General features: G+C 46.9%; 50 protein-coding genes, 1 tRNA gene and 1 other RNA gene (1 of these 52 running past the window's edge). 29 read left to right on the top strand and 23 right to left on the bottom strand.

The window, feature by feature from the left end; translation table 11 throughout:
* The 5 genes in view from D515_RS11080 to D515_RS25295 are tightly spaced (at most 23 nt apart) and all read right to left on the bottom strand, a layout consistent with a single transcriptional unit that may run on beyond the window.
* Positions 1 to 873 carry the beginning of a type VI secretion protein IcmF/TssM N-terminal domain-containing protein gene (locus D515_RS11080; protein WP_002538487.1) on the bottom strand. It extends 2,499 nt beyond the left edge of the window, so 873 of the gene's 3,372 nt are visible here — the first part of the coding sequence; it begins with the start codon at positions 871 to 873; the stop codon falls past the left edge of the window.
* A 23-nt stretch (positions 874 to 896) separates the two neighbouring features.
* The gene (locus tag D515_RS11075; protein WP_039849951.1) at positions 897 to 1,532 is read right to left on the bottom strand and encodes a DotU family type IV/VI secretion system protein; all 636 of its coding nucleotides are present in this window, start codon (positions 1,530 to 1,532) and stop codon (positions 897 to 899) included.
* A gap of 6 nt (positions 1,533 to 1,538) precedes the next feature.
* Positions 1,539 to 2,912, bottom strand: coding sequence for a type VI secretion system baseplate subunit TssK (gene tssK, locus D515_RS11070; RefSeq protein ID WP_002538483.1), 1,374 nt, complete (start codon positions 2,910 to 2,912; stop codon positions 1,539 to 1,541).
* A 12-nt stretch (positions 2,913 to 2,924) separates the two neighbouring features.
* Positions 2,925 to 3,491, bottom strand: a complete 567-nt coding sequence (gene tssJ / locus D515_RS11065) for a type VI secretion system lipoprotein TssJ (RefSeq protein WP_002538481.1) — start codon at positions 3,489 to 3,491, stop codon at positions 2,925 to 2,927.
* Between the two features lie 5 nt (positions 3,492 to 3,496).
* Entirely contained in the window at positions 3,497 to 3,823 is a 327-nt protein-coding gene (locus tag D515_RS25295) for a PAAR-like domain-containing protein (protein WP_239643970.1), read from the bottom strand.
* On the opposite strand from D515_RS25295, the gene D515_RS26350 reads away from it, so the two are divergent.
* Positions 3,786 to 3,920, top strand: coding sequence for a hypothetical protein (locus D515_RS26350; RefSeq protein WP_275040976.1), 135 nt, complete (start codon positions 3,786 to 3,788; stop codon positions 3,918 to 3,920). The two genes, D515_RS25295 and D515_RS26350, sit on opposite strands and share 38 nt — an antisense overlap.
* Here the strand turns inward: D515_RS26350 and D515_RS11060 are convergent.
* From D515_RS11060 to D515_RS11010, 11 genes are all read right to left on the bottom strand, one after another.
* Positions 3,908 to 4,558 carry a DUF3540 domain-containing protein gene (locus tag D515_RS11060; protein WP_002538478.1) on the bottom strand — a complete coding sequence of 217 codons (651 nt, stop codon included), beginning with the start codon at positions 4,556 to 4,558 and terminating at the stop codon, positions 3,908 to 3,910. The genes D515_RS26350 and D515_RS11060 overlap by 13 nt on opposite strands.
* Before the next feature lie 15 nt (positions 4,559 to 4,573).
* The gene (locus D515_RS11055; RefSeq protein WP_002538476.1) at positions 4,574 to 5,620 is read right to left on the bottom strand and encodes a pentapeptide repeat-containing protein; all 1,047 of its coding nucleotides are present in this window, start codon (positions 5,618 to 5,620) and stop codon (positions 4,574 to 4,576) included.
* 24 nt (positions 5,621 to 5,644) lie between these two features.
* Positions 5,645 to 9,154, bottom strand: a complete 3,510-nt coding sequence (locus tag D515_RS11050; RefSeq protein ID WP_002538475.1) for a DUF2169 domain-containing protein — start codon at positions 9,152 to 9,154, stop codon at positions 5,645 to 5,647.
* Between the two features lie 34 nt (positions 9,155 to 9,188).
* Positions 9,189 to 10,745 carry a type VI secretion system Vgr family protein gene (locus D515_RS11045; protein WP_039849950.1) on the bottom strand — a complete coding sequence of 519 codons (1,557 nt, stop codon included), beginning with the start codon at positions 10,743 to 10,745 and terminating at the stop codon, positions 9,189 to 9,191.
* A gap of 84 nt (positions 10,746 to 10,829) precedes the next feature.
* Complete coding sequence (tssG, locus tag D515_RS11040; protein ID WP_002538472.1) at positions 10,830 to 11,813, bottom strand: type VI secretion system baseplate subunit TssG; 984 nt, start codon at positions 11,811 to 11,813, stop codon at positions 10,830 to 10,832.
* Complete coding sequence (gene tssF / locus D515_RS11035; protein ID WP_002538470.1) at positions 11,801 to 13,513, bottom strand: type VI secretion system baseplate subunit TssF; 1,713 nt, start codon at positions 13,511 to 13,513, stop codon at positions 11,801 to 11,803. The genes tssG and tssF overlap by 13 nt, the downstream gene beginning before the upstream one ends.
* A gap of 6 nt (positions 13,514 to 13,519) precedes the next feature.
* Positions 13,520 to 13,924: a type VI secretion system baseplate subunit TssE gene (gene tssE / locus D515_RS11030; RefSeq protein WP_039849949.1), complete on the bottom strand. Its 405-nt coding sequence runs from the start codon at positions 13,922 to 13,924 to the stop codon at positions 13,520 to 13,522.
* Between the two features lie 48 nt (positions 13,925 to 13,972).
* Positions 13,973 to 14,455, bottom strand: a complete 483-nt coding sequence (gene tssD / locus D515_RS11025; protein ID WP_039849948.1) for a type VI secretion system tube protein TssD — start codon at positions 14,453 to 14,455, stop codon at positions 13,973 to 13,975.
* 34 nt (positions 14,456 to 14,489) lie between these two features.
* The gene (gene tssC, locus D515_RS11020) at positions 14,490 to 15,974 is read right to left on the bottom strand and encodes a type VI secretion system contractile sheath large subunit (RefSeq protein WP_002538469.1); all 1,485 of its coding nucleotides are present in this window, start codon (positions 15,972 to 15,974) and stop codon (positions 14,490 to 14,492) included.
* The gene (tssB, locus tag D515_RS11015; protein WP_002538467.1) at positions 15,971 to 16,483 is read right to left on the bottom strand and encodes a type VI secretion system contractile sheath small subunit; all 513 of its coding nucleotides are present in this window, start codon (positions 16,481 to 16,483) and stop codon (positions 15,971 to 15,973) included. Before tssB ends, tssC begins: the two co-directional genes overlap by 4 nt.
* A 20-nt stretch (positions 16,484 to 16,503) precedes the next feature.
* Complete coding sequence (locus tag D515_RS11010) at positions 16,504 to 17,955, bottom strand: TssA family type VI secretion system protein (RefSeq protein ID WP_002538465.1); 1,452 nt, start codon at positions 17,953 to 17,955, stop codon at positions 16,504 to 16,506.
* Positions 17,956 to 18,986: 1,031 nt separating this feature from the next.
* Between D515_RS11010 and D515_RS11005 the strand changes: the two genes are divergently transcribed.
* The 3 genes from D515_RS11005 to ruvC all read left to right on the top strand — a co-directional run bounded on the left by D515_RS11005 (position 18,987) and on the right by ruvC (position 21,857).
* Positions 18,987 to 20,186, top strand: coding sequence for an IS4 family transposase (locus D515_RS11005; RefSeq protein WP_002538463.1), 1,200 nt, complete (start codon positions 18,987 to 18,989; stop codon positions 20,184 to 20,186).
* A gap of 396 nt (positions 20,187 to 20,582) precedes the next feature.
* Positions 20,583 to 21,329 (top strand): YebC/PmpR family DNA-binding transcriptional regulator, encoded by a 747-nt coding sequence (locus D515_RS11000; protein ID WP_002538462.1) that lies wholly within the window; start codon positions 20,583 to 20,585, stop codon positions 21,327 to 21,329.
* A 6-nt stretch (positions 21,330 to 21,335) separates the two neighbouring features.
* Complete coding sequence (ruvC, locus tag D515_RS10995; protein WP_002538460.1) at positions 21,336 to 21,857, top strand: crossover junction endodeoxyribonuclease RuvC; 522 nt, start codon at positions 21,336 to 21,338, stop codon at positions 21,855 to 21,857.
* Between the two features lie 50 nt (positions 21,858 to 21,907).
* On the opposite strand, the gene D515_RS10990 is transcribed toward ruvC, so the two are convergent.
* On the bottom strand, positions 21,908 to 23,119 hold the full coding sequence (locus D515_RS10990) for a leucine-rich repeat domain-containing protein (protein WP_002538459.1): 1,212 nt from the start codon (positions 23,117 to 23,119) through the stop codon (positions 21,908 to 21,910).
* Positions 23,120 to 23,356: 237 nt separating this feature from the next.
* On the opposite strand from D515_RS10990, the gene D515_RS10985 reads away from it, so the two are divergent.
* The 21 genes from D515_RS10985 to D515_RS10895 all read left to right on the top strand — a co-directional run bounded on the left by D515_RS10985 (position 23,357) and on the right by D515_RS10895 (position 41,603).
* Positions 23,357 to 23,782, top strand: coding sequence for a hypothetical protein (locus D515_RS10985; protein ID WP_002538457.1), 426 nt, complete (start codon positions 23,357 to 23,359; stop codon positions 23,780 to 23,782).
* A gap of 82 nt (positions 23,783 to 23,864) precedes the next feature.
* Positions 23,865 to 25,667: an ABC transporter transmembrane domain-containing protein gene (locus D515_RS10980; RefSeq protein ID WP_002538455.1), complete on the top strand. Its 1,803-nt coding sequence runs from the start codon at positions 23,865 to 23,867 to the stop codon at positions 25,665 to 25,667.
* Between the two features lie 93 nt (positions 25,668 to 25,760).
* Entirely contained in the window at positions 25,761 to 25,919 is a 159-nt protein-coding gene (locus D515_RS25290; RefSeq protein ID WP_002538453.1) for a DUF3012 domain-containing protein, read from the top strand.
* Positions 25,920 to 26,083: 164 nt separating this feature from the next.
* On the top strand, positions 26,084 to 27,499 hold the full coding sequence (locus D515_RS10975; RefSeq protein ID WP_002538451.1) for a cytochrome ubiquinol oxidase subunit I: 1,416 nt from the start codon (positions 26,084 to 26,086) through the stop codon (positions 27,497 to 27,499).
* Positions 27,499 to 28,497 carry a cytochrome d ubiquinol oxidase subunit II gene (cydB, locus tag D515_RS10970; protein ID WP_002538450.1) on the top strand — a complete coding sequence of 333 codons (999 nt, stop codon included), beginning with the start codon at positions 27,499 to 27,501 and terminating at the stop codon, positions 28,495 to 28,497. The genes D515_RS10975 and cydB (D515_RS10970) overlap by 1 nt, the downstream gene beginning before the upstream one ends.
* On the top strand, positions 28,490 to 28,609 hold the full coding sequence (locus D515_RS25285) for a DUF2474 family protein (protein WP_002538449.1): 120 nt from the start codon (positions 28,490 to 28,492) through the stop codon (positions 28,607 to 28,609). The genes cydB (D515_RS10970) and D515_RS25285 overlap by 8 nt, the downstream gene beginning before the upstream one ends.
* A 102-nt stretch (positions 28,610 to 28,711) precedes the next feature.
* Complete coding sequence (gene ruvA / locus D515_RS10965) at positions 28,712 to 29,341, top strand: Holliday junction branch migration protein RuvA (RefSeq protein WP_039849946.1); 630 nt, start codon at positions 28,712 to 28,714, stop codon at positions 29,339 to 29,341.
* Between the two features lie 14 nt (positions 29,342 to 29,355).
* Positions 29,356 to 30,363, top strand: a complete 1,008-nt coding sequence (ruvB, locus tag D515_RS10960; protein WP_002538447.1) for a Holliday junction branch migration DNA helicase RuvB — start codon at positions 29,356 to 29,358, stop codon at positions 30,361 to 30,363.
* Positions 30,364 to 30,819: 456 nt separating this feature from the next.
* Complete coding sequence (gene cydA / locus D515_RS10955) at positions 30,820 to 32,406, top strand: cytochrome ubiquinol oxidase subunit I (RefSeq protein WP_002538446.1); 1,587 nt, start codon at positions 30,820 to 30,822, stop codon at positions 32,404 to 32,406.
* A 14-nt stretch (positions 32,407 to 32,420) separates the two neighbouring features.
* Positions 32,421 to 33,557, top strand: a complete 1,137-nt coding sequence (cydB, locus tag D515_RS10950) for a cytochrome d ubiquinol oxidase subunit II (protein ID WP_002538445.1) — start codon at positions 32,421 to 32,423, stop codon at positions 33,555 to 33,557.
* Positions 33,558 to 33,572: 15 nt separating this feature from the next.
* Complete coding sequence (gene cydX / locus D515_RS25280) at positions 33,573 to 33,683, top strand: cytochrome bd-I oxidase subunit CydX (RefSeq protein WP_039849945.1); 111 nt, start codon at positions 33,573 to 33,575, stop codon at positions 33,681 to 33,683.
* Between the two features lie 10 nt (positions 33,684 to 33,693).
* Positions 33,694 to 33,978: a cyd operon YbgE family protein gene (locus tag D515_RS10940; RefSeq protein ID WP_002538444.1), complete on the top strand. Its 285-nt coding sequence runs from the start codon at positions 33,694 to 33,696 to the stop codon at positions 33,976 to 33,978.
* Between the two features lie 166 nt (positions 33,979 to 34,144).
* Complete coding sequence (gene ybgC, locus D515_RS10935; protein WP_039849944.1) at positions 34,145 to 34,558, top strand: tol-pal system-associated acyl-CoA thioesterase; 414 nt, start codon at positions 34,145 to 34,147, stop codon at positions 34,556 to 34,558.
* Positions 34,548 to 35,234: a protein TolQ gene (gene tolQ, locus D515_RS10930; protein WP_002538442.1), complete on the top strand. Its 687-nt coding sequence runs from the start codon at positions 34,548 to 34,550 to the stop codon at positions 35,232 to 35,234. Before ybgC ends, tolQ begins: the two co-directional genes overlap by 11 nt.
* Positions 35,235 to 35,237: 3 nt before the next feature.
* Entirely contained in the window at positions 35,238 to 35,684 is a 447-nt protein-coding gene (gene tolR, locus D515_RS10925) for a protein TolR (RefSeq protein WP_002538441.1), read from the top strand.
* Between the two features lie 8 nt (positions 35,685 to 35,692).
* Entirely contained in the window at positions 35,693 to 36,787 is a 1,095-nt protein-coding gene (gene tolA, locus D515_RS10920; protein WP_039849958.1) for a cell envelope integrity protein TolA, read from the top strand.
* 12 nt (positions 36,788 to 36,799) lie between these two features.
* Positions 36,800 to 38,152 carry a Tol-Pal system beta propeller repeat protein TolB gene (tolB, locus tag D515_RS10915; RefSeq protein WP_039849943.1) on the top strand — a complete coding sequence of 451 codons (1,353 nt, stop codon included), beginning with the start codon at positions 36,800 to 36,802 and terminating at the stop codon, positions 38,150 to 38,152.
* Between the two features lie 33 nt (positions 38,153 to 38,185).
* A complete protein-coding gene (gene pal / locus D515_RS10910) occupies positions 38,186 to 38,707 on the top strand; it encodes a peptidoglycan-associated lipoprotein Pal (protein WP_002538438.1) in 522 nt (173 codons plus the stop codon).
* Between the two features lie 15 nt (positions 38,708 to 38,722).
* The gene (gene ybgF, locus D515_RS10905; RefSeq protein ID WP_002538437.1) at positions 38,723 to 39,457 is read left to right on the top strand and encodes a tol-pal system protein YbgF; all 735 of its coding nucleotides are present in this window, start codon (positions 38,723 to 38,725) and stop codon (positions 39,455 to 39,457) included.
* A gap of 155 nt (positions 39,458 to 39,612) precedes the next feature.
* A complete protein-coding gene (gene nadA, locus D515_RS10900) occupies positions 39,613 to 40,674 on the top strand; it encodes a quinolinate synthase NadA (protein WP_039849941.1) in 1,062 nt (353 codons plus the stop codon).
* A 71-nt stretch (positions 40,675 to 40,745) separates the two neighbouring features.
* Positions 40,746 to 41,603: a bile acid:sodium symporter family protein gene (locus D515_RS10895; protein ID WP_002538435.1), complete on the top strand. Its 858-nt coding sequence runs from the start codon at positions 40,746 to 40,748 to the stop codon at positions 41,601 to 41,603.
* Positions 41,604 to 41,648: 45 nt separating this feature from the next.
* On the opposite strand, the gene D515_RS10890 is transcribed toward D515_RS10895, so the two are convergent.
* From D515_RS10890 to D515_RS10880, 3 genes are read right to left on the bottom strand one after another with little or no spacing between them, the layout of a single operon-like run.
* On the bottom strand, positions 41,649 to 43,142 hold the full coding sequence (locus D515_RS10890; RefSeq protein ID WP_002538434.1) for a CoA-acylating methylmalonate-semialdehyde dehydrogenase: 1,494 nt from the start codon (positions 43,140 to 43,142) through the stop codon (positions 41,649 to 41,651).
* An 11-nt stretch (positions 43,143 to 43,153) separates the two neighbouring features.
* Positions 43,154 to 44,314: an iron-containing alcohol dehydrogenase gene (locus D515_RS10885; protein ID WP_002538433.1), complete on the bottom strand. Its 1,161-nt coding sequence runs from the start codon at positions 44,312 to 44,314 to the stop codon at positions 43,154 to 43,156.
* A complete protein-coding gene (locus D515_RS10880) occupies positions 44,311 to 45,888 on the bottom strand; it encodes a BCCT family transporter (RefSeq protein WP_002538432.1) in 1,578 nt (525 codons plus the stop codon). The genes D515_RS10885 and D515_RS10880 overlap by 4 nt, the downstream gene beginning before the upstream one ends.
* Before the next feature lie 380 nt (positions 45,889 to 46,268).
* Between D515_RS10880 and D515_RS10875 the strand changes: the two genes are divergently transcribed.
* Together D515_RS10875 and D515_RS10870 are read left to right on the top strand one after the other, a co-directional pair.
* Positions 46,269 to 47,195: a LysR substrate-binding domain-containing protein gene (locus D515_RS10875; RefSeq protein ID WP_002538431.1), complete on the top strand. Its 927-nt coding sequence runs from the start codon at positions 46,269 to 46,271 to the stop codon at positions 47,193 to 47,195.
* A 148-nt stretch (positions 47,196 to 47,343) separates the two neighbouring features.
* Positions 47,344 to 49,845 carry a CoA transferase gene (locus D515_RS10870; RefSeq protein WP_002538430.1) on the top strand — a complete coding sequence of 834 codons (2,502 nt, stop codon included), beginning with the start codon at positions 47,344 to 47,346 and terminating at the stop codon, positions 49,843 to 49,845.
* 65 nt (positions 49,846 to 49,910) lie between these two features.
* Here the strand turns inward: D515_RS10870 and dbpA are convergent, their stop codons facing one another.
* Together dbpA and D515_RS10860 are read right to left on the bottom strand one after the other, a co-directional pair.
* Complete coding sequence (dbpA, locus tag D515_RS10865; protein WP_002538429.1) at positions 49,911 to 51,296, bottom strand: ATP-dependent RNA helicase DbpA; 1,386 nt, start codon at positions 51,294 to 51,296, stop codon at positions 49,911 to 49,913.
* Between the two features lie 147 nt (positions 51,297 to 51,443).
* The gene (locus D515_RS10860) at positions 51,444 to 52,019 is read right to left on the bottom strand and encodes a UPF0149 family protein (RefSeq protein WP_002538428.1); all 576 of its coding nucleotides are present in this window, start codon (positions 52,017 to 52,019) and stop codon (positions 51,444 to 51,446) included.
* Positions 52,020 to 52,223: 204 nt separating this feature from the next.
* On the opposite strand from D515_RS10860, the gene D515_RS10855 reads away from it, so the two are divergent.
* Positions 52,224 to 52,311, top strand: a tRNA-Ser gene (locus D515_RS10855).
* A 47-nt stretch (positions 52,312 to 52,358) separates the two neighbouring features.
* A non-coding RNA gene (locus tag D515_RS25275) (RtT sRNA) lies at positions 52,359 to 52,490 on the top strand.
* A gap of 513 nt (positions 52,491 to 53,003) precedes the next feature.
* Here D515_RS25275 and D515_RS10845 read toward each other — a convergent pair.
* On the bottom strand, positions 53,004 to 57,671 hold a 4,668-nt coding region (locus D515_RS10845; RefSeq protein ID WP_039849939.1), incomplete at its 5' end, for a beta strand repeat-containing protein.

Raw genomic sequence — 57,671 nt, 5'->3', positions numbered from 1 at the left:
GGAGGCTTCCAACGTCTGCTCAATGGTGATGCCCAGCGCCTCTTTTTGCTTGTCGGCGCTGAGCTGTTCAGCAAATTCGTTGAAACCAAAGATGTGATCGGCTTTAGTTATCATTAAATATACGGATACACGTGCTTTTAATTCTGTCGTCAGCGCGTTGAGTCGATTAGCAATGTAAGTGCCGTATTTTTTTATTCTCTCTGCATCGCCTTCCACCAGCATTTCTGCGGGTAAAGTAATCACAATGCCATTGATTGGTTCACGTTTTCGGTGCTTTCCGAGTAGCGTGAGAAATTCCTGCCATTCGTATTCATCGTCGTCACCATTAAGCGGCAGGGTGTACCTTCCTGCGGTATCCAGCACGACGGCATCTTCAAAAAACCACCAATCACAGGTGTCGGTAGAATCGGCGTTTAACTTTGGACCGGCTTTGGAAATTAACGACGTTAAACCGCATTTTCTTAGCGCGGATGTTTTACCGGAGTCGGTTTCACCGAGCACCAAAAACCATGGTAAGGCATGCACGGGGTCGCCCTGTGCCGACAACGTCGATTTCTTTAGTGTGTCTATGGCGGCCAAGAACTGGCTTTTTACCTCGGTTTGGCGGTGTTTGTGTTGCTCTTCCGTGGTGTCCAGTTGCGGCTGGTCATGGGTGACCATACGTTTAATGAGACGCTTTTGCCGACGTCGACGTATCCATTTCGCCAGTGACACCAGAGTGAAGGCAAACGCACAGATCAATAAGGCACCGATTGCGCCATACCACCATGGCCATTGGTTTTTATTCACGGTGTAAAAAAGTGCTGCTGATAAAAGCAGTAACAGGGTGATTAAACAAAGCCAACCTATTAATGCTAGGATTTTCTTTTTCATTCCACTTCTCGTTAGTTGTGTAATTACACAATCAGCTGCTTAAGCAATAATTCACGATAGATAAAGAAGAGCCCTATAACAAAGCCCACACCGATGACCAGCATGATGAACAGTCCTTTTACTCCCATAGCAGGTCTTAGAGGAATGTCTGACACGCCCGATGAGGTGTAGGTATTAAGTGCAGGAATTTTTATATTGAAAATTTCAAGAAGTGATTGGCGGAACTGGTTCAACGCTGGCTCACCATCCTTGTAATATTTGCCTTTAAAACCGGCATTAAGGCACATCGCATAAACACGCAGTATCTCGACCAACGCCTTTTTTTCTGCAGCTGTGGCGCTCTGATATTCGTTGATGAGCATGTTTAAACGCTCGAAAAAGAGCTCTCCCCCACAAGTGGTCTTGAAGTAGCGAGTTTGTAAGGGTTTCCATTGGGTGTCCCTTGCCCAAGCGGAGGCCAGCAGTCTTTCATCTGCCCATACATAGAGTGCAAATAAAGCGAGGTTCGCGCGCTTGTTTGACGATGCGTTCATCCCTTGCTCCAGTTCGATGCACCTTTTTTGTAGCTGCGCAACGAGCTCTTCATGGGGAGTGGTTAGCCTGTTTTCTGCGATCGCGGACGTTGTCGCCATAAATTTGCGTATTTGACTATCATTCATTGCTGTCTACTTCCTCAGCACATAGAGTGTGACTTGGGCACCCTCATCAGTTGGCCAGAATAAGGCAAGCTGGCCTTCTTCTCCTGTTTCCTGCCAGAGTTCATGACTCACATCGATTTCACAGTAAACCCCTTGTTCTTCCTTGGGTAATCCCCGTGGGGAGGTGCTGTGGGGTTGTAACGGAATACCAGAAAGCGCCCGCATGAGAATGGTGCTTAACATGGATTCTGGTGCTAGCTTTATCAGGTGGCTGAGTGCCTCTTCAATGTCTTCACGGTGTTGTCCTTCAAACAACAACCAGAATTGATAGTCTTCGTTAAAGGCGTCTTCCTCTATTTGGCAATACCAGGTTTCTTGCTGTTGACTGAACCTGATCACATGTTGAGGACCTACCGTGATCGTGTTTAGGGCTTGCTTTATTTGTGTTTGAAGTTCATCAAAAATCTGGCTGAGATTTTCATGATCGTATTCCGGCCAGCGCTCTTTCCCTGGTTCGCCGACAACAGATAACTGGCTCACGAAACTGCTTAGCTTAGCCACAATGGAGCAAACATCTGACCAGGCTTTTCTCGGATGGAGGATAGGGGTTTCTGTCACATCCTGAATTTTCCAAGCGCATTCTACGAGTACCCCAAGAACAAGCGTTAACCCGAAGTCATTGCTTCCCTGTTCAAGCAGTTCTTCCGCGGTGGGTTTGAACCTTTCAATGTGTTTTGCCCGCATCAAAATGTGATCACGAATATCAGTAAGCTGGGCTTTTAGGCGTTGTGAGTGTTGAACATTGATTAACGGCGGCACATAGCTTGATACTAAGCGGAATGCTCCACCTTCATGCTCGAGGCGCGCAATGGGTAAAAGGTCGTAGTCACTGATGTGTTCAAGCTCTGATTCAAAAAAAATCTTAACTAAAAACTTCATACTACGAACTTGGGCGTTCAACCCTTTACCATAGAGGTCAGGCACTGAATCCGATTCTTCTGGCACATAAAATCTTGATTCTAGTGAATTTGATAGCTGGTCGCGGCCCATTTCATCGGCATTGGCACCTTCTCCCCGCCATCGTTTGATACCGATGTAGACATTCACTGTTCGTCCCGGTGGAATGTCATCGTCGTCCAGTGTTCGTGTTAACACTGTCGCTTCCTGCGGCACTTTGAATACACTGCCTTCAGGAAAGAAAAACTCGCCACTATTGACGATAAACCGGCCTTGATCCAGATCTTCTGTCCGAATATGAATGTCCTTTAACCCCCAGTGTTCGTTTCGTGTTAACTGGTCTATCCTGTTTTGTCGAAACTGAAGATACTGAGATTCCATTTGAAAATGCTGAGGTTGCAGCAACATCCCCTGATGCCAATACACTGGTGTGATCTTGTCCATGTCCTGCTTACCTTATTCCGTTTCTGTTTCAGACCAGAGGGACTGTTCACCCGCTTTTAGCCGCACAGCCAATTTACCGGGACGGTAATGGTCCGTTTCCCACAATAAACTGCCCGTGGTGGTGTAATCGGTTGGGAATGCATAAAGCTGGGTGACATTTTTGGTGTCCAAATTCCAATATCCCGCTACTACGGCGAGGAATCTGACGCCTTCATGTCTATCCATCACATCAGAAAGAGTTAGCCCCGGTTGAAGATAGAGCCGCTGATAAAATGCCACGGAAGGGCCAAAGCGTTCACATTCCAGCAACTGCCTCACTCCTTGCTCACTTTGGCTGAATTGCACGAACTCAGCGCTGTCAGTCAGTTGGTAGACACACAACATCAGACTGGTTGGTGCGTCGTTTTTCACATTGAGTCGTTCATCAGCTTGTATGTGGTAGCTCACGGCAGATTTTTGCTTAGTCCACACCATTTGGTTGGGATGTTCCGCAGAGGGCGGCAGCTCTTCGGCCAGCTCGTCCGAACTGGAACAGGCCGTGAGGCCGAATAACAACATGGCAAGGAGTGTGTACTTCATGACGGTTACCTCATTATCGAGACTTTGGTTTGTGAAGGCGCGACGCCGTTTCCAACCGTATTAGGCGACATGCCATTGTGCATAGAAGGGTGAATTAAGGTTGTCGCTGGCATACCAGCATGGATCACACATGCACTGCCTGTGGAATTCCGGCATGGGCCAATAATCATAGAGGAGGCGACACCGCCCATCACACCAGCTTCATCGCCACTACTTAGCAATACTATGGTGTTCGTTGTAGCGGCAGGACCGCTCTCGATGATCACCTTGGTATTGGCGGTTGAAGGGTTAGTCATGGATCTGTTCATCGTGTTGGGGAAAGGGGCTGGTATGCCAATCGGTGGCGTTTTACATACGTCTGCCGGCGCCATGGAACTGCCTGAAACCGCGTTGTTAGCCATGCACATGTTGTTCTCCTATCCCAAATGAATTTTCTTGGCATCCATTGCCATGTGTTTACGTGCGATATGTACGCTGTTTTCTGATTCCACGACATGGGATCCTTCTACCCTCTGCGTGTAGCTGCCACTGCGTTGCTCATCATGTTCACGGACAGTGCGGATACATCGCCCCAGTTTGCTGATGAGCCATTCCGTATATGTTTCCGCCCGTTCGATCACTTGGTGGAGGATTGTCAGGGCAACATCAGCCTTTTCTGCAGTGAGCTTGACCTGGCTAGTTTGTACATGAGTAGATTGGGTTTTTACGTTCATTTCACTCGCGACAAGCGCGGCTTTCGCCGGGGTTTGTAACGTCAACCCAGCGAGGCTTGATAGCGTTAGCTTTTGTCCAGTATGCAAATTTAAAGAGCCAGGGAAGCTGATGTTGGCTGTCTCGATATTTGATTTTTCAAGAACATCAAGAATCCAGAACTTTCCACCTAATATGGCAAGTAAAACGGTGTCGCCGGCCTCAGGCACCAACAGGCATCCGGCTGCCTTGTTCGAAGAAAAGCGGCAGTGATTAACAGTGACAGTAAAAGCACCGTCGCAGACAGTATTGACAATACCGCTGGCCAGCCCGCCTTCCCGTTGATGAGCTGTCGTTTTTAATGGTGAGACGACCATGATTATTCTCCCTCTCTATTTCCAATTTTCTGCTTCTAACAGATCGGTATCAGTCCCTATTGACCCACGTTTGTCTGCACCTGAAAAATCGGTGTGTTCTAATTTTGTTCGATGAAATTTTGTATATTTGAGATTGCTTTTTGTGAAGTTGGCGAGACTAAAATCAGCATATGAAAAGTCGCAATAAGGCATATTGGCTTTGTAAAAGCTTGATGCTGAACCCATTACGGTTGTCATAATGCATTTTTGCATATCAGCTTCGGTAAAATTAGCGCCAGTCATTTCGGCACTATCAAAGATACAGCCTAATAAGGAGGTATTCTTAAAAGAGGAAAAATTGAGTTGTGCATTTTGAAATGCACAGCTTTTTAACATGGAATAAGACCAGTCGGTCTGTGAAAGCTTTGAATGGTTAAAATAACAATGTGCCATGCTGCTATTTTTTAAATCTAAATTTGTCATATCACAGTTATTAATTTGACAAGCAAAGAAACTGGTGTCTTTTAATACTATTTTTGTCAGGTCTTGGTCATCCATGTGGCACTTCTGAAATCGACATTTAATAAAACTAACGTCATTGATTTTACCTTCAGAAAAGATGAGGGATTTTAACTTTACTCGATTAAAAACTGATTCTGATATTTTACAGTCAGTCATCATCATTATGTTAATGGAGTTACTGTACCAGCGGGTGTGGTAGAGGCAGCAGGCTTCAATAGAAGAGTGCTCAAATGTGCTGTCTGATATAGTACAGAAGTTCATTTGATTATGTTTAAATGAGACAAATTCAGCCTCAATTTTTCTTAAGGTACTCGATATCATTAAACATCGTTCAAACTTAGTATTTTTTATCTTAGAAAAGCTGAAGTTTGTCTTATTGAGAACACAATTAATGAATGTTGTGTTTGACAAATCAGATTGATGAAATTTGTTTGAAGAAAAATCACATCCCTCAAAAGTCTTTCCGGATAGGTCTATATCAGATAGATCTGTATGCTTTAACTCTACATTACTGATATGCTCTGACTTATCTATCAGACTCAAAAAATCGATCCTTTTCATTATTGATAACCTCGAGTAATACCATTATCCAAGTAAAGTGCGCTTTATATTGCTAGTACGAAAAGCGTCTTTATTGATTTTTATCTTTCTTATGTCTGCGTTAAATAAACAGGCTCTTTGGAAGTTAGCACCTAAAAAACTTGATTTGATAAGGGAAGATTGCATGAGATTGGTACTGATGAAACTACAGCCTTCCATATCAGTTCTTCTAACTTGCCCTTGCTTTAATTGAACATTGTTGAAGCTGTTATAAGTGAGTTTACTTTCGTTAATATATGCGTGATTGAGTTCGGCCCCATGGAAGTTAGTGTTCTTAATATCTGCTTCTATAATACTGAGGCTGTCCAACTTTGCATGCATAAAGCTTGCATTGTCTAATTCTGCTTCGCTTAATGCTAAATGGGATATTTCTGAATTATCCATACACAGTGCTTCCCCTTTTATTCCCCACATACAGCATCGCTCACCTTGCGATTCACTAAGGTTCGTATTGTTGAAGCTGGCTTCATTAAAGATAGAGCGATTAAATATGCTTCCTTTCATCATTGCGTTATCAAAATTAGCTTCAAAAGCCATAACAGAAGAAAAGTCAGCATTGATTAAACACGATTGAGAGAGATTAGCTTTATCCATTTGCGACATATTAAATTTTGCGTGTGTGAGATCTGCAGCGGTTAAGTTGGCCTGTGTCAAATTAGATTCGCTAAAATCACTCTTTGCACACTGAGCTTCAATAAATGATGCTTCTTGTATTAATGCTCTGGTAAAGTCGCTTTCTTCCATCATGCAATGATCGAATTTGGCTTTCTCTGCTTGCACTTCCCGCATTGTGGTATTGGTGAGATCGCTACCGGTAAAGTCTGTCCCCATCATTAAAGCATTCGATAGATCTGCGCCTGACAATTGAATATTGGTTAAGTCTAATTCTGTTAAATCGAGTGACTGCAGTGATTCACCGTTGGCATAGGCTTGTTCCAATTCTTCGCGTGTCAGCTTTTGATTGGCTATACCTTTTTGTTGTTTAGTGGCTTTCGCTTGTTCTTCCAGCGCTTGAACATTTTTCTCAGCTTGCTCAGCATCATCGATTAACTGATTCATTTCTTCGTTAAATGCTGCCTGTTTTTTCTTGGCTTCAGCCAGTTTTAATTCGATGTCTTCTAAAGGGACATCTTTCATCGATTTCATCTTTGGCAGCAAGGTGTCAGGGCTTGGCTGATTGTTCAGCGCATCTCTCATATCCTGATATGTCATGGGGGTGGCAGGCGCATTTATTTGTGCCCTCGCCTTTTCTATTGCAGCATAAATGGGGGCTTTATCTTCTAGAAAGCGACCTTGCTTTAATAAGGTTTCTTCTGTTTGAGCAAGGTGCTTTTCTGCCTGCTCCTGCATAAATTGCTCAGGCGGTTTTCCTTCGGTGTGTTTGTCGTATGTTGCTTGGATGAGCTCTTCTATTGAGGGCGGTTCAAGGGCTTCATTAGACACATAAGGTTGCAACCATTCGCGTGGTTCGTGTCCGTCTGCTATCAGGTCATCCAAACATTCACAATCTTGCGGTAACTGCCAAGCGATGACATTGGGATGCAGGGCTTGCCAAGGTTCGAGTAAACTCTGGTCGCTATTGTTGCCAGCCGCAACGGGGATCAGAATGCTTTCTGCGTGCGCTAATTCATCAGCTTGAATGAATGTGGCATCTTCGGCGACGATCACCATGATGGAGTCGTCAATGTCCTGCGCGATTTGCCAACCCAGAAACAATTCATCTGCTATGAGGATGTTTTTTCCTTCTGGTCCCGAGCGCCAATTGACAGTTTGGCCGCCGGGAACTTGATACTCCCCATTGGGGTCGCTCAGGTGGTTTGGTCTGACAGTGATAGATACAAATTCGTCGCCCTGATATGTGGGTAGTAGCCATCCCGGGCCAATATCTAAGCTTTCTGGTGCTTCAAGGCCCCATTCTTTTGCTACAAAGGGGTAAGGTTTGTCTATATAGCCCAGCATGTAACGCGCAGCACTCACTGATCTCAGACCGTTTGCCTGATATTCCTCCCAGTGTTTTGAGACGTTTAATTCCGCCAGTGCCAGCAGACTGCTGGCACGCAGGTTCCAGTCTTCCGGGTCTCTGCCGACGTTGTTTATTTTTTCTTTTGCAGCTTGTAATTTCTGTTGTGCATCTAACGTTGCCTGACCGTTTGTCTGTTGAGAATTACCAGCCGCTTCTTTGCTCAATCTTTCATATTGTTTGTCTAATGTCTTGAGGCTTGATTGTTTGAATTCGCTGAGCTGTTTTTGTTGCTTTTCTAACCCTTCCAAGAATTCACTGGTGTCTTCGCCAAATCCTTCGAGCATATCTGTCATAAAGGATCCGTAGTCTGCTATTCCAACGGTAAGGGTGGGTACCAGTCCTCTTAGCTGGGCGATTTCAAAATGACGTTGCCTCGCATTGTCTGCATTGGCTTTTTCTCTCTCCCGTTGAATAGCGAGTTCTTTGAGAGACGCTTCCTGAGCAGCGGCTTCATTGTCCGAAGGATCAATGCCAGCCATTTTTGCTGCCTGCTCAGCAGGCGTGCTGTTTGCTTCGGCAAGGTAATGTTCGATAGGCAAAAGCTCGGTGCCCGGTGGCTCCAAGCCCAGCACTACCGTTTTTACGTCCAGAGCCTCATCATCTGTAATTTCAATTACCCCGTGGTAAATGACTACGCCAAGCTCGACACTGGGAAAGAACCAAACCGTATCGCGGTTCAATGTGATTTCTGAAAACAGCGTGCTGTCTTCTGTTTCATGAAGCGCAAATGCTCTTGGCGTATGAGTGGGTATGCGCCCGGTAAAGACCGGCTGAGTGGGGTGGAGATTAACCAACTGGAACTCTGCACCTTCAGGCACCCATCCCGAAAGCTGTTGGTCAGTGGGGGCGACATTAAAGTAGTTGAGATCAAAATCCTGTGGGTAGCCTGGCCAATGATCAGCAAACCAATCTTTATCGTAAGTTCCCAGTTGTTTGTAGCGACGCGGATGATGGGCATACAAAGGTAAGAAACTCGCGGGTTCTATTTCATGGTCTCTATGCAGTTGGGTATGGCCTGGATAGTTCACCATGGCAGGTTGCTGGAACACATTTCCACTGGGATTCTCGGCGCACTTTTCGTGTCCGTAGGCGTTCGCCCAATCGATAGCCACTGTGCGAAATGGTGACGCAGAGGTCGCTTCGTCTTTCTGCCAGTGCCTCGGGCCATGGACTTCAAGGGTTTTACTGTTCCCTGCGAGCCCTGATTTGACCCTTGTATGCTCTTTGGGCGACTCGTAGCAATGTGCTTTTCCTTTGACCAACCATTCACCGTTTGTTTTCGGCATGCCTGTATCCAGGATCTCTTCTCCCAGCTCTTCAGCCAGTAGATTCCACATCTCTTGTTCATCTTTGAGTGTGTTTTGTTGACCAAGCGTGAAAGCCACTGTTGTTGTGACAGTAAAATATTGCTTACCAGCCAGTGAAAACGGGGCGGTTAATATGCCTTGATTAAGGTCTTTTATAATTCTCATTTTTCATTAATCCCGATTAATCAGACATCTATGCTTATAAGTCTATGTCGCCCATTTCTATGGAAACGCCGCCTATTCTGAGGCAAATATGTTGGTTACCTGGGGTGTCATCCATGACGATTTCCGCTCCTGACACTGTTTTGAGCGTATTTCTGTATGGCGTTTGGTCATTCACGATGTTTTGGTTTTTGGCATTTGGGATCGTGCTTTGTATGACGGGCAGGTCAGGGTTGCCTTCTTCAAAAGTGAGGAGTACCTCTGTGCCTTTGAGCAATGGAAAGTGGAAACCTTGGGCATTTCCGCCATAAGGTTGAGCGAGTCGAATCCAATGGGATGCTTTACCGTCTTCTTTGCTATCTGATGCCAGATCAAAAGGCATGATAACTTTGTAGCGACCTTGTTCGTCGAGCAGGGCACTGTCCCCATTTCCTATTCCGTCTATCACTGCGCTGAGCACACCAGTGATTTGGGGAGTCGGTGTGTTGGGCTGGCTGTAATAGTGTACGGAGGCTGGAACACAAGTGAATTGGTTGGTGTAGTTAATCGTGTCAACGTTTTCATTCTTACTGATGCCGTGCGTAAGAAATGTGGATTGTTTTGCTGTGTGACGAACTTCTGTGATCAGATACGATTGATTTAAACGGCCAAGGAAATGGTCTTTTAAGGCGAAGGTATAGCCTGACTCTACCCAGATTGCGCGACTTTTACCGACATACTGTTTTAACTGGCAAGCGAGTTGACGTGCACAGATTTCTGCAAGATGGTCCACATCTTCGCTCCGTTTAAACTGGGTGCTGTAAACGTAGGTTTTGCCAAAGCCTTTATCTGCGACGGGATGGATAACTTCACTTTGAACATCAGGCTTTTGTTCATCAAAAGCTCTTAGGTGGACATCAACTGTACGGTGCTGCAAATGTTCGGTGAAAGTATGTATCAATTGAGGCTTATTGCTAGAAGCTTCCTGTTCGTCTTCAATGGAATCTAAACCGGATATTGACGCATAAGTAAGCTGTGCTTCGTTTTTACTCTCGTGGATGAGACTTAAATCTCTGATACACAGACAATCCGTCCCATTTTTTTGGTCGAAAAAGTAGTAGATGCCCGTTTTTTCCATAAGACGTGAAACAAAGTCCAATGCGGATTCATTGAATTGGCAGACGTATTCATGTTGCGGATATTCTTTAGTGAGTGAGACATCAATGGTCAAGGTTATCCCGTTGGACTCTATGTCGGTTAACACATGAGTAATGATCTCCGGAACGTTTTTATCTAAGAAAATCTGGCTTTGCGTACCCAGTCCCAATGCCCATAAACGAGGTACTAAAGTGACTTGTATACGCCACTGGCCATGCGTTTTTGCCAACAGTCGGGTTTCGGAGATAATACCGTGATATGTCTGGGGTTCATCGACGCCATTACGCATCAAAAACTGACCTCCTTGTCCGAGAAATACATCTGGATCAATCGGTTCGGGACAGCTTAGGGTGATGTCAAAACAGTAGGGTTGTGAGATAGCCTCTTTGCCATCGACTTCAATGACGTTTAGCGGACTGCCTTGCCAGTTTGTGGAAGTGAATTCAAAGTCCATCATAAATCCCTATCTCTGGAGTGTTTACCTATCATCTTTAGTGCTGATAATGTGGGTTTATTTGATTCTATTTATCTGTTTTGGAAATCAATTACTCGTTCCGTCGACAGAAAAATAATCCAGCTGGAAGTTCAATTTAAATAATCCGTTTCCTAACGAGGAATTCAGTCCAAGCAGCGCTGAATTATCGTCACCTAAGTAGGATTGGGTACCTTCCAAACGCTCGTACCTAAGGTCTAAATTAACGTCCAGCCCTTCTTGTATATATTTCTTTAATGTTCTGAGTAGCTTTCTATGCTTATTGCCATCAGGCATTAATCCGAGAAAAAGTGTGTAGTCATGGGTTGTTATTCGTATTTGGATATTGTTGGCACAGTCAAGTAGCTGTTCACCCAAATAGCATTCTCCATTTAGGTGGGTGTTCTGTTGACCTAGCAGGCACAACTGGCTTGAAGGGACATCTACCCATTTGGGGTACCATTGATATATTGAAACTGACGCATCGTTTCCAACCAGTTCTTGAACCACTGACTTTAGCCCGTATGCCGATCGCCTTGTCTGTGTGAATAGTCCTGCATAGGGGAGGAGTTCGAAGGCGTCGAATTCATCTTGGGCACTGGTTGCCGGAATGCACTGACCTAAAAACGAAAACAGATGGCTCGTTTTTGCTTGATCATTTCGCTCAACAAGCCAGGATATGAGCCGGTACTTCTCCCATGCCTGAAAGTACTGCTCATAAACAGGTTCCACCAAGAGATCCAGAAAATCACGTTGTACTGTTTCATCATTTCTGAATTCCGCTAGAAGCTCTTCTGTATAGAAGGTTGGCAACGGTGAGGCGATACCATACAAACCAAGAATGTTGGTGGTGATTTCTATATGGTCATTGTCTTTAACTATGCTTTCCAGATGATTAGCTGAAAAAGCCAGTGATAACGTAGAACGTGACTTTATTTTGTTTTTAGTCTCTGTGAGACCAGAATTTAATAACCTAATAGCCTGTATATAAGTGAACTTATGTGGCTCTTCAAAAAGCAGGTCAATAGGCTGACGTTTATTCAAACTAGACATTTTAAACCCACCTTTTCTGGCCAGGTAATACGATAATGTGTCCCTGCTTCTTCAACGACAAGTCTTGTAAAGCTATTAATGCTGCTATAGCCAGACAGAAGTTTGTTGATCGCACAACCAAACAAATACATATCGCCTTTCCCAGAAAAGCCATCTGGATGAAGAGTGATGACTATTTCATTTCCTCTCGCCATCATTCCTTCAAAAAGTCGTAATATGGGTTGTGAGGTGATGGTCAAAATCGATTCAACACGTTTTGTATTAGCAAGGGTGGTTGACGTATCCTTTGAGTCGGTAAATATATATAGCTTGAGCAAAGTAATTAGGTTCTGTCTTTCCGCCAAGCTAGCCTGGTTGATATATAAGTGTGACAGCATTCTCCACAGTAACTGGTCACCAAGTGGTGATTCTACAGCGGTCGTGGGTTTGGTGATGTTAGAGAACTCGGCTAATACAGGCGATGTACTGGTTGCTTCACATATGTCGCCCACTCTCAGACTGTCTGCAACACTGCCATTTGTACACTTCACTTTAATCGCTAAGTGTTCTTGCTTTATTTGATTTAACGGATCGGTATAGGCTACTGATATATAGGAATCGCAGGCATCTCTTACCATCGAGGCCTTTCTCTTCATAGAATAAACAGGTACTCGGGTAGATTGAGGGTTAAACATGGTAAAGGGCAAATACTCTCTCTGATTAGCTGAGCCTTGTTGGAAGCCTACAATACTTTCAAGAGAATAAATCTGGTACTTATCTCCACCCGCGGGGTTAACTCTATATTCAGTGATACTATGGTCTAAACTGATGCTATCAGCATGATGGTTGAATAAATTAACAGCTGGGACGCAAAATAGCTGAAAGTCTTCGCGTTTAAATGCTTTGTATGGGTTAGGCGTTTTCCATCTAAGTTGTATTGAGAACGTTTTCTCATTGAGGAATCGATTTTGTTGTAACCATTCTATGCCAAGAATATCTATATATAATTGATGTTTTGGTAGTGTGAAATATTCCTGAATACTTTTAAAAGATGTATTGGCATTATTGGGATACTCAAACAAACTGATAGCACCACTCTCAGAAAGTAGACTTATTGATTGGTTGCCAATTAAAGAGTACTTCTTTCCTTGACAAACCAATGTAGTGCCTTCGAGGTTTTCTCGAATAAATAGCAGGTTGTCCGAGGCGTCAACATAGCTCCCGTCTAAATAAATACGAAGGTAGTTTTCTTTTAGTACAGCTACTGATGCTTCAATGAAATTAAAATTAAGTTGCAAAAAACTGGGTTGAACTTCAGCCGAATCTAACGCTAAAGGGTAGATACTGAGATCTTCGCAGGTAGTGAATTTGCAGGTAACCCCGTTATTTTCAATGCTGTTGAGCTCTGTACCCGCTTTTACTTTACACAGTTCATTCAGGCCTATCTTAGGCTTGAATTGAACGATTGTTGTTGCAGGTAAAGGACGCATATAGTGCGGGAATAGCAGATGAGCCAGACTATGGATCAGCTCAGGAAAATCATCATCAAGGCGCTGTTGAACAGAGCCTGTTAGGTATGCGACCCCTTCAAGAAGCCTCTCCACATCAGGGTCAGCACTTTGGTCTGCCAACATAGGTGCTAGAGAGGGGTGCCTCTTCGAGAACTCCTTTCCTAGGCTCCTGAGCAGAGAAAGTTGATTTTGATAATGATCTTTGAACATGCTTAATTATTTCCGCTGTAAGGCAATATAGCCGTCTGGCTTTAATACTGTTTCAAAAACTAACGGTATTATCTTATTCTTGAGTTCAATCTTTGCCTCTAAAACAAAACATAATGCTAGTGGTGATTTATTATCTTTCTGTGTATAGACATTGACTGACTTAACTCTTCTTTCATATTTCAAAATCAATTCTGAAAGGAAATTCTCTAGGTCATGTCTGATATCAGAGCCTTCACCCCAGCGTAAATCACTAAAATCAGGCATACCAAAGTCTTTATCAATGGGTACGCTTCCCTGTTGGGTATTTAAGATTCTATGTATATGATTTGTGATAGAGTCCAACAGTAACTCTTTGTCAGAAGAATTTTCACCGCCAGATCTGATTCTCTCTAGTAATCGTTGCTGTTTCACATAAGACCCAAACAGGGGGCGTACCCCCTAGATTAATGGCTCAGGGGTTTATACCCATGAATCCTCAGCCGAAATATTTCCGTCATTGTAAGTATGAATTATTTTCGAGTAGCTAAAGCTGACTTCTTCCATATCCATATAAGCTTGATTATCCGGATGGAATGTTAGCGGGGTATGTGCCTTTCGATTGACAATAATTGCATCTTCTAACTGGATAGTATAATAATGCTCTTCAATACCTTCCGCAGTAATACGCCAAAAATCTAAGGTCACGTTTGAAAACCTTTCGCCACTACATACGGCTTGGAATATTTTTGGTGAAGCGACATCAAGACCTTTTACTACGGTGAGAGGGTTGTGAATCCTCTGTCCTGTTGGTAAACCATCATGCGGGTTTTTAGGAATTGTTGTTTCCTGTTCACATTGATAAACAAGTATTTTATCTTTCTTGCTATCGTGTGATTGAATACAACCACCTTTAATATCTCCCTGTGTTTTTCCAGTCAGAGACATGTACATTGTTAATGCCATGCGTAAGCTCCTTTAATGATTTAAATACACGCTTTTACTCTTTGTCGAGTTTCCCGACCAATGAGAGGGTAAATGACGCTCCCATATATTTAAAATGAGGCCTTGCTTTAAGTGACACCTGATACCAACCTGGATCACCTTCAACATCATTCACAGCAATTTGTGCTCCCCTTAAAGGGTGTTTACTTCTTACGCCCGGCTGTGGGTTATCCATCTCTGTGACATATTGGCTAATCCAATTATTTAGCTCTCGTTCGAGATCTTGTTTTTCTTTCCAGCTGCCAATATTTTCTCGTTGTAATACTTTTATGTAGTGCGCCAACCGATCCATCACCAACATGTAGGGAAGCTGGGTAGATAGCTTGTAATTAAGCTCGGCTTCTTTAGCGCCTGGGCCAGAGAAAGTTTTGGGCTTTTGACAAGAGTTTGCCGAAAAGAATGCTGCGTTATCGCTCCCTTTTCGCATGGTCAAGCCAATAAAGCCTTCTTCGCTGAGTTCGTACTCTCTGCGCTCTGAAAGTAAAACTTCTGTGGGAATTTGTGATTTGACCTCACCCTGCGAGTGGAACTGGTAAGTCGCGAGATCGTCAACCATGCCACCGCTTTGTGGGCCAATAATGTTTGCACACCAGCGATAGTCTGCGAAGCTGGCAGCGAGCCTTGTTGCAAATGCAAAAGCTGTGTTGCCCCAGCAGAAGTTATCGTCGTTGTCATTGACCTGCTCTTTATAGTTGAATAATTTGCAGATTTTTCCGTCTCCGCCATAAGGCTGACGAAGAAGGAACCTTGGTAATGTTAAACCTATATGGCGAGCATCTTCACTCTCTCTGAACGAATTCCATTTTTGATATTGAGGCCCTTCAAATACAGACCTGAGGTCTTTTAATGAGGGCAGATTCTTCCAATTATCAATACCAAAGAACTCTCGGCCTGCTGCTGCAATGAAAGGTGAATGAGACATAGTGCAAACTGCCGCGATATCAGAGAGCAGTTTCATGTCTTGAGAGCCCGGGCCGAATTCATAATCTGCTATGATTGCCCCATAAGGTTGACCGCCAAACTGCCCATATTCTTTTGTGTAGGCTAACTGGTACAAACCTGACTTCACGATTTCTGGGCTATCCTCAAAGTCCTCATACAAGTCTTGTTTGGACAGGTTCATCATTTCTAGACGAATGTTTTCCTTAAAATCCGTTCTTTCCACCAGAAATTGTAAACCGCGCCAAGTGCTCTCAATCTTAAGGAAGTTAGGATCATGCAATATTTCATCGACTTGAAGAGACATCTGCTCATCAATTTCTCCAATGATCGCATCGACTAGGTCACCATTAATTTTTACTCCACGGTACTCGGGTTTCACCAGATCCCTAATTAACGCTTCAACACCGCTTTTCATGATTGGAAATGCTTGGTTGTCTGGTGTGACTTTTGTGGCTTCTACGATTTGATCCAGCAAAGTAATATCTTGGATACTATTAACCTGTTGACCACTGTCTTGTACTACGTTTGTGTCGCTCATTCTGAGTCTCCTTTCTCTATGAACTCATCTAAGCCGATTTCTTTTAACAAAGTGGTGCGCGATTCATCATCAACAATAAGCGTTTGTAGTTTTTTTCTAAATTCAGGTACGTTACTTAATGGTCCTTTTAGTGCTTTCAGAGCCTCTCTTAACTCCAGTAATTTTCTGAGTTCAGGAACTTGTTTGATAATGTTGTCAGGTTCAAAGTCCTTCATACTTTCAACATTTAGAGAAACGGCTATATTTTCACCTTCCTCTGCACCTGCTAGTTTCCTTGGAACAGAAAGCTGCAAGCTCAATCCTTGCGATTGAAGAACATCATCAAAATTGGCTTTGTTTATATCTACTGGATTACGTTCTTCAACAGGTCTCTCGTCCTCTTGATTTGAAAACTCTCCAACTACCAACATTTTTAGTGGAAGTTCTACACCTTCAGATGCGCCATCAGTAGCGGGACGATAAACTATATTTACCCTTTCTTTTGGGGAGACAGTTCCTTTATCACTCATTATTGACTCCTAGCTTTTAACTATTTACTTCTGAATAACTCCCTTACCTTTGTGGGATCTATTCTAGAAATCTTTTGTATAACATGAAGATATTGTGACCTTTGATTGGTTCTGTAATAGACTTCTGCTGCACACTCCAAGAAATCAATGCATAGCATTGGTTCCCACTCCTCTAACTTATAAGTATCTATAGCCGTTATTAATAACTCAAGCTGACACAAGGAAAGTTCGAGATTTCCACTATTTAATGATGCCTTTACTTGGTGGTAGATCTCTCTATATAAACTACTTTTGGATTTGCTTATTTCTAATCTTCTTGTTGGATCCGATTCCGAATGCTCTGTAACTAAATGATTTTTATGTTGATATTTATTTTCTTTTTCTATCCAGTTTATAGTATCTAATTCGGCAAATGGTGTGCCGTCCGAAAAAGAGTAAAGATGAATACTTTCTATGTGGTCAATAAATTTAAGTAGCTCTCGCTTTACTTGTTTGGCAATATCTATATGATCTAGTTTCTTCAAGGCGATATAAGTGAATCTATTCAGATCTAGCCAATAAGGATACTGTAAAAGCTTAGATTCACTCGACTTTATCAGCTCTATCCAATTCTCAGAATCAAATAGCGTTTTTAATATTCTCTTATCATTGATATCAGGTGGTAATATACCTGTTTTATTTTCCTCTATAGTTGTTGGAGGAAGATATATATCGCTCCAGACTCCTATTCTTCTTAGCCTATAGTGCTTACTACTAAAAATATCGTTATCCATTATTTGTAAAGAAAGACTCTTCAATTGATTTAGATTGGCCTTTATCAATTTTTCGTGGCTTTCTGCATAGTAAAATTTCTCTACATTATTTTCCAGGCTCTCTTTAGGATAATGTACGCTATTTTCTGATTCTTTTTTTCCGACATCAATGGGCTCGTATCCTAGTATGCTTGAACCTTCGTCGCAAACATTCTCAGAGATAGCAGAGTGTAAACAACTAATTAACCTCTGAGTTGGAATCAGCTGTGTGGTACTGTCAGAAAACTGTTCTTGTATTTTTTCTAAATCTTTTAAAAGGATAGAAGCTTTATCTCTACTTAATTCTTCTTTGTGCTTTGAAATCCAATCAATAGTTTTTTCTATCCACCAATCAAAGAATTTTTCATTTTTCTTTGATGTCTCTACTTTTACTTCTTTAACAAAGCCATCAAGAACATTATACGATTCTAAGATTGTTTGACATCCATGATTGTATAGCCTGGCTATAAACCAATAGGTTAAGATCTGAAGACTCTTGTCAAAATTTTCAAGTATATCATATGAATACTCTTCTACTTTTTTCCAGTCTATCTTCTTTTCTGGATTTATCTCGTTTAGCTTTCTTATTTCTTCTTTTACTAAATAATAGGAATTATTGTCATGTAACTCATCTAATGAGATTTTCTTGTCATCAGTAATCGGTTTTAGTATTCTCTCCATCGTCTTTCTTCACTTTCTTAATAACAGGGTAAAGTTATCTATTTGATTTATTTCAAGTAGACAGATGCTTGTATGGAGAACAATCTTCCTTTCGCTACCAATATTCAGACATAGACTACTTATCTCTCTTGCTTATTTGTAATTTCCCATGAGGATCATGATTATAGAAGTGCTAAGTGGTGTGAGACTTAGAGGCACTCTATATAATCGCTTAAGCAAATGTCTAAAATAATATACTTTGTTTATATATGGTTTTTTAATAACTATTTACGTATTTAATTACGCCTTAGGCTTCTATTTTTTATAAGTGAATTTCATGTCTTAAGAGTTGTTTACATTTATACATCAAAAATATCTTTTGATGTTGTGATTTTTTTTCTAGGTATCCGATATTCTAGTTCTAAAGTAATCAATCACCCATACTTTTATAAGCTGATCTGGCGTCTTTTTGTATTAGCTATATTAGATGATAGTGTTGAAATATTTCATTATGCTTATCTAAAACTCTAAATATTGACAGTTTTAAGGGTTATGCATCTGCCGAGGGTGAAATTTTTGGCTGAAGTATGATATCCATCATGATAATTTGAAACTTTATGATTTGTGATTGAAAACGCATTTAATATGCGGCGAAATATTTTTTCCTAATGCTTCTATTTAACTTAATGAAAAATAAAAAGAAAATTTATACTGGTATGCTGATCACTTAAAAATTCACGGTATTTTCGACTATATAAATAAGGGGTAGGGAAGCGCTAATATCCACAAAGGAGATAACTTACATCAAGCAGGACACACAAGAATGCTCTTAAAGCTAAGAGCAGCTTATGTAGATAGAAATTGTTGTGGTAGGCAGCGCTCAATGTGTAAAGAGTTTTATACCATTGAACAGATTATTCTTGAGGGAGCGTTACTCTCAGGCTAGCGAATCCCCTCAAAATTCCTATTCCAAACAATAAGAAGGACGCGCACCGTACCCTTTGATCTAATGAATTTCGCCAAAAACCACATTCCACCAAGAGGAATTACCGATGCGCGATGTTCAGATCTTACTCGATACCTTAACTAATCAGTGTCCCACTATTCATAAAAAACGACTTCAATCTCTGCTACTTGCGACTGAGTCTGTACTCGATGGTGCTGACCTCACTCTTACCAAGCTCGGCCGTTCTCTCAATACCCGAACGACCACTAAGCACGCTATCAAGCGCATCGACAGACTACTGAGTAACAACCAATTACATCGCGAAAATGAAGACATCTATAAGTGGCATGCCCGTCTAATTACTGGCGCCAACCCTTGTCCGGTTATCCTTGTTGATTGGTCTGATGTGCGTGAGCAACTCCGACATATGACGCTTCGTGCTTCTGTTGTCCTCGATGGCCGTGCCGTGACTTTGTATGAACAAGCCTTTGAATATAAGCAATATAATTCACCAAGTTCCCATCAGCGCTTTCTCGATAAGCTTCAAGATATTCTCCCCCAAGGCGCCACGCCCATTGTGATATCTGATGCGGGATCCCGGAACACCTGGTTTCGCCAAGTCCAACAAAAAGGCTGGTTCTGGATTGGTCGTGTGCGGGGGGAAGTCTCAATAAAACTCAACCGCCAAGATTGGCAATGCAACAAAGCGCTTTACCACAAAGCCACGAGTAAACCGAATGACCCTGGGAGATGCCAACTCGCGAAACGCTCTCCGCTCGCTTGCCAAGCATACTTAGTAAAACAATCACCTAAAGGACGAAAAGCACTTCGTCATGCCCGCACAAGCTCAAAACACACTGCCTCGAAAGTCTTCGCCAAAAGTGCTAATGACCCGTGGCTACTTGTCACTAATATCCCCAATCAAACCCTCCATGCTGTGCAGATAACCCGTTTATATGCCAAGAGAATGCAAATTGAAGAAGCCTTCAGAGACCTCAAAAGTACCGCCTATGGAAAAGCGTTGTGGCACAATAGAACCCGTTGTGTGAAGCGGCTAGATATCTTACTTCTCATCGCTTTACTGGCTGACATTCTTCTTTGGTGGAATGGCCTTATTGCCAGCCAAGCGAAATGGCACTTCCACTTTCAAGCGAACACCATCAAGCACCGCCGGGTGCTATCCATTCCTCGGCTGGGAAAGGAGGTCAGAAATCATCGGCGTTATGATATCAACGAACAGCAATATCACTGGGCTATACTCGAATATCAAACGCTGGCACACAGTGCTGGGCTTGGAAAATTATGAGGGGATCCTTCAGACTCTCAGGTTAATGAGATTTTATGATTATTTGTCAAAGGTGGTTATCTTTCTTTCTGATTAGTTGTAAACGATAGCGTTAGTTTAATGTTTACAGATGATTCTGATTTTCTGGACCGGAAATGAAGAACATAAAGACTATTTGCTAATTGGAGCTATTAGCACTTAAACATGTTTCGCTTGGATTTTATCCTTTCTGTGTGACCCTATTCTTTGTGGACTCATTGATTTTTATATGTTTAATAGATGGCTATATGTTCACCAAATATGGTAATCGAGTGATGTTTTTACTTTGAGCTCCACCTTCTTTCGCTTAAGGTATGTCGAGTCTGAAGCTATTGGCAATAATGCTTTGAGGGCTTGAGAAAAGAGAGGAGAGAGGGGATGGCAGGTCATAGTAAATTCGCTAACATCAAACACCGTAAAGCTGCGCAAGATGCCAAGCGCGGTAAAATTTTCACCAAGCTAATTCGTGAAATTGTGGTTGCGACTAAAGAAGGCGGTCCTGAGCCAGAGAATAACCCTCGTTTGCGCGCTGCGATTGATAAAGCGCTGTCAAACAACATGACCCGAGACACCGTTAATCGCGCTGTTACGCGTGGTGCGGGTGGTGAAGGCGAAGAGAACATGGAAACCGTGATCTATGAAGGTTACGGTCCAGCAGGAACCGCAGTCATGGTTGAATGTATGACAGATAACCGTAACCGCACAGTGTCCGGTGTCCGTCATGCGTTCTCTAAAGCGGGCGGAAATCTGGGCACTGACGGAAGCGTGAGCTACCTGTTCGATAAAAAAGGGGTCATTTCTTACGCGCCAGGTCTGGATGAAGACTCAGTGATGGAAGCAGCGCTGGAAGGTGGTGCGGATGACGTTGAGACTCATGACGATGGCTCGATGGACGTTTACACAACACCTGCAGAGTTCGGTGCGGTGAAAGATGCGCTGGATGCGGCTGGTTTTGAAGCACAAAACGCAGAAGTCACGCTCGTTCCTTCGACTAAAGCAGACTTGGATGAAACCACAGCACCTAAACTGCTTCGTCTGATTGATGCACTTGAAGATCTTGATGACGTTCAAGAGGTCTACCACAACGGCGATATTTCTGACGAAGTCGCAGCAACACTGGAATAATCATACGTGGCTATTATTCTCGGGATTGACCCGGGTTCGCGGATCACTGGCTACGGCGTGATCCGCCATCAAGGCAGACATCTGGAATATCTTGGCAGCGGTTGTATCCGTACAGATTCTGAAGATTTGGCCGGGCGATTAGGCCAGATTTATGCTGGTGTCAGCGAAGTGATTACCCAGTTCCAGCCGGATACGTTTGCCATCGAGCAAGTGTTTATGGCGCGCAATGCAGATTCAGCACTTAAGCTCGGTCAGGCTCGTGGAAGTGCTATTGTTGCTGCTGTCAATGCGGGGTTACCTGTTTCTGAATACGCAGCACGTTTGATCAAGCAGGCTGTGGTCGGCAAAGGCAGTGCAGATAAGAAGCAGGTTCAACACATGGTTGTTCATATGCTCAAACTGCCATCCACCCCTCAAGCCGATGCAGCCGACGCCTTGGCTGTGGCGATTTGTCATGCCCATACCAACCACACGCTGGTGGCGATGGCTGGGCAGGCGAAGAGCGCAAGGCGCGGGCGGTATAGATAGTTTTCGCTTGATAAAAAAGCAGCCAAATGGCTGCTTTTTTTCTGAATGATTTAGTAGCTTACTGTAACTCCGTTACTTCTAAGAGTCTCTAGATGCTGCTTTGTATCATCATTCAGGGGGTTAGCAATTAACTGAATTGAGTCAATTTTCGGGTTAGACGTGAAATTAATTGATGTGATCTGATTCGACCACCCAGTGAAAGACTCAAGTCTAGGATTATTGTTTAAATCGACTGATGTTAATTGGTTCATGCTGACACTGAGCCAAAGTAAGTTAGGGTTACCTGAAACATCGATATTTGTCAGTTGGTTGTTTGAGGCCAGTAGCGAGTAAATCTTTGGATTATTAGTGACATCAAGACTAGTTGCCGCAGTACCAGAGACGTCAAGAACCTCTAATAACGGGTTTTGACTTAAATCGATATTCCCTACCCCATTTCCTGAAATTTCCAGAAAGTCCAAATTTGTAAGTGTCGATACGTCCAGAGACGAAAGGTTGTTGTCCGATAATGCTAATTGTGTAACTTGAGTGTTTTGACTTAAGTTAAATTCTGCAAGCTCATTACTGCTTAGGAATAGACTATCCAGAGAGTTGCTATTAGGTTCTGTAAATGTCGCAATCTTGTTTGAAAAAGCTAGAACAGAAATCAATGCGGTATTGGAAGACAAGTTTAAGTCAGTGATCTGATTATCATTGATATTAAGTTCTTTAAGTTGAGCGTTACTTGAAAGGTCTAAATTGGTAATGCCATTGTCATCAAGTGTGAGTTTCTCTAGTTTTGTATTTACAGACACATCGATGGCGCTAAGAGAGTTACCCCCAGCATCGAACAGTAAGAGGTCGGGGAAGGAGGATACATCGATAGCTGTTAACAAGTTATCACTCAAATCTAAATATTGCAGAGACTTGGATGCTGGCAGTGCAGCGTTCTCTAGCTGATTATCGTTTGCATATATCGAAGCTAGGTTAGTCATCCCCGAGACGTCTAGCGAACTTAACTCATTGCCTGATACATCTAAAATGTACATGCTAGAGAGGACTTCAATTCCGCTGAGATCTTTAATTCCTTTTCCTGTGCACTCCAGAATTTCTATGTTCTCGATGTTGGAAGCACCAGAGTCTGATACACAAGCTTGAAGAGCTGGATCAGAAAATGACACGCTTGAAAGTGGGGTGGATGCGTTGCCTGAAGATGAACCGCCACCACCACATCCCGCTAGAAAGAGGGAAACCATTGTGGTTAAAATTCCTTTAACTCTCATTGTATTATTCCTTTAATCGAATATTGCGGCTCATACTTTAATTGGGTTGGCTGAGGAAGCTTTACTGATTGATAGGCTTGCGATGCGGGTAACGTTGTGCGCCTATAAAAGTCGAGCCAGTGCAAGTTGTTAACCAGTTTAAAAACGAAAAAAGTATGAGTTTCTCATTGAGGTGAAATGGAAACCCTCTAAAGACAATCTACTGTTAATAAGAGAATTTTCACTTAAGGGATAACCATGAAATACTTAAAAACAGGCTTGTGCATCTTTATCGCGTTTGTGTTTATTCAGTCGCTGTTCTTCAAGTTTTCGGGTTCACCGGAAACTGAGTTTATTTTCGGTACGCTGGGAGATTGGTCTGGACTGGCTTGGTTCGGCAAATACGGCGCTTATATGGTAGGTATTGTTGAACTGATCGCCTCGATTCTACTGTTTACACGTCTTCATGCTTTGGGCGCTCTGATGGCTGTTGGTACTATGACTGGCGCGATTTTCTTCCACTTGTTTACACCAATCGGTGTTGCGCAGCCAGCGTTTAATGAGGCAGGTGAAGTGGTTGGAAACGACGGCGGCACCTTGTTTGTGATGGCATGTTTGGTTTGGCTGTCGGCGGCATTCTTGCTTTATCAAACAAGAAAAGGTGACCGCGAAGAAGTCGATTAATCTCGGTTTACTCTCTCGCTGAGCATCGCAACTTGTTGTAACGTGGTAGCCAATAGCGATAGAAAGCGAGAGAGTGATTATCTTGTCCCAGCAAAATTCCCAACAGTCTTCGAGTACCCGCTCAGTCCTTAAATGGATTGCTGCTTATCTACTGCCTTATCGCAGCAAAGTTATCGCTGCAGTTTTCTTCCTTTTCCTTGGCTCCCTAAGCTGGCTGGCTCTTGGGCAAGCTGTGAAGCTTGTTGTTGATGAAGGCTTTCTCTCCGGCAATGCCAACGAGTTAAATAAATTGGTGTTGGTGATTCTGGGTATTACTGTGGTGAGTGGTTTTGCCACTTTCTGTCGTTTTTACCTGATGAGCTGGCTTGGTGAACGTGTTAGTGCGGATATCCGCATGACGGTGTATCACCATCTTCTCAAACTCTCACCTTCGTTTTACGCCAAAGAAAGAACCGGTGAAGTCATCAGTCGATTTACCGCAGACACAACGCTCCTGCAGACGGTAGTGGGTTCCAGTCTTTCAATGGCACTGCGCTCTGGGGTATCTGTGATCGGCGGTTTGGTAATGATGGCATTTACCAGCATCACGTTGACTGGACTTGTGTTGCTCGCGGTGCCAGTCGTCTTGGTGCCGATTTTCGTGTTGGGGCGTAAAGTGCGTCGACTGGCTCGTGTGAGTCAAGACCGGGTGGCTGATCTTGGCGCCCATGTGGATGAAACGCTCCATGAAATTCGCACTGTCCAATCTTACAGCCATGAAGAGGCTGATGCTCATCATTTCAATGGTCGCGTCGAGTCGGTTATGGATGCTGCCAAAACGCGTATCCGCTACCGCGCGACCTTAATGGGCTCTGTGGTGTTTCTCTCTATTGTAGCGATTGTGCTGGTCACTTGGGTTGGCGCATTGAGCGTTTTGGACAGCTCATTGACCGCAGGCCAGCTGTCAGCCTTTATGTTTTATGCCTTGTTAGTGGCGGGTGGTGTGGCCACCATTGGCGAAGTGATTGGGGACATTCAACGTGCAGCCGGTGCGACTGAACGCCTGATTGAATTATCCCAAATGGAGCAGGACATTCAGGAGCCACAGAGCCCCCGCCAGTTAACGGAACCCGTTTCAGGCACAGTCCGTTTTGATGGTGTCTCTTTCGCCTATCCCGGTGACGAAAACCTTCCGGTGTTTCATTCACTCTCTTTTGATGTGAAAGCGGGCGAGCGTATCGCGTTGGTTGGCCCAAGCGGAGCCGGGAAAAGTACTGTTTTTGCACTGCTTCAACGCTTTTTTGATGTTCAGGAAGGGCACATTGATATTGATGGCGTCAGCATTTCAGACCTCTCGATTGAAACCTTGAGAAAGCAATTTGCGCTGGTACCGCAAGAGTCGGTCATTTTCGCGACCACTGTGCTTGAGAACGTGCGTTATGGCGCGCCTGAAGCCAGCGAAGAAGCTGTGATAGCTGCCTGTAAAGCGGCGAGAGCGCATGACTTTATCGTGGAGTTTCCTGATGGTTATCATACTGAGTTGGGTGAACGTGGCGTGCGTTTGTCAGGTGGTCAGAAGCAACGTATTTCAATAGCTCGCGCGATATTGGCAGACCGCCCAATTCTCCTCCTGGATGAGGCCACCAGTGCGCTGGATGCCGTGAGTGAACACAAAGTGAAATCAGCGCTTGATGAGCTTATGTCGCACAAAACATCGATAGTAATTGCTCACCGTCTGGCAACCGTGGTTAATGCAGACAAGATTCTGGTAATGGATAAAGGGCAAATCGTCGCCACAGGAACACATGATGAATTGATGGCTTCGTCTCCACTTTATCGCGAATTCGCTGCGTTGCAGTTGGTGTCTGCTACCGAGGAAATACCGGCAAAAATTGTCGGCGAATGACGGGTGAATTCCATTACTTATCAGAGTGACTTTACAGATGAGTAGTTAGTCTGATGCAGTGTTGAAAATAACTCGAAAGGATAGGATTCAAAGATGAAAAAGCTGTTGGCTGTATTTGCAGTGCTGTTTGTGATTGCTGGCTGTTCACCGGAAGTGGGCAGTGAAGAGTGGTGCAAAGAGCTAAAAGAAAAACCAAAAGGCGATTGGTCGACCAATGAAGCGACTGATTTTGCAAAACACTGCATTTTCTAAGCGAAACACTAAGCCTCAACCTGACACTAAAAAGCGAGCGTGGCTCGCTTTTTTTATTCCTCTATTAGGTAAGCCGCCTCTGATGATGAATTCTCCATAAAAGTGATCTCAGTCGTAAATCTTGACGTTACAACTAGGGTCACTCACGTTTCGTGGAGTTGGGTATGTCGGAGCTTGCCATAGACCTGGCGCGAATTCAGTTCGCGTTCACCGTGTCTTTTCACATCATATTTCCTGCCTTTTCTATCGGGCTTGCCAGCTACATCATGGTGCTGGAAGCGCTGCACTTGAAAACCAAGCAGCACCAATACCTTGAGCTTTCTAAGTACTGGACAAAAATTTTTGCCGTCACGTTCGGTATGGGTGTGGTGAGCGGTATCGTCATGAGTTACCAGTTCGGCACGAATTGGGGTGTCTTCTCCGACAAAACCGGCCCAGTGCTTGGACCTTTGATGGGTTATGAAGTGCTCACCGCGTTTTTCCTCGAGGCGGGTTTTCTCGGCATCATGCTTTTTGGTCGCGAGCGTGTCGGTCCTAAACTTCATTTCCTGGCCGTTGCAGTCGTAGCGTTTGGCACTTTACTGTCCGCCACATGGATACTGTCAGTAAACAGTTGGATGCAAACCCCCGCTGGGTTTGATTTCAATGACAAAGGCCAATTTATCGTCACAGACTGGTTCGAAGTCGTGTTCAATCCGTCCTTCCCGTACCGCCTCGTCCACATGGTCATCGCTGCGTATCTGACAACGGCCTTTATGGTGGCAGGTGTCGGTGCTTGGCATTTACTGCGCGCGCCACACAATGAGCTGGGGCGGATAAGCCTTTCGATGGGTATGTGGATGGCGGTTTTGGTCACACCCATACAAATTGTCGCGGGTGACCTTCATGGTCTCAACACGCTTGAACATCAGCCTATGAAAGTGGCCGCCATGGAAGGACACTTTGAAACCCAAAAAGGCGCGCCCCTTATCCTGTTTGGTATTCCAAATGAACAGACCGAAACAGTTGATTACAAAGTCGAGATTCCAAAGTTGGGCAGCATCATTCTTACCCATTCTATTGATGGCGAGATAAAAGGTCTAAAGTCTGTCCCGCCAGAAGAGAGGCCGCCAGTTGCTACTGTGTTCTGGAGTTTCCGAATTATGGTGGCTATTGGTTTCTTAATGCTGGGTATGGGGTTGGTGTCTCTGTGGCTACGTTATAAGAAAACCCTGTATGAAACGTCATGGTTCCTAAGGACCTGCGTATATGCCGCGCCTTGTGGCTTTTTGGCGATATTGGCAGGGTGGGTGACTACCGAAGTGGGACGTCAGCCATACACGGTATACGGATTACTCCGAACGTCAGAATCCGTGTCGCCGATTGATGCCAGTGCGGTTGGTGCTTCGCTCGCTGTGTTCGTGGTGGTCTATTTCGTGATATTTGGTGCGGGTATCTACTACCTACTGAAACTGATGAGAAAATCGCCGACCAAATACGAGCAGGATTTGGATGGGCGCATTGTCACCCGGCTTTCACATGGTAACTCAACCAAAGATATTACTGTGAATCCAGAGCCCGTCTCAGGTAAGGAGTCATAATGGATTACGCACTTATCTGGGCAGTGATAATCGCTTTTGCCGTATTTGCCTACGTCATTCTTGATGGCTTCGACCTTGGTGTTGGCATACTGTTTCCTTCGCTCAATGATGACGAAAAAGATGCCGCAATGAACTCTATTGCCCCCATCTGGGATGGCAATGAAACTTGGCTGGTATTGGGGGGGGGAGGCCTGTTTGCGGTATTCCCTTTGGCGTATGCCATCATCATGCCTGCAGTCTACGCACCAATCATTGCGATGCTGATTGGCCTCATATTCCGTGGTGTTGCGTTTGAATACCGCTATCGAACCAAAAAAGGCCGTTACCTATGGGACTGGTCTTTCGCGGGCGGTTCGATGGTAGCAACCTTTTCTCAAGGGATGATTCTCGGCACCTTGTTACAAGGAATTGAAGTTGCAGATAGGCAATACGCTGGGGGCTGGTTTGACTGGCTGACGCCTTTTTCTCTCTTCTGCGGTCTTGCAGTAACGGCAGGATATACCTTGCTCGGTGGCTGCTGGCTACTAATTAAGACTTCCGGGAGTATCGAAGAAAAGCTCTTTCCAAAGTGCAAAAAACTTACCCTCTTGTTCCTCGGAGCCATCGGTGTGGTGAGTGTTTGGCTTCCGTTTATCTCCAGCGATATCGCCGCGAGATGGTTCACTTTCCCGAACGCTGCCGGCTTTTTCCTTATTCCGGCCATTTCAGCGTTTGCAGCTTATCAACTGTGGCATGCGTTGGGTACGCGAAGGGCTGGTGCAGCTTACTGTTGGACACTGATGATTTACCTGATGGCGTTCGCTGGTTTTGCCATCAGTATATTCCCTTACATGGTGCCAAGGGCGGTGACCCTTTGGGATGCGGCTGCACCAGACAATAGCCTTACATTCTTGCTTGCTGGCGCTGTGGTTTTGCTGCCAATCATCATCATTTATTCTGCCTATTCCTACTGGGTGTTCCGCGGGAAGGTCAGAGCAGACGAGGGATACCATGAATAAACAGAGCAAGGCGTTTGCGTGGTTTATCGGCTTGTGGCTGGCTGGTGTATTGGCTGTGACGGCACTTGCCTACTTCATTCGTTACACCATGCAGTGGGTTGGATTAGTCTGATCGCATAGCCATTTCAAGTACATGCTCGGCTTTAAAACTGGATATCTATCCAGTTGTTCATTATCCTAACCACAATTATTAGCAACAATTTGAGTTTTGATTGTGATTGGCCGATTACGCGGAATTTTGCTTGAAAAGCAACCCCCTGAAATCCTGCTGGAAGTTAATGGCGTTGGTTATGAAGTCAGCATGCCTATGAGCTGCTTCTATGAATTGCCAGAAGTGGGTGAAGAAGCGATTATTTATACTCACTTCGTTGTGCGTGAAGACGCGCAGCTCCTCTACGGGTTTAACACCACCATCGAACGTGCTTTATTCCGCGAAGTCATCAAAGCCAATGGCGTCGGTCCTAAACTGGGCCTGGCGATTCTTTCCGGTATGACGGCAACTCAATTTGTCGACAGCGTAGAGCGCGAAGATGTGTCTACTCTGGTGAAAATCCCTGGCGTAGGTAAGAAAACCGCAGAGCGTTTGGTGATCGAAATGCGTGATCGCCTGAAAAACTGGCATGCCTTCGACCTGTTTACCCCACATGCCGATGCTGCAGCCCGCCGTGCGGCAAGCAATGAAACCGTTGTTGCTGCATCGAATGATCCTAAAGATGAAGCGATCAGCGCGCTTATCGCACTGGGCTACAAAGCTGCACAGGCTGAGAAAGTGGTCAAGCAAGTGGCCGTTGATGGCATGAAGAGCGAGGCGATCATCCGTGATGCGCTGCGTTCAATGGTCTAATAGGGTGATTTGGAATGATTGAAGCTGATCGACTGATGGGCACGGTACCTCCGAGCCGTGAAGACGACGTCATTGACCGCGCTATTCGCCCGAAGATGTTGTCGGATTATCAAGGTCAGGATCACGTCCGTGATCAGATGGAAATCTTTATTCATGCGGCGCGTAAACGTGAAGAAGCCCTCGACCATTTGCTGATCTTTGGGCCTCCAGGTCTGGGTAAAACCACGTTAGCAAATATTGTTGCTAATGAAATGGAAGTGAACATTCGCACGACCTCTGGTCCTGTACTGGAAAAAGCGGGTGACTTGGCGGCGCTTCTGACCAATCTTGAGCCAAACGATGTGCTTTTCATTGATGAAATTCACCGCTTGAGCCCTGTCGTGGAAGAAGTGTTGTATCCAGCGATGGAAGACTACCAACTGGATATCATGATTGGTGAAGGCCCGGCTGCGCGTTCTATCAAGATCGACTTGCCGCCATTTACGCTGGTGGGTGCAACGACACGTGCTGGTTCGTTGACCTCGCCACTGCGTGACCGCTTCGGTATTACGCAGCGCCTTGAGTACTACAACATTGCTGACCTAAAAGGCATTGTTCAACGCAGCGCGAATTGCCTGAATCTGGATATGGATGAAGAAGGGGCGTTTGAAATCGCTCGTCGTGCCCGTGGCACGCCGCGTATTGCGAACCGTCTGCTTCGCCGTGTTCGCGACTATGCCGAGGTTAAAGCTGATGGCCGTATCAATGCGGATGTGGCATCAAAAGCGTTGGATATGTTGGATGTCGATAACCAAGGTTTCGATTACATGGACAGAAAACTTCTCACGGCGATTATCGAGAAGTTTGATGGTGGTCCGGTTGGTTTGGATAACCTTGCCGCGGCAATTGGTGAAGCCAAAGACACAATTGAAGATGTATTAGAGCCTTACCTTATCCAACAAGGCTATTTGCAGCGCACCCCAAGAGGGCGTATTGCAAGCCAACGTGCTTACCTGCATTTCGGTTTTGATATGCCGGAGTAACAAGACTCTTCTCTTTGTTTCCTCAAAGGCTGGCCTAGTGTCAGCCTTTGCTATTTTTCCTCCCTGAACAATACTTCTAATGCAAATGTCGCGTGCTAGAAAGTTTCAATATCTGCAGATGTCTAATTTGGGTTTTGTTTTGATCTGGATCTTGAATTCAAGCGATTTAAACGCCCGAAGTTGATTAATTTGACAGCAGTCAATGTGAGATTGCTCCAAAGGCTTTGAAGCTCGACCCCAGAATGTTTAGTATTAGCTGGCACTATATTAGGAGATGCTTAACAAAATCCTAACCAGTGCGGCACATTCGTGCAACATAAAGAGGGATGGCTGTTTACACAGTCCCCGTAAGGAAGCTCAGTTAAGCGCGAGCTGTATGGCTCGCAGGTGATTAAGCATTTACTTAACGATACGTAAGTGTCGTGCGTCAGTCAGCCTGACGATGAAGGAGTTACTATGTTAACTGATATTGTTGATCTGTCGCGGTTCCAGTTTGCACTGACTGCGATGTATCACTTCTTGTTTGTCCCACTGACTCTGGGTATGGCATTCCTGCTAGCCATCATGGAGTCGTTGTATGTGATGACCGATAAGCAGATCTACAAGGACATGACCAAGTTCTGGGGTAAGCTGTTTGGTATTAACTTCGCGTTGGGTGTCGCTACCGGCCTCACTATGGAGTTCCAGTTTGGTACTAACTGGGCATACTATTCTCACTATGTCGGCGATATTTTCGGTGCCCCTCTGGCTATCGAAGCGCTGATGGCCTTCTTCCTGGAATCTACCCTTGTCGGTATGTTCTTCTTCGGTTGGGACCGTCTCTCCAAGCGCCAACACCTTACCGTCACATGGCTGACCGCCATTGGCTCCAACTTTTCTGCGCTTTGGATTCTCGTCGCTAACGGCTGGATGCAAAACCCTGTAGGGGCTGAGTTCAACTTCGAAAGCATGCGAATGGAAATGGTGAGCTTTGCTGAAGTTGTGCTTAACCCGGTTGCGCAGGTGAAATTTGTTCACACCGTTGCGGCAGGTTACACCACAGGTGCAATGTTTGTTCTGGGTATCAGTGCTTACTACCTGTTGAAAGGCCGTGACGTTGCGTTTGCGCGCCGCTCTTTCGCGATTGCTGCATCTTTTGGTATGGCGGGCATTCTGTCTACTATCGTACTGGGTGATGAATCTGGCTATGAGCTGGGCGACGTTCAGAAAGTCAAACTGGCCGCAATCGAGGCGGAATGGCACACAGAGCCAGCACCAGCTGCCTTCACCGTATTTGGTTTCCCTAATCAAGAAACCATGGAAACGGATTACGCGATCAAGATCCCGTACGTGATGGGTATCATCGCGACGCGTTCTTTCGATAAGCAAGTGACGGGTCTACATGACATCGTTGATGAGCACGAAGCACGTATCCGTAACGGTATGATTGCTTACGGCTTGCTTGAGAAATTGCGTGCAGGTGATAAAACACCTGAAAACCTGGCTGCATTTGACGATGTGAAGAAAGACCTTGGTTTTGGTCTGCTGCTAAAACAACAAACACCAAACGTTGTTGATGCGACAGAAGCACAAATCAAACAAGCGGCAAAAGACTCTATTCCACAGGTAGCACCGCTATTCTGGAGCTTCCGCATCATGGTAGCGTGTGGCTTCGCTATGCTGTTCATCTTCGGTATGGCGTTCTACCAGACTTGTCGCCAGAAAATCGATGAAAAACCATGGCTTCTCAAACTGGCTCTGTTTGGTATTCCATTGCCGTGGATTGCCTGTGAAGCGGGTTGGTTCGTTGCTGAATATGGTCGCCAGCCTTGGGCGGTGGGTGAAATTCTGCCAGTACACATGGCAGCATCTAACCTTCCTGCGTCAGAAATTATCACTTCACTGGTTGCGATCGTTGCACTGTACACAGTGTTCTTGATTGCTGAAGTGTACCTGATGGTTAAATTCGCGCGCTTAGGCCCTAGCAGCCTAAAAACAGGCCGTTATCACTTTGAAAAGCTAAAGACCCCGGAAACGGATCTTGCGCGTCAAGTTGAAGCATAAGGAGAGCGTAAGACATGTTTGAATACGAGATTCTGCGTCTGATCTGGTGGGCACTGATTGGTGTTCTGCTGATCGGCTTCGCGATTACCGATGGCTTTGATATGGGTGTCGGCGCGTTGGTGCCAGTTATTGGTAAAACCGATAACGAGCGTCGCGTGATGATTAACTCCATTGCGCCTCACTGGGATGGTAACCAGGTATGGTTGATCACCGCTGGTGGTGCGCTGTTCGCAGCGTGGCCTTTGGTGTATGCGGTGTCGTTCTCAGGTTTCTACCTGGCGATGATTCTGACACTAGCGGCTTTGTGGTTCCGTCCAATTGGTTTTGACTACCGTTCGAAAATTGAAGACCCACGCTGGCGTAAAACCTGGGACTGGGGCATTTTTGTGGGTAGCTTTGTGCCGCCAATCATCTTTGGTGTGGCATTTGGTAACCTGCTGCAAGGTGTACCGTTTGAACTGAACGAGTTCCTGATCCCAACTTACCGTGGTTCTTTCTTTGGCTTGCTGAATCCGTTTGCGATTCTATGTGGCTTGGTCAGCTTGTTCATGATCGTAACGCAAGGCGCGACTTACCTTCAGATGAAAACCACTGATGCGCTGCATGTTCGTGCTCGTAATGTGGCTCAGATTTCTGCGATTCTGACTGCGGTATGTTTTGCACTTGCTGGCTTCTGGGCGCAAAGCATTGAAGGCTATGTGATCACCAGCGAAATCATGACCAATGCAACGTCGAACCCTTTGAACAAAGAAGTGATGACCTTAACCGGTGCACTGTTCAATAACTACGAAGCTTACCCGCTACTGTGGGCTGCACCGGCGTTGGCGGTATTTATGCCGCTGTTGGTTGCTGTATGTGCGCGTTTCGAGCGTGACGGTTTTGCATTCTTGTTCAACAGCCTTGCGATTGCAGGAGTGATTTTGACGGCAGGTTTTGCGATGTTCCCATTCGTGATGCCTTCTAGCTTGTTCCCAGATCACAGCCTAACAATGTGGGATGCGACGTCGAGCGAGTTGACGCTGAACATTATGACGGGCGTTGCGATTGTGATGGTGCCAATCATTCTGTCTTACACCGCATGGTGTTACTACAAGATGTTCGGCCGTCTTGATGACAAGTTCATCGAAGAAAACAAAACCTCACTGTACTAAAAGAAGGAGTTAACCATGTGGTATTTCGCTTGGATTCTGGGTGTATTGCTGGCGTGCTCGTTCGGTATTATCAATGCGCTTTGGTTAGAGCACACTGAAGCCATGGATCGTGACAGTGAAGAATAAGTTCACGACTATGCTAGACGGTCTGCATGACCGTCTTCATATCCGTGTGCTCATGTTGTTATCGCTGGCAATGGCGCTAACATGCGGCGGGTTAGTCATGTGGGATCCTCAGACTTTCGCAGATAAGATTGGCGGCTTCACTGTTGCCAATGGTCCTGCACTGATTTGGGCAACCTGTACCGGAATGATCCACGGTATGGCGTTCAAACCACGATTCTGGCTTTGGCAGCTCGTTTTCTTTCCACCGTTTGCGTGGGTAGTGATGAGTTTTGTGCTTGTAAAAGCATTTCTTTGACATCCCGTTGTAACACTCTGTTACCGACAGCCCGGCCTAAAACAGCTGGGCTGTTTTATTTTGCGCCATTCGTGACCAGCCTCGTCGCTTGGTGCTTTTATTACACTGAGTAAGTCAGTTATAGTATTTCGCTAAACCTTACTATGGATTTCAGGTAATTATCAGGATGAGGAGTCTCCATCCGTTCTGCTGGCCTGTTCGCATCTACTACGAAGACACTGATACTGGTGGGATCGTCTATCATGCGAACTACCTCAAATACTTCGAGCGTGCGAGAACAGAACTTCTGCGCAGCATTGGTGTCCATCAACATACGTTATTTGAAGAACATACGGCGTTTGTCGTACGTCATATGGACATCGATTTCCTCAAAGGCGCAAAGCTTGACGAAGAACTTACCGTTCAAACAACGGTACCTGAAGTTCGTCGGGCGACCCTCACATTCTGTCAAGATTTGGTGAATTCAGAAGGCGATGTGTTGTGTCGTGCCACCGTTAAGGTAGCCTGTGTCGATTCTGAGAAAATGAAGCCGAAATCCATCCCTAAATCGATTCAATCGGAGATTTTAAGTGAGCGCTGAACTTTCAATTCTTGATCTGTTCTTGCAGGCGAGTCTGCTGGTTAAAGCAGTCATGTTGGTTCTGCTGGGCATGTCTGTCGTGTCTTGGGCAATGATCATTAAGCGTTCGCAGGTGCTTTCAGAAGCGTCATCGAAAGCGGAGCGTTTTGAAGACAGATTCTGGTCCGGGATGGACTTGTCTCAACTGTTTCAGGAAGTGCAGGTTCGCAAAGACAACCTGTCAGGCAGTGAGCAAATCTTCTACTCTGGCTTTAAAGAATTTGCCCGTCTTCACCGTAGCAACGGCAAAGTGCCGGAAGCTGTGATGGAAGGCACCTCCCGTGCCATGCGCGTTTCCCTCTCAAAAGAAGTGGAATCGCTGGAAACCAATCTTCCATTCCTTGCAACGGTCGGTTCAATCACGCCATACATCGGCCTCTTTGGTACGGTATGGGGCATCATGCACGCATTTATTGCGCTGGGTGCTGTTAAGCAAGCGACCCTTGCCATGGTTGCACCGGGTATCGCAGAAGCACTTGTCGCAACTGCAATGGGTCTGTTTGCTGCTATCCCAGCGGTGATGGCGTACAACCGATTTACTGCGAAAGTGGGCAAGCTTGAGAACAACTACATCAACTTCATGGAAGAGTTTTCGAGCATTCTTCACCGTCAGGCGTTTGCTTCACCGAAGGAGTAATGTATGCCTTACCAGCGTAAACGGCGGAAAATGAACGCCGAAATCAACGTGGTGCCATACATTGACGTGATGTTGGTACTCTTGATTATCTTCATGGTGACAGCGCCTTTTGTTACGCAGGGTGTAGATGTGGATCTTCCACAAACATCGAATGCTAAAACAGCGGCGGAGCTTGCAAAAGAAGAAGACAGCGGCGCGTTTATTATCGTAGAAGTTGATCAGAACGGCGGTTTGGGACTTTCCGTGAATAACGGAGACATGCAACGCGGTCTGTCACTTCAGGATCTACTTATCCGCGTGAAGGCAGAGCTAGAAATTAACCCTAAATCACCTGTGCTTGTTGGTGGTGATGGGCGCGTGCCGTATTCAGAAATCATTCTCACCTTGGACGCATTGAACCAAGCTGGGGTTTCATCAGTCGGCTTGATGACGGAACCGCTTGATTCATGAGAGATGGAATGAAGAACACTCAGAAGTCGAGTTACACGGGCGCAACTTTCGTTTCTGTATTGCTGCATGCTGCATTATTCGGTGGCTTACTTTGGGGGGCGGACTTTACGAAAGTCTCGCACCAACCTGTAGGGCAAAGCATTGAAGCTGTCGTCATAGACCCAAGTGTGGTGAACGAGCAGGCGAGAAAAATTCGCCAGCAGCGGGATGAAGCCAAGCGTCAGGAAGACGATCGTCTCCGTCGTTTGGAACAGCAAGCTGATTTGCTTGAGCAGCAGCGTGAGCAGGAAGAAAAACGCCTGCGTGAGTTGAGAGCAGAAAAACTGGCTGCTGAAAAAGAGGCCCGTGAAGCGGAAGTCGAGCGCAAGCGTATTGCTGATGCCAAGAAAAAAGCCGCTGAAGAACAGCGCAAAGCCGAAGAAGCTACACGTATTGCTCAGGAAAAAGCGGCTGCAGCCGAAGCTGAGCGTGTTCGTCGCGTAGAGGAGCAACGCAAAGCGGAAGAAGCGGCGAAGAAAGCAGAAGCAGACCGCCAACGCGCCATTGAAGAACAGCGTAAAGCTGAGGAAGAACGTCAACGTAAACTGGCTGAAAAGCAGCGTGCTGAAGAAGAAGCACGCAAAGCGGAAGAAGAACGCCAGCGTAAGTTAGCCGAGAAGAAAAAAGCCGAAGAGGAAGCCCGCAAAGCCGAAGCTGCGCGTAAAGAAGCTGAGCGCAAAGCAGCAGAAGCGAAGCGTAAGCAGGCAGAGCAGGAGGCTGCCCTCAACGAGCTTTTTAGCGGTCTCGAGTCGGAATCCGCCACGCGCGATACGGCTCGAGGGCGTTTTGTGAATGATGAGGTTGCGCGCTATGGCTCCATCTATACACAAATGATTAAGCAAAATTTGCTGGTAGATGACAATCTCCGCGGGCAGGAATGTATCGTTAAAATGCGCATTTCTGGCACTGGTTTGTTATTGGACGTGTCTGAGGTGGGTGGTAACCGTTCACTCTGCCGTGCGACCAAAACTGCAGTTCTAAAAGTGTCATCTTTCCCAATGCCAGATGATAAAGATATCGCAGCTGAGCTCCAGAATATCGAGCTGACTGTGAAACCAGAGTAAGAGGGATCCTTCATGTTGAAACGAGTACTCTTCGGAGCAGTAGTGATGATGCTAGCCGTGATTCAACCTGCACATGCAGAGTTGAAGCTGGTCATCACCGAAGGGGTAAACTCCGCGCGCCCAATTGCCATTGTTCCTTTCAAATGGGAAGGTGAGGGCAAGCTTCCTACGGATGTTTCAGCGGTCGTTGCTTCGGATTTACAGCGAAGCGGCAAGTTTAGCCCAGTGCCTACTGATAAAATGCCACAAACGCCATACAACGATGAGCAGGTTGACTTTAATGACTGGACTGCAATGGGTGTGGATGCGTTGGTTACAGGTACCATCAGCCCAACGGCGGATGGCAAATACCTCATCAATTATCAACTGATTGATATCGTTCGCGGCCAGTTAACCGGCGGTCAAAGCAAAGGGCTGTCTACAACTGGCGAATTGGTGCTGACTAAAGACCACCTGTTGTTGAACAATCGCAAAGTGGTTGGTGACAAACAGCTTCGCCAGTATGCGCACCGCATTTCCGATTTGGTTTACGAGAAACTAACCGGCGAAAAAGGGGCATTCCTGACGCGCATTGCGTACGTGGTTATCGACGACAAAGCGGAACATCCTTACCAACTTCGTATTGCGGACTACGATGGCTACAACGAATTGTTGGTACTTCGTTCCAAGCAACCACTGATGTCGCCAGCATGGTCGCCTGACGGCAAGCAGTTGGCTTACGTGAGTTTCGAGAATGGTCAGGCGCAGATTTTCCTGATGAATATCTACACCGGTGAACGTGAAATGATTTCGTCATTCCCACGTCACAACGGTTCGCCACGCTTCTCTCCGGACGGCAGCAAACTGGCGATGGTACTGTCGAAAACTGGCAGCCTTCAGGTTTACGTGTTGGATTTGAAGACCCGCAAGATGGACCAGATCACTAAAGGCCGTGCGAATAACACCGAACCATTCTGGGATCCAGACGGGCAGTCTTTGATCTTTACCTCAGACCGGGGTGGTAAACCACAGATTTATCGAGTAAATTTAGCCGATGGTTCTACCAATAGGATTACTTGGCAAGGTAGCCAGAACCTCGGCGGTCAACTTACCCCGGATGGTAGATACCTGGTGATGGTTCACCGCTCGGACTCAGGCTACAACATTGCAAAACAAGATTTGCAAACGGGTGCTGTTGAGATTCTAACGAAAACTATGTTGGATGAATCTCCAAGCCTTGCGCCAAACGGCAGTATGGTCATTTACAGCTCAGTTTACGGGCGTAATAACGTGCTTTCTTTGGTGTCCATTGATGGACGCTTCAAAGCGAGACTACCAGCTACCAATGGCCGGGTGAGAGCCCCAGCATGGTCCCCGTTCCAATAAATATTTGCGCTTATTTGATATAAGGAAAACAAGATGCAAGTTAATAAAGTACTTAAGGGTTTGGCTGTAGCGCTGCCTATGTTTACTCTGGCGGCATGTAGCTCAAGCGACAGCTCTACCGACAGCACTGGCACCGAAACTAACAACGGTTCACAAACTACTGTTGTGACTCCAGTAGATGGCGGTCAAGGCGGCCTGACTGAGCAAGAGATCCGTAACAACGAATTGCGTCAGTCTCAAACCGTTTACTTCAGCTTCGACGACTACTCTGTTCTTCCACAGTTTGAAGATATGCTGGATGCACACGCAGAATTCCTGCGCGCTAACGCAGACATCAAAGTGGTTGTAGAAGGTCACGCAGATGAGCGTGGTACTCCTGAGTACAACATCGCGCTGGGCGAGCGTCGTGCAAATGCAGTGGCTAAGTACCTGCAAGCACTGGGCGTACCAGCATCTCAAATCTCTATCGTAAGCTACGGTGAAGAAAAGCCACTGGTTCTTGGCCAGGGTGAAGAAGCTTACGCGAAGAACCGTCGTGCGGTTCTGGTTTACTAATTAAAGGTAAATCTTATGAACAGTAACACTTTGCGTGCTCTATCGCTGGCGTTACTGGTGAGTGCGGCAGCCCCTGTGGCTGCCGCACCTGCTCCGGTGACTGAGTTGGGCGGTAGTGGTAGCTCTGTTGAGCGCTTGGAGCGAATGCTGGAAGCTCGAAACCAGATGCAAATCGATATGCAGCGCCAACTTGACCAGATGGCGAGCGAACTCGATGAGTTGCGTGGCACGGTCGAAAGAAACAATTACGAATTAAATCAGATGCTGGAACGTCAGCGCGATCTCTACCGCGAGATTGATTCGCTGAGAAATGCGAAACCGGCACCTGCTGTTGAAGCTAAGCCTCAAGAAAATGCTTCAACGGAAAAATACTCTGCGAATCAGTCTGAGAATGCGGAATATGATGCGGCAGTCAATCTCATCCTGAAAGAGAAAAACTACGCAGGCGCGACAGAAGCGTTCAACGCATTCTTGGCGAAATACCCTGAGTCAATTTACAAGCCAAACGCACACTACTGGCTGGGACAGTTGTACTTCTCCAAAAGCCAGTTAGACGATGCGAAGAAAAACTTTACTGCCGTTAGCCAATTTGCCAAATCAAGCAAACGTGCCGATGCACTGTTGAAGTTGGGCATGATTGCTGACCGCCAGAAAGATGCGGCAACAGCTAAAGCCCTCTTTGAGAAAGTTGTGAAGGAATATCCCGGCACAACCACGGCAAAACAAGCTGAGAAGCAGTTGAGCCAATAAGTTCTAAAAGTGTCACTCAAGAAAGCCAGCATGATTGCTGGCTTTCTTATATCTAAAATGACGTATTTCGGCGTAAACGATCTGTCATAAAAGATGAAAACTCGATACCAAGCTGGGTATAATGTCCGGATTGGAAGCCAAATCTGAGTAAGTTGATGAGCCAGATTATTAATACTGCAGAGACAGTATATCCTTTCCCTCCGAAGCCGGAGGCCTTGTCCGAGCAACAGAAAACTGACTACATCGCGAGCATCAAGCAACTGCTTAAGGAAAAAGATGCAGTGATGATTGCTCACTACTATACCGACCCTGAAATCCAGGCGCTGGCCGAAGAAACCGGTGGTTTCGTTGGTGACTCTCTGGAAATGGCGAAGTTTGGTAACAAACATCCAGCTAAGACCCTTCTGGTTGCTGGCGTTCGCTTTATGGGCGAAAGCGCCAAAATCCTTACTCCGGAAAAAACGGTTCTGATGCCAACGCTTGAAGCAGAGTGTTCATTGGATTTGGGCTGCCCAGAAGATCGCTTCACCGAATTCTGCGATGCTCACCCTGACCATACGGTTGTGGTTTACGCCAATACTTCTGCAGCTGTTAAAGCCCGTGCGGATTGGGTAGTCACTTCGTCTATCGCGCTGGAAATCGTTGAGCATCTCGACGCTGAAGATAAGAAAATTATCTGGGGTCCTGACCGCCATTTAGGCTCATACATCGCGAATAAGACCGGTGCAGAGATGCTGCTTTGGCAAGGCGAATGTGTGGTGCATGACGAATTCTCAGCGAAAGCATTGAGAGACATGAAAGCGGTCTACCCAGACGCTGCGATTCTTGTTCACCCAGAATCCCCAGCCAGTGTTGTAGAGCTTGCAGACGCTGTCGGCTCAACCAGCCAGCTGATCAAAGCCGCAAAAGAGTTGCCAAATAAGCAACTGGTGGTCGCGACTGACAAAGGCATCTTTTTCAAGATGCAGCAGATGGTGCCGGAGAAAGAGCTGATTGAAGCGCCAACCGCTGGTGCCGGTGCAACATGCCGAAGCTGTGCACATTGTCCTTGGATGGCAATGAACGGCTTGAAGGCCATCGAACTGGCATTGCGTGAAGGTGGTGAAGAGCATGAAATCTTCGTTGATGAAGCAATCCGAGTGAAATCTCTTATCCCTCTGAACCGTATGCTGGATTTTGCTGCTTCTCTGCAGTTGCAGGTTAAAGGCAACGCGTAAGGTCAAAGAAAGTTATTCAAAAGGCGGGCATGATGTTCGCCTTTTTTGTTTTTGCACATTGAGGAATAAACATGGCACAAGCAATGTTAACCATAGGGCTTCCAATCGCACTGGCTTGGATGATGTTCTGTGTCGGCATTACCTTGTCATTGGCTGATTTCAAACGCGTGGTGGAGTTCCCGGGAAAAATTGCAGCTGGGCTAACGGCGCAGCTTGTTGGTTTGCCGCTCATTGCTTACATCCTTATTCATGTTTTTGCATTGCCAGAAGTAGTTGCTGTGGGCCTTTGGATTCTGGCACTGGCTCCGGGCGGGGCTTCCTCCAACGCGATAAGTCATTTGGCAGGCGGAGACTCTGCGCTCTCTATCACCATGACAGCAGTCAGCAGCCTGATTATTCCTTTCAGCTTACCTCTGATGCTGCCTTTGGTGCTTTCAGATGTATCTGCAGTGATTCCAGTAAAAACGGCCATTCTTCAGCTTGTCGCTGTCACTTTGTTGCCAGTGACTATTGGTATGTTGCTCAATCACTTCTTGAAAGGTAAGGGGTTTGCACGTTTTTCTGTTTTGGCAGGTAAGTCAGCCTTGTGGGCGCTGTTCTTTACTGTGGCAGTGACGCTTGCTGCTAACACGGCCGTGTTCTCTCAACTGTTCTCCGTTGCATCCGTGATGGTGCTGTTACTGTGTTTGTTGGGAATGGGCTTGGGTGTTGCCGTGTCAAAGCTGTTTTCAGGCGATCGAAAGCTCACAAGAACTTTTGCCATTGAGGTTGGTATTCAAAACGCAGGTACGGCGATTTTCGTAGCCGTCGTCCAACTTCAACAGCCTGAACTGGCATTGACGCCTCTGCTTTACGGGGTATTGATGAATATTCCAGCTGTGATATTGATTGTGCTGAATAAACGCAGGCAAGACTCTGTCACGGCCTAAAAAAAGAGCTGCCATCGGCAGCTCTTTTTGCTTTGTGTTTTCAAATTACAGCGTCGGCATAGAGAAAGAAGTACTTTCACGCACACTGGCTGATGGCCAACGCTGGGTGATGGTTTTACGTCGGGTATAAAACTTCACTGAGTCTGGGCCATACGCGTGCAGGTCGCCAAAGAGTGATTGTTTCCAGCCGCCAAAGCTGTGATAAGCCACAGGAACGGGCAGGGGAATGTTGATCCCGACCATGCCCACCTTGATATGATCAGAGAAGTAACGCGCCGCTTCACCGTCACGGGTAAAGATGCAGGTGCCGTTGCCATATCTATGATCGTTGATGAGTGTCATGGCTTCTTCCATGGAATTCACGCGAACGACCTGTAGCACAGGGCCAAAGATCTCCTCCTGATAGCTGACCATGTCTGGTCGAACATTGTCGATAAGTGTTGCACCCACATAGAAGCCATTTTCATAGCCTTCAACATGAGGGTTTCGTCCATCAACCACGAGTCTCGCGCCATCTTCTGCAGCAGAAGCGATGTAAGCTTCGACTTTCTCTTTGTGCTCTTGAGTGATCACGGGACCAAAATCGTTGCCGTTGTCATAGAAAGGTCCAACGCGCAGTGATGAAAGCTTCTCTGCGAGACTGCCGACTAATCTGTCCGCCGCGTCATCACCGACAGCTACTGCCACAGACAGCGCCATACAGCGCTCTCCGCTAGAACCGAAGGCGGCACCAAGTAACTGGTTCACCGCGTTTTCCATATCGCAATCTGGCATGACAATCGCGTGATTTTTCGCGCCGCCGAGAGCTTGACAACGTTTGCCGAATTGACTCGCCTTTTCGTAGATGTACTGCGCAATCGGTGTGCTGCCAACAAAGCTAACGGCTTCAATGCCTTTGCTTTCCAGCAGTCTGTCTACCACGGTTTTATCGCCTTGAATGACCTGCATGACACCGTCCGGCAATCCTGCTTCTTTTAGCAATTCAGCGATATATAATGCTGCGCTGGGGTCGCGTTCAGACGGTTTGAGGATAAAGCAGTTACCGCAAACCAAAGCCATAGGGAACATCCACAGCGGCACCATGGCGGGGAAGTTGAAGGGTGTAATACCTGCAACGACACCGAGTGGCTGATGTTCAGACCAAGAGTCGATACCTGAGCCGACGTTTTTGCTGAACTCACCTTTCAACAGTTCTGTTGCGGAGCAAGCATATTCGACATTTTCGATACCACGTTGAAGCTCGCCCATTGCGTCATGCTGAATTTTCCCGTGCTCTTCACCAATCAATCGACAAATGGTTTCCTTGTTGTCTTCGAGTAACTGCTTGTATCGAAACATAATGCGCGCGCGTTTAATGGCTGGTGTGTTGCGCCATTCAGGGAACGCAGCGTTTGCGATGTCGACTGCCTCATCTACCAGCTCAACGGGCGCTAACAATACATCCTTTGCGTGCTCGCCCGTTGCTGGGTTGTACACTGCTTGCTTTCTGGAACAAGTTTCTCTGATCTCTCCATTGATCAAATGCCCGATATCCGTCATTTATCTTTCTCCTATTTCCAGAGTCTGGTGTAGAGTGTTTTCATCTCGTCTTCAGTGGGCACTCTTGGGTTATTCCCTGGAGAACCGGACCCAAAAGCCTGCTGAATCATGGTGTCGAGCACGGCGTCAAAATCATCTTTTACAACACCAAACTCTTCCAAAGAGGGGACTTTCAGTTCTTCATTGAGTGCCAGCAACTCTTGTTGCAGGCGGCTATTGGCTTCCTCAACACTGGCAGACTCATCAACCAATCCCATTGCTTTCGAGCATTGTGCGTAACGTTCAGGGCAAGCTGGAATGGAAAAGGCGGTAATACTTGGTAGCAACATGGCATTGGACAATCCATGTGGTACATGGAAAAACGCACCGATAGGTCGACTCATACCGTGAACCAAGGCAACTGAGGCATTGGAGAAGGCAATGCCTGCGAGCGTGGAGCCCATCATCATTTTCTGACGGGCTTCTATATTTTGGCCATCGTGATAGACCTTGCGTAGGTTTGGTGCGATAAGGCGCATCGCTTCCAACGCATTGTAATCACTGAATGGATTTCCTTTCTTGCTCACGTAAGCTTCGATGGCATGAGTAAGTGCGTCGATCCCCGTGTCTGCGGTGATGCGGGGAGGCAGGGACATGGTTAACTTGTAGTCCACCAAAGCAGCGACAGGAAGAAAGCCGAGGCCAATACACAGCATCTTTTCATCGGTCTCGGAGTCCGTGATGATGGTGAACTTGGTGACTTCCGAACCAGTACCCGCTGTGGTTGGAATTGCTACGACCGGAATACCGGTTTCATTGACGATGCGAGGTGCTTTGTAATCACGCATGATGCCGCCATGGCTGGCAAGCATACTAATCGCCTTGGCGCTGTCGATGGCGCTGCCGCCTCCAAGTGCGACAATGCAGTCAGTTTGACTATCGCGTGTTACTGAGACCGCTTCTTCAATCGATTGTGAGGTTGGCTCTGGAATAGTGTCAGCGTATATCTGACTTTGAATTCCAGCTTCCGATAGCAGTTCGGTCACCATGGCGGCATAACCCATTTGAACCATGGTTTTGTCAGTCAGGATCAGTACGCGTGAAGCGTTAAATCCTTTCACGATATCCGGCAGACGTTTGGTTGCGTCTTCACCGAATTCCATCATCCGTGGCATAGCAACTGAAGTGCTCATTTTATGGCTCCTACTGTATTGGTATCTGGTTTTCCGGGGAGCGGCTCTCTGCGTAGTGAACGATAGAGGCCAACGGTGGTGGCTATCACTACTATGGAATATGGGAGAGCTGCGATAATTGAAGCGGTTTGCAAGGCTCCTAAGCCGCCGGCCAGCAATAACACGGCGGCGACTAGTCCGATCGATATGCCCCAAAAGATGCGGTAGCGTGATGGTGGATGCTCATCACCCATTGAAATCAAGGTACAAATCACAAGCGTTGCTGAGTCTGCAGAAGTCACGAAGTAAGTCACGAGCATGACGGTACAAATCGCGGCTCCAATGGTAGTCAGAATGGTACCGACATCCATCAACTCAATGGTCTTAAACAGTGCTAAGGTCAGGTCTTCATTAACGGCTTCAACAACGCCACCACTGCCAAACAACTCTATGTACATGGCGGTATTGCCGAAGATAGTAATCCAGAAAGTAGCAAGCAATGTTGGTGCTAACAGGACCCCAAGAGTGAACTCCCGAATGGTGCGTCCACGAGAAATACGTGCGATAAAAATGCCGCAGAAGGGTGCCCAGGCGATCCACCAACCCCAGTAGAAAATGGTCCAAGCGCTTTGCCAGGTATTTTCAGGGTTTGGGTCTACCCATAGGCCAAGCTTGACCACGTTAAGCATGTAGTCACCAAGGTTTGTGAAGAATGAACCGATCACATAAGCAGTAGGGCCGAGAACGATGAAGAAGGCGAGCATGACTACGGTGAGTTGCATGTTAAGTTCGCTGAGGATGCGAATGCCTTTGTTAACGCCCGTAAGCACTGAAATGGTGGCCAGAGCAGAGATAGCGATGATAAGAACAATTTGAACTGACGTACTGATTTCAACGCCGAGTAGGTAGTTGAGCCCGGCATTCATTTGCTGCGCGCCCAATCCAAGAGAAGTGGCTATACCAAACACGGTACCAAATACCGCCAGCAGGTCAGCAGCGTGTCCTAAAGGGCCGTAAATCCGATCGCCAAGAAGAGGGTAAAGCCCTGAGCGGATGGAAAGTGGGAGTCCTTTACGATAGGAGAAGTACGCCAACGATAGTCCGCAAATGGCGAATAAGCCCCATCCATGCAAACCCCAGTGAAAAATGGCAATACGCATAGCAACTTGGCCAGCGAGGATAGACTGTGCTTGGCCTTCATTCACAAACGGGTTGCTTTGAAAGTGGTACATCGGCTCCGCGATACTCCAGAACAGAATACCAATACCGATCCCTGCGCCGAACAGCATGGAGAACCATGAGAAAAACCCAAACTCTGGTTCTTCATCATCTTTGCCTAGCTTAATGCCGCCGTAGCGACTGACAATGAGGTAAAACGCAATGAAAAGGAAGACACTCATCAGGCCAACGTAGTACCAAGAGAAATTGGTCGCGATGTAATCTTTGCAGTATTTGTAGAGGGCGCTGGCTTGCTCTGGTACCAAGACAGTATATAAAACAAATAATATGACGAGAACGGAAGAGCCAACAGCCATAAGCGGATTAACACCCGCAAAAATGCCGCCTCCCTCTTTCGAATTAACCTCTGAACTCATTGCGATGCTCCTTGTTAAACATTATTAAATTAATAAGATTCTGAGTTTTTTCTTAATTCACTTTCTCGACGTTTTATATTTGCTCATTTGCGACTTATATATGTCGCATTTAGGTAAGTAAGGCATGTTTTACCCGAGGTAGTAACCTTTCATAATTCTATGCTTTTCATCAATTAATAAATTTATAGTCATTGGTATAAAAATAATTATGCATTAAAGCTGTGTGTCACTATTTTTACATTCTGACCATTTCTTTCTGTGTTGATTAGGTGTAAATAGTGAGTTTATAAAAATGAAAAGTCGGCACTTTTTGATGTCGGTAAGGTGGATTTTTCTCAAAAAAACCTGTTGGTTTTAACGTGATGCAAGGAACACAATACATGAAGAAACGGCTACCTCCGCTGAACTGGCTTAGGTCGTTTGAAGCTGCGGCAAGGCATCTTAGCTTTACCCATGCCTCACAGGAATTACACATAACGCAGGCCGCTATGAGTCAGCAGATCAAAGCACTGGAAAGCCAGCTCGGTACTATGCTTTTCGTCAGGTTGCCGAGAGGTTTAGAGTTGACCGAAGCAGGCGCGGCGTACTTACCTGTGCTTCATGAATCTATTGAGAAAATGAATGAGGTGACTGACGAGCTGTTTGGTAAGGGAAGAAATAAGCTACTGAATGTTAGAGTTAATCTTGTCTTTTTTGTTAACTGGCTTGCTCCGCGTTTGCCCGATTTTTATGAGCGGTACCCGGATATCAACCTCAAGATCACCAGCAATATTTGGGTGAATAGCCAACAGAAGGCGCCTGATTGTGATCTCGAGATCATCTACGGCAACGGCCGATGGCAGCAGTATGAAGCTCGCCGGCTTACATGGGATCTGCTCCAACCGGTTTGCAGCCCAAACTACGCTTCCCGTTTCCAAGGAAAGCCCGTCCCTGAAGATATCGTCAATGAAAATCTGATACACGTTATCGGTTACGAAGACGGCTGGAATAGATGGTTTCAGTCGATTGGTATGCCATACACCGATTTTAACCTTGGCAGTCAGTTTGATACTTTAATCAATGCCTTTGAAGTGGCGGCTAACGGCGGTGGTATAGTTTTGGGGAGGAGTAGCTTACTTCAAGGGTATTTCGAAAGTGAAAAGCTTATCTCCTTATTTGAGCATGAAGTCTTAACAACAGAAGCTTTCTATTTAGTTAATCATAAATCCCGTTTCTTACATCCTCATTCCGAAGCGTTTATTGACTGGGTAATGGAAGAGGTTAATAACGATGAAATAAATAGCATACATCGCCCGCTTTATAACTAGTTACCCCTGGGTGCATTAAAAATTTTATGATGAGACCAAATTTAAATTAATGGTCGATAAAGTTTAAAGTTATTAACATCCGGCAATGAATTCACCTTTCGGTGGTTCTCATTCAATGATTATGTCTCTTTAGCAAGGAGCGAGATAAATGAGAAATGCATTGCCGTTTTCAGGTCTAAATGTTGTCGATTTTGGTCAGTATGTTTCTGGCCCAGCCGTCGCCATGATCCTTGCCGACTTGGGGGCCAATGTGGTTCATGTTGACCCGCCTAACGGACCACTTTGGAAACATTCGGCCAACGCTGTTCTTAATCGGAATAAAACCAATATTCGGCTGGACCTAAAATCTGGCTTGGATCTCGATAGGGCTCTGTCCTTGTGTTCACAGGCTGACGTAATCATCGAAAACTTCCGTCCTGGCACGATGAAGAAGCTGGGTATCGATTTAGACACCCTGCGTGAAACAACCCCCAGCTTGATTACGCTTTCTCTGCCTGGCTTTGCATCAAATGACCAACTACGCAAACAATGGAAAGCAACAGAAGCTGTGATTGCTGCTTCTTCCGGTGCCTTTACCGATATGGGTTACAACCGGGTATTAATGGGGTGCGACCCTAGCTTTTCCCCACTCACGCTGGGTTCTGCTTACGCTACCATGTTGGCGGCAAGTGGTGTTTCTCTGGCGTTGTTTGAAAGAGAAAAAAGTGGCCAAGGAGATCATATTGAAGTGCCAGTGGCTGCTGCGCTGATGGAAGGCCTCTCTTACAACTCCATCAATATTGAGGGTATGCCAGAGCGCTACCACACCATGCGGGAAAAAGAGATTACCCGTCGCCGCGAAGCAGGGCTCCCCATGGATGTCACCTATGATGAGCTTCAGGAATACCTCGACCCCTTTTATCGTACCTACAAGTGCAAAGATGGCCGCTATTTCTATGTCGTCTGTCCGTCACACCGTAACCACGCGCGTCGCTGCCTTGAACTTGCTGGAATATATGATGAGCTGGTTGCCGAAGGTCTACCAGACGTGGAAAACCTCTATCTTCCTCATTCTCAATGGGAAGCTGAAACGTCCATTGGTGTTTACCCTTTACCTGCGAACTGGGCTGCCAAAATATCTGAGAAAATGAAGCGTGTCTTCATCACCAAAACATCTGAAGAATGGGGCAAGCTCTTTGGTGAAGGAGGTATTCCTGGCGCGCCGCACCGCTCGACGCAAGAGTGGGTCAATGCGCCTTATTCGTTGGAGAGCGGGCTGATAGTAGAAGTGAATGATCCTGAATATGGCGTGATGAAACAGCCAGGCCCTTTGGTGTGGTTTGAAGAATTGGGTGAAGAACTATGCGACATAGCGCCACGGAAATTTGCTGAATATCACGATGCGGAAAGGCTTTTTAGCCAAACAGGACTGCCTAGGAACTTCGAACCTTTACCCAATGTCGAGCCCGACCGCCAATGGCTCAAGGGCGTTCGTGTTCTCGACCTGACAAACGTTATTGCAGGGCCACATTCCACGGCGTTTTTGTCGCGTTTTGGTGCAGAAGTTATCAAGCTGGATCCGACCAAGCCAATGTATGATCCGCTGATTGGTGTGTTCTTCAGTTATCTCTCCAATATCGGGAAGAAGAGCTTGCTGCTCGATATGCTGACTGACGAAGGCAAACCCATTTTCGAAGCTTTGGTGAAGACCTGCGATATTGTCGTTATCAATGCGCCTTCACGCCAGGTTGAACCTCTCGGTTTGAACGAAGAGCGCTTAAAAGCGATTAACCCAGATGTAATTTTCTGCCGCTTGGATTGTCTTGGAGGGCCTAAGCGGGGAGAGAAAACGGATTACATTGGCTATGACGATATCATTCAAGCGAACAGTGGCATCATGACCCGCTTTGGCGGCGCGGAAACACCGGAAGAACATGCTCACCTTGGAACGCTGGATGTAAATTGTGGCTTCGCTGCTGGGCTTGCGATGTCGGTCGCTTTGTATGTGCGGGCGAAAACTAGGCAAGTGCTGCGCCCCAGAACGTCACTGTCATCGACGACCAATCTGGCACAGATTAAATACAGCCATGATTACGAAGGTGCGCCGCCGCGGGATGAGCCATCTGGTCGTGAAGCATTGGGTTATGATGCCTTGTCGCACTTCTATCAAACTCATGATGGCTGGCTGTACCTTGATGCGACGGAAGCCGATATCAATAAACTCGAAATGCTTGAAGAGCTCCGAGGTATTTCTACGTGCGACGAGGCAGGGCGTAAGGCCATGCTTGCGAATCAATTTAAACGTAAGCCCAACGATGTTTGGTTGAATAAACTGTCCCAGTTAGATGTTGCGGCAGCGCAAACACGTAGCATTGAATGGCTTAGAAAGCGTTATAGCCGCCCACAAGATGGACAGGTTGGTTTTGATTCTGGCAGCTATGCGTTTTCGACCCATGACGAACATCCGAGCGGCTATGTCACGACTATGGTTGATCACTATTCGATTCGTCCAAAAGAAGCAAAGATTATTGCAGCTCCGCAAACTGAACGTTTCGGGCGCTCTAGCCGGAGAGTGTTAGACGAGCTAGGATTTGGTGAGTCAGATATCCAGAGTTTGATAGACAAAGGTATTGTGAGTGATGGCTGGTCAGAAGAATTCCTGCCAAGCTAACTCATGGGTAAAGGTTACAGAGACTAAAAAGCCGTCATAAGACGGCTTTTATCATTTTACTGGGTTTAGCGAAGCTGCCAAACGCGGTAGGTTTTACCTTTGATTTTCCCGCTGGAGAGTTTCTTCAAGGCTTTCTTCGCCACGCTACGCTCAACGGCAACATAAGAACGGTAATCGGTGACTTTGATTTTGCCGACTTGTTTACCTTCAATACCATCCTCACCGGTCAATGCGCCAAGAATATCACCAGGGCGAACCTTGCTTTTCTTACCACCATCAATGTGCAGCGTCACCATGGCAGGAGTGCGCGGCACATTGGTCAATACGCCGGAATCTGGCAGTGCTGAAGATTTGATGTCACGCTCAAGATGATCTTCCAGCAATGCAACACGATAACCATCTTCATCACCGAAGAAGGTATATGCAGCACCTTCGCTGCCTGCACGGCCAGTGCGGCCAATGCGGTGAATGTGCACTTCGGTATCAAATGCCATGTGGTAGTTAATCACCGCATCTAAGGCTTCGATGTCCAAACCACGCGCAGCAACGTCTGTTGCCACCATGATGTTGGTACTCTTGTTAGCAAACTTCAAAAGCATTTGGTCGCGGTCGCGTTGCTCTAAGTCGCCATGCAGCGCTACCACAGAGAAGCCTTCGTTATCCAGTACTGCAGCCACGTCTTTCACGTCGCGCTTGGTGTTACAGAACACTACCGCACTTTCTGGCTGATGCTTCAGCAACAGAAGCTGAAGCGCTTCCATACGCTCGCGGTTGTTGGCACAGCGGTAGAAATGTTGGGTAATGCTGGTGTCGTCGTGGTTTGATTCCACTTTCACCATCACTGGGTTTGCCATGATTTGCTTGCTGATGCTTTGGATTTGCGCCGGGTAAGTTGCACTGAACAGCAGTGTCTGACGGTCAGAAGGTACCTGGTCAAAAATAGCATCGAGCGCAGGTTGGAAACCCATTTCCAGCATGCGGTCTGCTTCATCCAGAATCAGTGTATTCACTTCTTCCAGAGACAGGCGGCCTTTTTCCATGTGGTCCAGAATACGGCCAGGTGTGCCTACGATGATGTGCGCGCCATGCTCCAGTGAGCCGATTTGCGGACCCATAGGAACACCGCCACACAGCGTTAGCACTTTGATATTATGGATGCCACGTGCCAGCTTGCGGATTTCGATGGCGACCTGATCGGCCAGCTCTCTGGTAGGGCAGAGCACCAGTGATTGAACGCGAAAACGTTTGACGTTGAGTCGGTTCAGCAATCCAAGACCAAAAGCTGCTGTTTTGCCTGAGCCTGTTTTACCCTGACCGATGACATCTTTCCCATCAAGTATGGAAGGCAGGCTCTGGGCCTGAATTGGCGTCATGGTTTTGTAGCCAATGTCATTGAGTGTAGAAAGCAATTCATCTTTCAACGGAAGTGTTGAGAATACTTGATTCGTCACAGGGAGAGTCTCGTTGTCAGTGCCGTTTGAGCGGCGAGTAAATTCAGGGGCGCGACTATATCAGGAATGGTTGAAAACTGCGCGAAAACTTTGAAATAAAAAAGCGGTCGATGACCGCTTTAGACAATTCGGGGAAGAGCTGGGGAGTTATTGTGCTTCGGCCATCTGGAAAGCACGCATCGTCAGGCCACAAAGCATCACCGGCATGCCATTGAACACTTCCTCAAACTGTGCCAGTTCTGCAGCACCTTGTTCTTCCATGACTGCCAGCGCAGACTCGGGGTCAAACAGCAGGCTGATAGAAAGTAGCACGCCGCCCAGAAGTGCATTTTCTTGCGAGTCTTCAGGCATCAGCGTTTCCCAGTCATCACGGCACAGGGTCCAGCCCTGCAGCATGCCTTCACAGTATTCGCGCGTTGCTTCGTTAACGATCTCGCTTTCGCTCAGTGCACAGGCTTCCGGCCACTGCCATTCGTTAGACAATAGCGCGCCACGTTTCTCGTTCCACATCTCAACGATGATGTTGGCGTATTGCTCAAGTTGTTCATGGCTACCAAACGGCGCTTCTTCTTCACCACCCCACATGAATGCAAGCCATTCGCTTGGATCGATAAGATGTGGCGCTACTGCCATTGCAGTCACAAAGCCTTCTGTTTGCATGGCGGAAAGCAGCTTTGGCTCCAATCCGTTTTCGGTAATAAATTGCGATAGCGAGATAGACATGAAAAACTCTCTTTTCCTATTGAGCTGCTTATTCTAGCAGTGTGCGGAGATTTCTGAGAGAGAAAAGCGGTTTCGAGTTCAATACTGAACCAAAGCGCTTGAAAGATAGCCACTTGCGCGCTTTTTTCAGAAATATTATTGACGCTCTAGGCCTCTTTCCCTATAGTAGCGCCCCGTTGGGACGAGAAGTCCAACAAACAATTTGGTGAGGTGTCCGAGTGGCTGAAGGAGCACGCCTGGAAAGTGTGTATACGGCAACGTATCGAGGGTTCGAATCCCTCCCTCACCGCCATATTCGAAACCCGAGCAGAGATGCTCGGGTTTTCTCGTTTCTGACTTATGAAAATATACGAGGGAGGGTGAGAGCCCTCGACCAGGGTTCGCACAGCGGCGAAGCCGCGCAACATCGGCTTGCCGATGGCCCCGAAGGGGTGAGGAACGAAGTGACGAATAATCTCTCACTCACCGCCATATTCAAAACCCGAGCAGAGATGCTCGGGTTTTCTCGTTTTGGGGTTTAGAAAAGGTGGAGTTTGCTCGCTCGAAACGATCCAGATTCACCTTTCAATACCCCAGACAAACAAAAACCCAGCTTATGCCGGGCTTCTCGAATATCGTCCTGTAGGAGGCTAGCACTCCACTTGCTACTTATTGTGCCTTAAAGCACACCGCCCCAGTACATTGCATTCATCAGCGTGAAAGCTGTCGTTACACCCATCAGGATGAACAGTGGTGCATAGTTTGAAATTTTAGCGGCGATCTTGTTTGACACAGTAGGTACCTCGTGATGATTTGTTGCGCAAATTATGCACAATATTGTGACTTGCATCAATATTAAATGAATGGTGTTTTATATTTTATTTGCGAGGTTTAGTGGTGGGTAAGTCTGCATAAAGTTACATCGGTGTTAAGAAATGGCCATTTATTCGCAGTATGAAAAAGCCAGCGGATTAATCGCTGGCTTTTCAATGGATTATGGAAACATTAGTCGATGATAATTTTCGACTGTGTGATCATTGCATCGATGACAGCGGAACTCATTTGATCGTTGTTCAGACCCGTCGAATCGACACCATAGGCCGAGGCTAAGTCTGTAACAGAGATATTATCTAGGGTGATCGTCTGGTCAGTGTCTGCACCTGTCGAAGCAATGTTGATAACCGCTTCTTCATTAGCGTCATCAAAGACAGAAAGATAATCCCCAATGTTGGTTTCGCTTTCTCCTTGCAGAAGATCAGCAAGATCTAAACGGTCTAATGCTGTATCAAAGTCTGCGATGAGATCTTGGGCGGGTAAACTGCTAGTCCCTTGATCGCCAGACATATAAGCGAATGTGTCATTGCCTGCTCCACCAAACAGAATGTCGTCTCCTTTACCGCCGATGAGAATGTCATCACCGATGCCTCCATCCAGCGCATCATTACCAGCAGCGCCATTAAGAGTGTCATTTCCAGCAAGTCCAAGCATGATGTCATCATCCCCAAGCCCTGACAGAAGATCATCTCCATCAGTGCCGAACGCTGAAGTTTGGCTAAGATCGACCAAATCACTCAGTCCTTCAGTGGCGCTGGTGGCGTAGAAAGACGATATGTTGGTGCCTGATTCACCGATGACAATGTGGATGTCTGATGTCGTGCCATCATTGGCAGTGAATGTGATGGTGTCTTGAAGCGTTTCTCCCTCTGGGATATCTGTCAGACGTGTTGGATCCAGGGTATATGTCCAAGTGCCATTGACCAGTTGTGCCGAACCATACTGACCTTGTTCTGTCGTGTCTGGGAATATCCCCGTGGTTGCGCCGTTGGAATCTGCGAGAAGCAGTGTGCCGGAAGCTGTCGGTGCAGTTCTAGGTTCAGCAGTGTCGCTGATGGCGTCTCCTAATGTCACAGTCGCGACGTCACTCTCATTGCCTAAAGAGTTGATAGCTGTATAGGTAAATGACGTATCTGTGGTATCTACTGCAATAGTCGAAACACTGGTAACAGTAAGGTTACTGTTGGCAGATGCAGAAATATACATTCGTAATTCGTCATAACCATTAGGATCGCTCACATTGATAGTCGCATTCCCGGTTAATCCTGACGCTTCCCAAATATTTGAGAAAGTGAACTCATTAACGATCTGGCCGTCTTTCAAAGCGATGAAATCGACGGTGGCGTTTGCTGGGCGGGTATTCGAGAAATTACCATATGCACTGGCAACGGATATATCTGTGCTCGTGACATCAAGACCACCCGTAAAATTGAAGATCATGACTTCGCTGTTGGCAGAGTCAAGCTCCCTGTCTGTGCCAATACCAATACCAGTTTCACCATTCGTAAACTCCCATATAACCGGAGCATCCGTAATGGTGCTAGCCAGGTCTGGCTTGGTTCCAGTAAAGGTACCTCCAGACACCGTCATGCCGCCTGTGACAATTGTGGTTTGAGTGGAGCTCGTAATGTCAGAAGCGGCAAATGTTTTGCTGACTTTGTCTGGTTCGAAGACGAAATTGGTGTCGTCCGGTAATGTGTCTCCGACAGAAACGGCGACTGGGTTTCCATTGGTATCAAGATAATAAAGTGTGCCGTTGCTTGGTAGAGACGTGATGTTGATAGACGTTGTCAGTGAATCCGTACTATTGGCATCATCAACCAAATCAGAGGTGTAGTCCGCTAAAGAAAATGAAACGCTGCCATTGGAGGTATCTTCCTCAAAGCCAGGGGAAGCGGCATCAGGTGTAAGGTTGACGATGACACTACCTGTATTTTTGCCTTGTAGATAAGGCTCAACATCTATTACCGAGGTTTCAACAATGCCGGGTGCTGCGGGCTGTTTTTCAAAACCACCGCCTGCAGTGCTGTCGACAGAGACGGTAAAGACATCAGAATCTGACGTTTCAATATTTTGATCATCCAGGGTATCAACGGTGAAGTCGACGGAAGTGGTATTGGCAGCAATAACTACATCACGTGTGACCGGCGTGACATCGCCGTCTTCGGTGGTCTTGTGGCCGATAACGACAGTGACGGTAAAGTCCGCGGTTGGTGCTTCTGAAAGGGTGAGCGTGTAGCTTGCCGCTTCGCCTTCATTTACTGACGCATCGCCTGTTAAGGTCAGGGTTGGCGCATCCGTGGTGGTGCCGTCGTTGATGGTGGTTTCCACGGCAGCCGGGGCGGTGGGCTGTGCCTCAAAGTCACCGCCGGAGGTGGCATTCACCGAGACGGTAAACACATCATCATCGGCGGATTCATTCAGGCTATCATCAAGCGTATCGACGGTAAAGTCGATGGACGTGGTGCCTGCAGCGATCACCACATCACGGGTCACCGGTGTGACATCGCCATCTTCCGTGGTCTTATGGCCAATCACCACAGTGACCGTAAAGTCAGCCTTTGGCGCTTCCGACAGGGTGAGGGTGTAACTGGCTGCTTCGCCTTCATTCACTGAGGCATCACCCGTCAGGGTTAAGGTCGGCGCATCCGTGGTGGTGCCGTCATTGATGGTGGTTTCTACCGCAGCTGGGGCGGTGGGCTGCGCTTCGAAGTCACCGCCGGAGGTGGCATTCACCGAGACGGTAAACACATCATCATCGGCGGATTCATTCAGGCTGTCATCAAGCGTATCTACGGTGAAATCAACGGAAGTGGTCCCAGCAGCGATCACCACATCACGGGTGACAGGTGTGACATCGCCGTCTTCCGTGGTCTTGTGGCCGATAACGACAGTGACGGTAAAGTCTGCGGTTGGTGCTTCACTGAGCGTCAAGGTGTAACTGGCCGCTTCACCCTCAATGACAGAGGCATCACCGGTCAATGTCAGCGTCGGCGCATCCGTGGTGGTGCCATCATTGATGGTGGTTTCGACCGCAGCCGGAGCCGATGGCTGCGCCTCAAAGTCACCGCCAGCCGTCGCATTCACCGAGACGGTAAACACATCGTCATCCGCCGATTCATTCAGGCTGTCATCAAGCGTATCAACCGTAAAGTCGATAGACGTAGTGCCTGCCGCAATGACGACATCGCGGGTCACCGGGGTGACATCACCGTCTTCCGTGGTCTTATGTCCCACGACGATGGTCACGGTGAAGTCCGCGGTTGGCGCTTCACTGAGCGTCAAGGTGTAACTGGCTGCTTCGCCTTCATTCACTGAGGCATCGCCAGTCAGTGTCAGGGTTGGCGCATCCGTGGTGGTGCCGTCATTGATGGTGGTTTCGACGGCACCTGGCGCCGTTGGCTGCGCTTCAAAATCACCGCCAGAGGTGGCATTCACCGAGACGGTAAACACGTCATCATCGGCCGATTCATTGAGGCTGTCGTCCAGGGTATCTACGGTGAAATCGATGGAAGTGGTGTTTGCAGCGATCACGACATCGCGTGTCACTGGCTGAATGTCGCCATCTTCCGTGGTCTTGTGTCCAATCACCACGGTGACCGTAAAGTCTGCTGTCGGCGCTTCTGAAAGGGTGAGTGTGTAGCTGGCTGATTCGCCTTCGTTGACTGACGCATCGCCCGTCAGGGTTAAGGTCGGCGCATCCGTGGTGGTGCCGTCATTGATGGTGGTTTCTACCGCAGCTGGGGCGGTGGGCTGCGCCTCAAAGTCACCGCCGGAGGTGGCACTCACCGAGACAGTAAACACGTCATCATCGGCGGATTCATTCAGGCTGTCATCAAACGTATCCACGGTGAAATCGATGGAGGTGGTGTTCGCCGCGATCACCACATCACGGGTCACCGGTGTGACATCACCGTCTTCCGTGGTCTTATGGCCAATCACCACGGTGACAGTGAAATCCGCGGTTGGCGCTTCACTGAGCGTCAAAGTGTAGCTGGCCGCTTCGCCTTCATTCACTGAGGCATCACCCGTCAGTGTCAGCGTCGGCGCATCCGTGGTGGTGCCGTCATTGATGGTGGTTTCGACGGCTGCCGGCGCGGTGGGCTGCGCCTCAAAGTCACCGCCGGAGGTGGCATTCACCGAGACGGTAAAGACATCCTCATCGGCGGATTCATTCAGCCTGTCATCAAGCGTATCGACGGTGAAATCGATGGAAGTGGTGTTTGCAGCGATCACCACATCACGGGTCACCGGCGTGACATCACCATCTTCCGTGGTCTTATGACCAATGACCACGGTGACCGTGAAGTCCGCGGTTGGCGCTTCACTGAGCGTCAAGGTGTAGCTGGCTGCTTCGCCTTCGTTGACTGACGCATCGCCCGTCAGTGTCAGGGTTGGTGCATCCGTGGTGGTGCCGTCGTTGATGGTGGTTTCGACGGCAGCTGGCGCCGTTGGCTGCGCCTCAAAGTCACCGCCGGAGGTCGCATTCACCGAGACAGTAAACACGTCATCATCCGCCGACTCATTCAGGCTGTCATCAAGCGTATCGACGGTGAAATCGATGGAGGTGGTGTTCGCCGCGATCACCACATCACGGGTCACCGGGGTGACATCACCGTCTTCCGTGGTCTTATGACCCACGACGATAGTCACGGTAAAGTCAGCCGTTGGCGCTTCGCTGAGCGTCAAAGTGTAGCTGGCCGCTTCGCCTTCATTCACTGACGCATCACCCGTCAGGGTTAAGGTCGGTGCATCCGTGGTGGTGCCGTCGTTGATGGTGGTTTCTACCGCAGCCGGGGCGGTGGGCTGCGCTTCGAAGTCACCGCCGGAGGTGGCATT

It is taken from the genome of Grimontia indica, from assembly GCF_000333895.2.
GTDB lineage: Bacteria > Pseudomonadota > Gammaproteobacteria > Enterobacterales > Vibrionaceae > Enterovibrio > Enterovibrio indicus.
Note: the sequence above shows the minus strand (reverse complement) of the source record. Positions and strands in the feature narration are given on the sequence as shown.

Excerpts from the sequence above, each read along its gene's own strand:
- tssF (WP_002538470.1), bottom strand. The coding sequence starts at position 13,513 with ATGTTCAAAGATCATTATCAAAATCAACTTTCTCTGCTCAGGAGCCTA.
- tolB (WP_039849943.1), top strand. The coding sequence starts at position 36,800 with ATGTTGAAACGAGTACTCTTCGGAGCAGTAGTGATGATGCTAGCCGTG.
- D515_RS10870 (WP_002538430.1), top strand. The coding sequence starts at position 47,344 with ATGAGAAATGCATTGCCGTTTTCAGGTCTAAATGTTGTCGATTTTGGT.
- cydX (WP_039849945.1), top strand. The coding sequence starts at position 33,573 with ATGTGGTATTTCGCTTGGATTCTGGGTGTATTGCTGGCGTGCTCGTTC.
- tssG (WP_002538472.1), bottom strand. The coding sequence starts at position 11,813 with ATGTCTAGTTTGAATAAACGTCAGCCTATTGACCTGCTTTTTGAAGAG.
- D515_RS10885 (WP_002538433.1), bottom strand. The coding sequence starts at position 44,314 with ATGAGCACTTCAGTTGCTATGCCACGGATGATGGAATTCGGTGAAGAC.
- D515_RS11005 (WP_002538463.1), top strand. The coding sequence starts at position 18,987 with ATGCGCGATGTTCAGATCTTACTCGATACCTTAACTAATCAGTGTCCC.
- D515_RS11010 (WP_002538465.1), bottom strand. The coding sequence starts at position 17,955 with ATGGAGAGAATACTAAAACCGATTACTGATGACAAGAAAATCTCATTA.
- tssB (WP_002538467.1), bottom strand. The coding sequence starts at position 16,483 with ATGAGTGATAAAGGAACTGTCTCCCCAAAAGAAAGGGTAAATATAGTT.
- tolR (WP_002538441.1), top strand. The coding sequence starts at position 35,238 with ATGCCTTACCAGCGTAAACGGCGGAAAATGAACGCCGAAATCAACGTG.
- D515_RS10880 (WP_002538432.1), bottom strand. The coding sequence starts at position 45,888 with ATGAGTTCAGAGGTTAATTCGAAAGAGGGAGGCGGCATTTTTGCGGGT.
- tolA (WP_039849958.1), top strand. The coding sequence starts at position 35,693 with ATGAAGAACACTCAGAAGTCGAGTTACACGGGCGCAACTTTCGTTTCT.
- D515_RS10975 (WP_002538451.1), top strand. The coding sequence starts at position 26,084 with ATGTCGGAGCTTGCCATAGACCTGGCGCGAATTCAGTTCGCGTTCACC.
- D515_RS10990 (WP_002538459.1), bottom strand. The coding sequence starts at position 23,119 with ATGAGAGTTAAAGGAATTTTAACCACAATGGTTTCCCTCTTTCTAGCG.
- ruvB (WP_002538447.1), top strand. The coding sequence starts at position 29,356 with ATGATTGAAGCTGATCGACTGATGGGCACGGTACCTCCGAGCCGTGAA.
- ybgF (WP_002538437.1), top strand. The coding sequence starts at position 38,723 with ATGAACAGTAACACTTTGCGTGCTCTATCGCTGGCGTTACTGGTGAGT.
- D515_RS10985 (WP_002538457.1), top strand. The coding sequence starts at position 23,357 with ATGAAATACTTAAAAACAGGCTTGTGCATCTTTATCGCGTTTGTGTTT.
- pal (WP_002538438.1), top strand. The coding sequence starts at position 38,186 with ATGCAAGTTAATAAAGTACTTAAGGGTTTGGCTGTAGCGCTGCCTATG.
- D515_RS10860 (WP_002538428.1), bottom strand. The coding sequence starts at position 52,019 with ATGTCTATCTCGCTATCGCAATTTATTACCGAAAACGGATTGGAGCCA.
- cydA (WP_002538446.1), top strand. The coding sequence starts at position 30,820 with ATGTTAACTGATATTGTTGATCTGTCGCGGTTCCAGTTTGCACTGACT.
- D515_RS11060 (WP_002538478.1), bottom strand. The coding sequence starts at position 4,558 with ATGGTCGTCTCACCATTAAAAACGACAGCTCATCAACGGGAAGGCGGG.
- D515_RS10875 (WP_002538431.1), top strand. The coding sequence starts at position 46,269 with ATGAAGAAACGGCTACCTCCGCTGAACTGGCTTAGGTCGTTTGAAGCT.
- D515_RS11075 (WP_039849951.1), bottom strand. The coding sequence starts at position 1,532 with ATGAATGATAGTCAAATACGCAAATTTATGGCGACAACGTCCGCGATC.
- D515_RS11045 (WP_039849950.1), bottom strand. The coding sequence starts at position 10,745 with ATGATGGACTTTGAATTCACTTCCACAAACTGGCAAGGCAGTCCGCTA.
- D515_RS10890 (WP_002538434.1), bottom strand. The coding sequence starts at position 43,142 with ATGACGGATATCGGGCATTTGATCAATGGAGAGATCAGAGAAACTTGT.
- tssJ (WP_002538481.1), bottom strand. The coding sequence starts at position 3,491 with ATGAAGTACACACTCCTTGCCATGTTGTTATTCGGCCTCACGGCCTGT.
- tssD (WP_039849948.1), bottom strand. The coding sequence starts at position 14,455 with ATGGCATTAACAATGTACATGTCTCTGACTGGAAAAACACAGGGAGAT.
- D515_RS25290 (WP_002538453.1), top strand. The coding sequence starts at position 25,761 with ATGAAAAAGCTGTTGGCTGTATTTGCAGTGCTGTTTGTGATTGCTGGC.
- D515_RS11050 (WP_002538475.1), bottom strand. The coding sequence starts at position 9,154 with ATGAGAATTATAAAAGACCTTAATCAAGGCATATTAACCGCCCCGTTT.
- D515_RS11055 (WP_002538476.1), bottom strand. The coding sequence starts at position 5,620 with ATGAAAAGGATCGATTTTTTGAGTCTGATAGATAAGTCAGAGCATATC.
- D515_RS11000 (WP_002538462.1), top strand. The coding sequence starts at position 20,583 with ATGGCAGGTCATAGTAAATTCGCTAACATCAAACACCGTAAAGCTGCG.
- tssC (WP_002538469.1), bottom strand. The coding sequence starts at position 15,974 with ATGAGCGACACAAACGTAGTACAAGACAGTGGTCAACAGGTTAATAGT.
- D515_RS10940 (WP_002538444.1), top strand. The coding sequence starts at position 33,694 with ATGCTAGACGGTCTGCATGACCGTCTTCATATCCGTGTGCTCATGTTG.
- ybgC (WP_039849944.1), top strand. The coding sequence starts at position 34,145 with ATGAGGAGTCTCCATCCGTTCTGCTGGCCTGTTCGCATCTACTACGAA.
- D515_RS25285 (WP_002538449.1), top strand. The coding sequence starts at position 28,490 with ATGAATAAACAGAGCAAGGCGTTTGCGTGGTTTATCGGCTTGTGGCTG.
- cydB (WP_002538445.1), top strand. The coding sequence starts at position 32,421 with ATGTTTGAATACGAGATTCTGCGTCTGATCTGGTGGGCACTGATTGGT.
- D515_RS10895 (WP_002538435.1), top strand. The coding sequence starts at position 40,746 with ATGGCACAAGCAATGTTAACCATAGGGCTTCCAATCGCACTGGCTTGG.
- tssK (WP_002538483.1), bottom strand. The coding sequence starts at position 2,912 with ATGGACAAGATCACACCAGTGTATTGGCATCAGGGGATGTTGCTGCAA.
- cydB (WP_002538450.1), top strand. The coding sequence starts at position 27,499 with ATGGATTACGCACTTATCTGGGCAGTGATAATCGCTTTTGCCGTATTT.
- nadA (WP_039849941.1), top strand. The coding sequence starts at position 39,613 with ATGAGCCAGATTATTAATACTGCAGAGACAGTATATCCTTTCCCTCCG.
- D515_RS26350 (WP_275040976.1), top strand. The coding sequence starts at position 3,786 with ATGGATCTGTTCATCGTGTTGGGGAAAGGGGCTGGTATGCCAATCGGT.